This window comes from Streptomyces sp. B93, assembly GCF_018070565.1.
Classification (GTDB): Bacteria; Actinomycetota; Actinomycetes; order Streptomycetales; family Streptomycetaceae; genus Streptomyces.
The window spans coordinates 1-57,355 of record NZ_JAGPXL010000017.1 but is presented as its reverse complement, the minus strand read 5'-3'; the positions used below and the strand labels follow the sequence as shown (position 1 = coordinate 57,355).

Sequence of the window (57,355 nt, the reverse complement as noted above, 5' to 3'; positions counted from 1 at the left end):
CACGGCACGGCCCGCTACCGGCTGCTGCCCGCCACCGGCCAGACCCACCAGCTGCGCGTCCATATGAACGCCCTCGGGGTGCCGGTCCTGGGCGACCCCCTGTACCCCGTGGTGGCGCCGCCCGTGCCACCCGGCGACTTCGGCCGACCGCTCCAACTGCTCGCCCGGGAGCTGGAGTTCACCGACCCGGTCACCGGCGCACGGCACCGCTTCCGCAGCGGGCGGACGCTCCAGGCGTGGTCCGCGTACCCGGAGTGGGCCGTCGGCCGGTCCCCCGGCCCGACGGCCCGCTGACACTCCCGCAGGGTGTTCGCGGGAGCGCCGCTCAGTACCCCCGCCACCAGCGCATCAGCCGCTGCCAGGCCCCGCCCCGGGCCACGGGCTCCGGTGGCAGGGCGGGCTCGACCGGTACCGGCGGCGGGGGCTGCGCCGCGGAGCCGGGGACGCTGGGCCTGCTGTCGCCGGTGCTGATCTCCCAGACGGAGCGCTGCCGCGGCAGCGCGTGCAGGGAGGGCTTCTGGAACACGTCCTGCTGCTCGCGGGGTTCGAAGACCACGGGGAGTTCCACCAGGTGCCGGGAGGAGATGGACTCCGTCCAGCGCAGTTCCTCCGCCGGGCAGGCCAGCTCCACGTCCGGCAGCCGCAGCAGCAGCGCGTCCACGCCGACGTCGGCGATGGCGCGGCCGATGTCCTGCCCGGGACACTCGTGCGGCCCGCCGCCGAAGGACAGGTGCGAGCGGTTGCCCTGCATGCCCTCGGTGAGGTCGGGCCGCACCCGGGGGTCGACGTTGCCCGGGGCGGGCGCGAACAGCAGTCCGTCGCCGCGCCGGATGCGCTGCCCGCCCAGCTCGGTGTCCTGCTTGGCGAAGTAGGCGAAGACGGTGCTGAACGGCGGCTCGTCCCACAGCGACTGCTCGACCGCCTCGGGCACGGTGAGCTGGCCGCCGTTGAGCTTGGCGCGGAAGCGCCGGTCCGTGAGGACCATGCGCAGCGCGTTGGCTAGCAGGTTGGCGGTGGCCTCGTAGGCGGCGATGAGCACCACCCGCAGGTGTTCACGGACCTCCTCGTCGGTGAGCCCGGCGGGGTGGGTGATGAGGTAGCTGGCCAGGTCCTTGCCGGGCCGGGCCCGGCGCTCGGCGGCGAGCCGCCCCAGCGCGTCCACGATGTACTGGTTGCTGGCGATGGCGGTCTCGGTGCCCTTGAGCATGTCGCGGGCGGCGTGCACGATCCGGTCGTCGTACTCGCGGGCCATGCCGAGCAGTTCGCACATCACCGCCATCGGCAGATGGTCGGCGAACTCGCCGACGAGGTCGGCCTCGCCCTCCTCGCAGAAGCGGTTGACGAGCATCTGGCTGTAGCGGTTGATGTGCCGCCTCAGGCTGCGGAAGTCGATGGTCGTCATGGCGCCGTTGACCGCGCCGCGCAGCCGCTTGTGCTCGTCGCCCTCGGCGTGCGAGCAGATCGGCTGCCAGGCGATGTGCGGCATGAGCGGGTGGTCGGGCTTGACCGCGCCGTCCCGCAGCGGCGTCCAGATGCGGCTGTCGCGGGAGAACTGGGTGGGCGAACGCACCAGTTGCAGGTTCTCCGCGTGGCCGAGGACCACCCACATCGGTACGTCGTCGTGCAGCAGCACGGGTGCCACGGGGCCGTGCTGCTCGCGCAGGGTCTCGTAGAGGGAGCGGAGGTCCGCCGCCCCCGGGCCGTACAGTCGGTGCACTCCCCCGGGACCGAGGGCGTGCGCGGGGCATTCGGGCGGCGGACCGATGGCGGAGTCGGCCGCATCGGTCGGGGTTGGGGATTCAGACGTCACAGCGAGTCGCTTTCGAAAGCTCGGGTACGGGGCGTACCGGGACCGGCCGCGCGGCGTGCCGCGTCAGGTGAGCGCGCCGCGCGTGGTGAGGGCGTACAGGAAGCGCATCAGGGTCATCAGCGTGTCGCGGCTGGAGGCACGGCGCCGGGCGTCGCACTCCACGATCGGGATCTCGGGGGCCAGGTCGAGCGCGGTGCGCAGTTCGTCGAGGGGGTAACGGGGCGCGTCCGGGAAGGTGTTGATGGCCACCACGAACGGCACCCCGCGCTCCTCCAGCCGCCCCATGACGTCGTAGCTGACCTCCAGACGGCGGGTGTCGACCAGGACGACCGCGCCCAGCGCGCCCTCGAACAGCCCGTTCCACAGGAACCAGAAGCGTTCCTGGCCGGGGGTGCCGAAGAGGTACAGCACGAGTTCCCGGGTGAGGCTGATACGGCCGAAGTCCATGGCGACCGTGGTGGCGGTCTTGGAGTCGGAGCCGCGGTCGTCGTCGATGCCGACCCCGGCCTGGGTCATGGTCTCCTCGGTGGTCAGCGGTTTGATCTCGCTGACCGAGCCCACCATGGTGGTCTTGCCGACCCCGAAGCCGCCCACGATGACGATCTTCACCGCCGCCTGGGTGGTGTGCGGCAGATGGTCCTCGGTGCGCGGGCCCGGGACGGTGTCAGAGCTTTTGAAGTCCATGCATCACCGCTTCGAGGATGGAACGGTCAGGGAGCGCCTGGCGGACGATCGGGGCGCGCGCCTGGATCAGTTCGGCCGTCAGCATGTCGGTGAGCAGCGCGGACACCACGCTGTACGGCAGGTTCAGATAGGCCGAGATCTCGGCCACGGACAGGGGGGCGACGCACAGCCTGAGGACGGCGGCCTGCTCCGGGGTGGTGGAGGCCTTCGGTTCGGCGCGCGCCACGACTAACGCGACCAGGTCGAGCAGCCCGCGCTCGCCGTCCCCGCCGATCACGAAGAGGCGTTCGGGGTTGGGGGGCTTGTCCGGGTCGTCGCCGGACTGCGACGGGTCCGCCTCGGAGGGCGCCTGCGGCTGCGGCGGTGCCTGCTCCGGGAGGCGCCGCTGTCGTTTCGGAGGAGTCATACGACCTTCCCGTTCCGCCTGGGCGGACTGGTCAGGTGCGGCCCGAGCCGGGCGACGAGGTCGCGCATCCGCGAACTCATCATCCCGGGCTCGGTACGGATGTCGGAGAGCACCGCCAGATAGGCGTTGGGGCCCGCCGCCATCAGGTAGAAGTAGCCGCCGTTGACCTCGATGAGGATCATGCGCATCTCCCCGTCGCTGGTCACGATCTCGTCGGAGATGGCGCTGGCCAGACTCTGGAGCCCGGCGCAGGCGGCGGCCACCCGGTCCGCGGTGTCGGGGTCACCGCCCTGGCGGGCGATGCGCAGCCCGTCGGCGGAGAGCACCACGATCATCTGGATGCCGGGGACGCCCTTGTTGAGGTCCGTGAGCATCCAGTCGATGTTCCGTCGGTACTCCATCACTTGGGGTCCCTCTCGTCTTCGGCCTCGGGGCGGGCCCGCTCGTCGGTCGGCTCTGGCGTGGGGGCGTCGTAATAGGAGGCCGGTCGTTTCAGTCCCTCGAAGAAGGCCTCGACCCACAGTCCGGGCGGCGGCTGCTCCTCCTTGGGCTCGGGTTCGGGCTCCGGCTCCGGCATCCGTCCCGCGAGCGCCGCGCGCTCGGCGGCCTCCCGCTCGGCCTTCTCCTGCTGCGCCTGCGCGCGGTACGCCATGATCCGCTGCTCGTGCGGCGGGATGAGCACCCGGCTGCGGCGCTGCGGCAGGCCGTTCTCCGTCCACTCGGTGATGACCGGGCCCTCGTCCTCCGTCTCGGCGCTCGCCCGCACCTTCGGGGCGGTGGGGCGGCGCTTCTTGGGCGGCCGGTTGGGGCCGGGCGGGATCTCGGCCGAGGCGGTGGGCAGCGAGATGGCGCCGATGCCGTGGGCGAGGCCGACGCCGCGCTCGTAGGTGAGCATGTTCATCGGGACGACGAGCACGGCACGGACCCCGCCGTACGCGGAGGGCCGCAGCTGAACCTGCATCTTGTACGTCTTGCACAGCCGTCCGACGACGGCGAGGCCGAGGCGGGGGGCCTTGTCGATCTCCTGGATGTCGATGCCCTCCATGGCCTCCGCGACCAGGCCCTCGACGCGGTTGCGGGTCTCCTCGTTGAAGCTGACCCCGGAGTCCTCGATCTCGATGGCGATGCCGGACTGCACCTCGACCGCGGTGACGTGCACCTTGCTCTGCGGGGGCGAGTAACGGGTGGCGTTGTCGAACAGCTCCGCGCAGGCGTGGATGACGGGTTCGACGTAGATGCCCTTGACGCTGATGCGCGGCACGTTGTCCAGCGTGATCCGGCGGAACTCCAGGATGCGGGACATCGCCCCGCGCAGGGTGCTGTACAGCGACACGGGCAGCGGCCACTGACGGCCGGGCCGGCCACCGCCGAGGACACCGACGGAGTCGGCGAGACGGCCGATCAGCGCGGTGCCGTGGTCGAGGCGGAGCAGGTCGTCGAAGACGGCCGGGTTGGTGCCGTGATCCTCCTCCATCTCCCGCAGTTCGTCGTTCTGCTGGTGGATGATCGCCTGGATGCGGCGGGCGACGTCGACGAACGACCGGGCCAGGGAGTCGCGCATGGCCTGCTCCTGGTCGACGATGCGCATGACCTCGTAGAGCAGCGCCCGCAGCGGTTCGGGCAGTTCCCGGTAGCGCTCGTGGTAGTCGCCCAGCTGGCGGAGGACCTCGTCCGGTGAGACGCCGCCCACCATCCGCCTGAACGCCTCCGGCACGACGTCGTCGGCGAAGTTGTCCATCACCTCCTGCTGGGTGTTGAAACGCCGCTCCCAGTACGCGAGGTGACGGGCGTGGTCGACCTGGAGATTGCGCACCACACGGCCGCGTCGCGCCGCCACGGCGGCGAGCACGAGCAGCAGCAGCACGGCCACGGCACCGCACGCCCCGATCACGTACTGCGCCGGCCGCGACACCAGTGCGACGGCGGCACCGGTCGCCGCCGCCATCACTATGGCGGGCACCAACAGCCATCGCGCGTCGGGCAGTTCATGGTGTCGGGGAGGGGTATAGACACTCACCATGTGGGCCTCTAAGACAAATCGGCTGGGGGACGGCTCAGGGACAGACTGAACCTCAAGGACTCAAAGGGGGAACAAACGCCCGAATACACCTCAACTCGGTGCGCTGCGGGCGAGCTTAGTCCGACCGGATCATCGCCGTGTCATATTCCGCAACCGCCTGAAACACCCGGACGACAGGAGTAGCCTCAAGCCCATTTGCACGCTCGGAGATCATGGGAACACATTCCGTGACGGCGTACGGGCGTACGAAATCCGCTCACCGTCACGGGTGAGGGAACCCTCCGGCCACGACAAAGGGCCGGGCGGGGCGTCACCGCCCCGGCCCGGCCCTGAGGCCCTGCCCCGTCAGCCCACGGACGAGTAGGCGACGACCCCGCGCAGCAGACCGTCCACGGCCTTGCGGGCGTTCTTCACCACCGTCGACCCCGCGGGCGCCGCCGCCTGGATCTGCCCCAGCACGTCGATGACCTGCTTGCACCAGCGCACGAAGTCACCGGCGGGCATCTCCGCCTCCCGCAGCACCTCGTCGAGGCCCTTGCCGCTGGCCCACATGTACGCCGCCCACGCGAACCCGAGATCCGGCTCCCGCTGTCCGACGCCCTCGGTCTGCGTGATCCGGAAGTCCTCCTCCAGCGCGTCCAGACGGCCCCAGATCCGCACCATCTCGCCCAGCGCGGCCTTCGCCTTCCCCGACGGCAGCTTCGGCGCCATCGCGTCGTCCGCGACCCGCGACTCGTACACCAACGCCGAGACGCACGCGGCCAGTTCGGCGGGGGCCAGCCCCTCCCAGACGCCTTCGCGCAGGCACTCGCTCGCCAGCAGGTCCAGCTCGCCGTACAGCCGCGCCAGCCGCTTGCCGTGCTCGGTGACCTCGTTGTCCCGCAGGTAGTCCAGCTCGGTCAGCAGCGCCACGATCCGGTCGAAGGTCCGCGCGATGGTGTTGGTGCGCCCCTCGATCCGCCGCTCCAGCTGCGAGGTGTCCCGCAGCAGCCGGTAGTAGCGCTCGGCCCAACGGGCGTGGTCCTCACGGTCGTTGCAGCCGTGGCAGGGGTGCGCCCGCAGCTCGGTCCGCAGCCGGGCGATCTCCCGGTCGTCCGCCGCCGCCGACCGCCGCTTGCGCTGCCGCTCCGCCGGGATGTGCCCCGCCTTGGTGCGCAGCGCGGACGCCAGGTCCCGACGGGACTGCGGGGAACGCGGGTTGAACGACTTCGGGATCCGCATCCGCTCCAGCGCCTCCACCGGCACCGGGAAGTCGATCGACGCCAGCCGCTTGACCTGCCGCTCCGCCGTCAGCACCAGCGGCCTCGGCCCGTCGTGCTGCTCGAAGCCGCGGTGCCCGTTGGACCGACCGGCGGGCAGCCCCGGGTCCAGCACCAGCGCCAGACCGGCGTACTTCCCGGTCGGCACATGGATCACGTCGCCCGGCTTCAGCCGCTCCAGCGCAACCGCCGCCTCCGCACGGCGCTGTACGGCACCCTGCCGGGCCAGCTCGGTCTCGCGGTCCTTCAGCTCCCGCCGCAGCCGCGCGTACTCCTCGAAGTCCCCGAGATGGCAGGTCATCGAGGCCTTGTAGCCTTCCAGACCCTCCTCGTTGCGCTGCACCTGCCGGGAGATCCCGACCACCGAACGGTCCGCCTGGAACTGCGCGAACGACGTCTCCAGCAGTTCCCGCGACCGGTGCCGCCCGAACTGCTCGACCAGGTTCACCGCCATGTTGTACGACGGTTTGAAGCTGGACCGCAGCGGATACGTCCGCGTCCCCGCGAGCCCCGCCAGGTGCTCCGGGCTCATCCCCCGCTGCCACAGCACCACCGCATGACCCTCGACGTCGATGCCGCGCCGCCCGGCCCGCCCGGTGAGCTGGGTGTACTCGCCCGGGGTGATGTCGGCGTGCTGCTCGCCGTTCCACTTGACGAGCTTCTCCAGCACCACCGACCGCGCGGGCATGTTGATGCCCAGCGCCAGCGTCTCGGTGGCGAAGACGGCCTTCACCAGGCCCCGGACGAACAGTTCCTCGACGACCTCCTTGAAGGTCGGCAGCATGCCCGCGTGGTGCGCGGCGATACCGCGCTCCAGGCCCTCCAGCCACTCGTAGTAGCCGAGGACGTGCAGGTCCTCCGCCGGGATCGACGCGGTCCGCTCCTCCACCAGGGAGCGCACCTTCTCGCGCGCCTCCTCGTCGTTCAGCCGCAGTCCCGCGTACAGGCACTGCTGGACCGCGGCCTCGCAGGCGGCCCGGCTGAAGATGAAGGTGATCGCGGGCAGCAGCCCCTCGGCGTCGAGCCGCTCTATGACCTCGGGTCTGCCGGGCGTCCACACGCGCGAGCGCTGCCGCCGCTCCCGCTCCCGGTCGGCCTCGCGCATCGCGCGCCCACGCCGCCGGTCCTGGTACGAGGGCCGGGTGGCCTCCATCCGCGCCAGCCGGGTGAGGTCGGGGTTGACGGCCTTCTTCTGGCCCTCGCCCTCCTCGAACAGGTCGTACATCCGCCGCCCGGCGAGCACGTGCTGGAACAGCGGCACCGGCCGGTGCTCGGAGACGATGACCTCGGTGTCACCACGGACGGTGTCCAGCCAGTCACCGAACTCCTCGGCGTTCGACACCGTCGCCGACAGCGACACCAGCGTCACCGACTCCGGAAGGTGGATGATCACCTCTTCCCATACGGCGCCCCGGAACCGGTCGGACAGGTAGTGCACCTCGTCCATCACCACATAGCCGAGCCCCAGCAGCGTCTGGGAGCCCGCGTACAGCATGTTCCGCAGCACCTCGGTGGTCATCACGACCACGGGGGCGTCGGAGTTGACGCTGTTGTCGCCGGTGAGCAGGCCTACCTTGCCGGAGCCGTAACGGCGGCACAGGTCGGCGTACTTCTGGTTGGACAGCGCCTTGATGGGGGTGGTGTAGAAGCACTTCCTGCCCTGTTCCAGGGCGAGATGGACGGCGAACTCGCCGACGATCGTCTTGCCGGAGCCCGTGGGGGCGGCGACCAGCACGCCCTTCCCCGCCTCGAGGGCCTGGCAGGCCTCGATCTGGAAGGGGTCGAGGCCGAAGTCGTACATCTCGCGGAAGGACGCGAGCGCGGTGGCCTGCTCGACAGCCCGCTTCCGGGCTGCCGCGTACCGCTCGGCCGGTGAGAGGTCCTCTGTCATCGTACTTTCGAGCGTACCGGGCCCCACCGACAACAGGACGATCATTATCCGGATCAGCGGCTGTGAATCCGGTGATACGCGCAGTTCAGGGGCCTACGACCCGGACCGCGCCGGGCACACAGCGCACGCTCAGCGGCAGCGGACCGAGCGGTTCGCCGTCGGCGTACCCGGTGATGCCCTCCGCCGCCAGCTCCACCCGGGCCGCCCGGTACACGTTCACCTTGGGATGGTTCACGTGCCCGCCCCGGTAGACCGACGGGAAGACCCGCAGCAGGGTCGCCCGGCCGCAGTCCCCGACCACGGTGACGTCGAACAGCCCGTCGGTGGGGTCCGCGCCGGGACAGATCCGCATCCCACCGCCGTACGACGCCCCGTTGCCGACCGCGACCAGCGTCGCCTCGATCTCGCGCACCTCACCACCGTCCAGGCCGATCCGGTACGGGAACGGCTTGAACGCGGCGAGTTCGGCGAGCATCGCCAGGTCGTACTTGAGCCGCCCGGCGGGCCGGCGCATCCGGTTGCCGCGGTCGTTGACGCGGGAGTCGAAACCGGAGGCGAGGACGGTGCCGAACCAGTGGTCGCCGACCCTGCCGAGGTCGATGTCGCGCAGCCGGGCCCCCTTGAGGGCCTCCGCGACGGCCCGGCCCGCGGCGGCCGGGTCACGCACCGGCAGGCCCAGGGTGCGGGCGAAGTCGTTGCCGGTGCCCACCGCGACCACACCGAGCGGGGTGGGCGTCCCCGCGACCGCCTGGAGCGCGAGGTTCACCATCCCGTCGCCGCCCACGGCGACCAGCGCGCCGGTGCCCTCCGCGACGGCGGCACGCGCGCGGGCGAGGGCGTCCGGAGCGCTCACCCCGACGACGGTGCGTACCCGGAACCCGGCGTCCCGCAAAGCCGAAGCGGCCGGCCGCGCCGCGTGGGCGCCCCGGCCGCGTCCCGCGGTGGGGTTGACGACGATGGTGATCTCGCTGCTCACGGGAGCGACCCTACGAGCCACCCGGCGATCTTCAGGTCACGTCGTCATAACCGTTGACCCGGTCCGTGCTCGCCTGCTCGGGCAGGGCCGCGCGGCCGGTGCTGACCGGCTCGACCTCACCGATGTCCTCGGGCGTGAGATCGAGGTCGGAGGCCTCGTCGTCGGCCGGGCCCAGCGCCTCACGGCGGCGCCTGCGGCGGTCGTTGACCAGCGAGATGGCGACGGCGGCGAAGTACAGCACCCAGATCGGCCCGGCGAGCGCCATCATCGTCAGCGGGTCGGTGCTGGGGGTGGCGATGGCCGCGAACAGGGTGATGCCCATGATCATGGCGCGCCACCAGCCGAGCATCCGCTTGCCGGAGATGGCGCCGGAGAAGTTGAGCATCACCAGCAGCAGCGGCAGTTCGAAGGAGAGACCGAAGACGACGACCATGCGCGTGACCAGGTCGAGCAGGTCGTCGAGCGGCAGGAGGTTGTCGACACCGAACGGCGTGAACTCGATCAGGACCTTCGCCGTGGTGGGCAGCACCCGGTAGGCGAAGTAGGCGCCGCCGAGGAAGAGCGGGAAGCCGGTGGCGACGAACGCGTAGGCGTACTTCTTCTCGTGCCGGTGCAGTCCGGGCGCGACGAACGCCCACAGCTGGTACAGCCAGACCGGCGACGCCAGCACCACGCCGGCCATCAGGGAGACCTTGAGCGCCAGCGTGAACGGGGTGAGCAGACCGTTGATGGTGATCTGCGCGCACGGCTCGGCGTCGTCCTTGGCGCGCGCCAGCTCCTCGAACGACTGCGAGCAGCCGACCGACTTCAGGATCGGCTCGGTGAAGAAGTTGATGATGTCGTTGTAGAAGAAGGCGGCGACGATCGTCACGAGGACGATCGCCAGCAGCGCCTTCGCGAGCCGGTTGCGTAGCTCACGAAGGTGCTCCGCGAGGGGCATCCGCCCCTCGGGATCCTTCTCCTTGTTGCGGGCAGGCTTCAGCAACCCACGTTCCCATCTCGTGCGGCGGGCCGGAGGTCACCGGCCCTGCGTCAGCGCTTGGTCGTGTCCGTCGGCTCGGTGACCGGGCGGGAGCTGGTCACGTCACCGGGCGCGGCCTGGATGATGCGCTGGGCGGGGCCCTGCTGGTCGTCCTGCTGCTGCGGCGGGTCGGCCGGGGCGGAGGACTTGTCGTCCTTCATCGCCTTCGCCTCGCTCTTGAGGATGCGCGCGGACTTGCCGAGCGAGCGGGCCATGTCCGGAAGCTTCTTCGCGCCGAACAGCAGGATGATGACGACGAGGATGAGAATGATCTCGGGGGCTCCGAGCCTTCCGAACATAAGTCTTTACCTTCTCACCGAGGCGGCTTGGGTGGGTGCTGTCCGACCGGTCGGACAGGTGTCCGACCGACCGTGCTTGTCAGCGATCGTAACGCTCAGGGGTGAACGTGAGGCAATCCCCGTGCGTACTCCCGGCCGCGGTCCGGGCCTCGTTTACCGGGCCGCGATCAGCAGCGTACCTGCCGCACGGCCCAACTCGACAGGGTGAAGCCACCCCCGGACCCCCGGTCCGCGGAACTCACGGAAGCCCTCCAGCGGACCCACAGCGCGTCCCTAGTGACGCTGGACGTCCGCCGTCACAGCGTGTCCGCCGACCGGGCCGCGCTCACCGCCGCCCGCTCCAGATCCTCGGCGGCCCGGTCGACCCGCCGCGCGGAGTCCGCGACCTGCCTGCCCAGCCGCTCCGCCTCCACGAAGACCCGCACCGCGAGCACCCCAATGACCAACAACCCCAGAAACCCCAGCGCCACCGCGAACATCGCCCAGAACATGACGCCGAGCCTAGAGGCTCCTAGACCGTGGAGTGCAGACGGAGGGTGCGGACGCCGCCGCCGGTGAGCAGTTGCACGATCCGCTCGCCCGCGGGCTTGCGGACCAGCACACCACAGTCGGGGCAGGTGAACGAGTAGAAGGTGGTACGGCTGCTGCCGCCGATCGCCAGCCGCAGCGCGCTCGCGGCGAGTTCGAACCGGCCCCGGCAGTCCGGGCAGCCCGCCTTGAACACCACGGGCACCACGCTGCGCATCCCGGCGAACGCGGCCGCCACCGACATGCCCCCCGCCCCGGACGTCACCGACTCGCTCACAGTCCTCGCTCCTGCCTGTCGTACCGGCCGTCGTGCCCCTCACGCACCCCGCCCGGCGGCGCCTCCCCGGCCGCCTCGAGGCCGTCGTACGCCGCCAGCGCCTCCCGGGCCGCCCGGCGGGCGCTGTCGGCCAGCTCACGCGGGGCGACGATGCGGCCGTCCCGCCCGAGCCGCAGCGCCAGCCGCCGCAACGACGCCGGATCGGGGGTGCGCAGAGAGATACGGAGCCCGCCGTCGGGAAGCTCATCGGCACTGTCGTGCGGGTAGTACTCCGCGACCCAGCGCCCGCCCGGCCCGACCTCGACGACGACCTCCGGGTCCTCCGCCGCGGGCTGCACCAGCCCTTCGGACAGGTCCCGCAACTCCACCTCGGGCGGCGCGGACGGCTCGTCCAGGACCTTGATCTCGGCGACCCGGTCGAGGCGGAAGGTGCGGCGCGCCTCCGAGCGGTAGCACCAGCCCTCCACATAGGTGTGGCCGACGCTGACCAGCCGGATCGGGTCGACCTCCCGCTCGGTGACCTCGTCGCGGGCCGGGGAGTAGTAGCGGATCCACAGCCTGCGCCGCTCCGAGATCGCCCGGTCGACGTCCGCGAAGACCCCGCCCTCCGACTCGAACGTCACCGACAGCCGGGAACTGGCACCGGCCGCCTCGCCGGCCGCCGCCTCCACCTTCGCCGTCGCCCGCAGCAGCGCCTGCCGGTCGCCCTCGCGCAGCCCCGGCAGGGTGGCCACCGCGCGGGCCGCCACCAGCAGCGCCGTCGCCTCGTCCGCGGCCAGCCGCAGCGGCTCCGCCGCCTCAGCGCCGAGCGCGGCCGGGTTGTGCCACCAGATCCGCTCACCGTCGGTGTCGATGTCGAGCAGGTCACCGCCGCGGAAGCTGGTCCCGCACAGCGGCAGCACATCGAGGTCGGAGATCAGCTCGTCCTCGGTGATCCCGAAGGCGCGGGCGACGTCCTCCACCCGGGCACCGGGACGCTCCCGCAGATAGGTCACCAGGGAGAGCATCCGCCGGGTCTGGTCGATGGCGTTCACGGGCCTGACCGGTTTGCCAGCCACTTGCTTTTCCGCTCCCCCTCAGCCCTTGGCCACGGCACGCAGCCGGTCCACCACATCGGCCCGCAGCTCGGCCGGCTCCAGGACCACCACATCGGGCCCGAACTCCACCAGCCAGGCGTCCAGGCCGTGCCCGTACGGAATCTCCAACTCGTCCCAGCCGTCGCCGAGTTCCCGGACCGAGACGGCCTTGGCCCGCAGGGGGAACCCGGAGCCGGACCGCAGCCGGATCCGTGCCGTACGGTCGGCGATCTCCCCGGCCCAGCTCGCGACCGTCTCCCGCACCGTCACCACATCGGGCACCGGCGCGCTGTAGCGGCCGCTGCGGGTGCGCACCCGGCCGGTGATCCGCGACAGCCGGAACACCCGCTCGGCGCCCCGGTCACGGTCGAAGCCCGCCAGGTACCAGTGCCCGCGCCAGCACTCCAGTGCCCAGGGCTCCACATGCCGGGGCTCCGGACGGGCGGCGGTGGCCTTGCGGTAGTCGAAGACGACGGGACGGCGGTCGCGGCAGGCCAGCATCAGCGGCTCGAACGCCGCCTCGTGCACGGGGATACGGGGCTCCAGAGCGCCGTGCGCCTCGTACGGGTCGACGTCCTCGGGCAGCCCGGCCGCGCGCAGCTTCTGGAGCGCGCCGCTGGCCGCGCCCGCGAGCCGGGCCTGCTGCCAGACCTTGGCGGCCAGCCCCAGCGCGGCGGCCTCCTCGGCGTCGAGGGTGATCGGCGGCAGCCGGTTGCTGTCCCGGCGCGCGAGATAGCCGACCTCGCCGTCCAGGCTCTCCACGGTCTCGATGACCAGCCCCAGCTCGCGCAGATCGTCCTTGTCCCGCTCGAACATCCGGTTGAAGGAGTCCTCGGAGCCCGCCGCACCCTGCCCCGGCCTCACAGCCTCGACGTATGCCTCGATGGAATCCCGCAGCTCGCGCTTGCTGAGCGGTCGCCGGGTCCCGAGCAGACACAGCGCGAGGTTCATCAGCCGCTCGGCCTTGGCAATGGCCATCGACGCCCTTCGCCTTCCCTATGGTGCTTCTGACCGATGACCGTACCGCTCCGCGGTGCCGCGACAAAAGCCGAGGGCCCATGCCCAGACAGGCATGGACCCCGACCGGTCGACTCCGGTCAAACGGATACGACGATCAGACCCCGAGCAGGTCGACCACGAAGATCAGGGTCTCGCCGGGCTTGATCGCCGGGGTCGGGCTCTGGTTGCCGTACGCGAGGTGCGCCGGGATCGTCAGCTGACGGCGGCCGCCCACCTTCATGCCCTGGACACCCTGGTCCCAGCCCTTGATGACCCGGCCCCCGCCCAGCGGGAAACGGAACGGCGTGCCGCGGTTCCAGCTGGCGTCGAACTCCTCGCCCGTGCTGAACGCGACACCCACGTAGTGCACGGTGACGGTCTGACCCGCCTGCGCGACCTCGCCGTCGCCCTCCCAGATGTCCTTGATCTCCAGCTCCGCCGGGGGCTCGCCGCCCGGGAAGTCGATCTCGGGCTTGTCGATGCTCACGTTCTTTCAGCTCCCTGCGTGTGACGGAAAGGCAACGGACACAGTCTTACATCCCGCCGCGATCACATCTTCGCCAGGACATCCACCGAGAACACCAGCGTGGAGTCCTTCTTGATGTCGCTGCCGCTCGGCGGCTGGTCGCCGTACCCCAGCTTCGGCGGGATCACGATGAGCACCCGGCTGCCGACCTTCTTCCCGGTCAGCCCCTGCGCCCAGCCCTTGACGACCTGCTGGAGCGAGAACGAGGTCAGCGCGTCCCGCCCGTACGTCGAGTCGAACTCCTTGCCGCCGTCCCACAGCACACCCTTGTACTGCACCAGCACGCTGTCCTCGGCACCGACCTCCGGGCCGTCGCCCTCGATGACGTAGTTCGCCACCAGGTCCGTCGGCGCCTCGGCGTCGGGGATCTCGATGGCGGGGGCCTTGCCGTCGGTGTTCGTGCCCACCTTCGGCACGTCGATGTCGTCCTGGGCGACGTCGGTGCCCTCCGCCGAGCTCCGGGAGTTGAACGTGGCCTGGAGGTCCACCACGAACACGAGCGTGTCCGTGCCCTTGATGCCCGCGTTCTCGTTGCCGCCCTCGCCGTACCCCCAGGTCGGCGGCACCGAGAACAGCACCCGGCTGTCCGTCTTCTTCCCGGTCAGCGCGTAACGCCAGCCGTCGATGATGCTGCCCTGCGACAACTGGATGACCAGCGGCGTCTTACGGTCGTAGGAGTTGTCGAAGACCTTCGCCGTGTCCCACACCTGGCCCAGGTAGTTCGCCTGGATGTAGTCACCCTCAGCGACCGTGCGCCCCCCGCCCGCGATCAGCGTCTTCACCGCCAACTGGTCCGAGGGCTCCCCCGGCCCCTTCGCCACCGTCGGCTTCTCGTCGAACTTCGTCCCCGCCGTCACCTCCGGCAACGGCCCGTCGACGATCTTCGGCGCGGGAGCCTCGGACGACGTGGCCCCGTCGGTCGGCGCCGCGCTGTCGCTGGCCTTGCCGGAGTCGGAACCCTCGTCACCACATGCGGCGAGCGTCGCCAGTCCGGCGGGTACGGCGATGAGAAGTGAGCGTCGGCGCACGATATGAGCCTCGTAATCGATCGGTCCAACGGATGGGGTGCGCGCAAACTCTACGGCGTGAGAAGGGCGCCGTACGTGAAACGTCCGGCGCCCGTGTTGCGTTCCGGGATTCCTGCGGTACCCCGTAGCGCTCCTCTCACATCCCGGCGATCAGCTTCTCCACCCGGTCGTCCACCGAACGGAACGGGTCCTTGCACAACACCGTGCGCTGCGCCTGGTCGTTCAGCTTCAGATGCACCCAGTCCACCGTGAAGTCCCGGCGCTGCTCCTGCGCCCGCCGGATGAAGTCACCGCGCAACCGGGCCCGAGTCGTCTGCGGCGGCACCGACTTGCCCTCGAAGATCTTCAGGTCGTTGCAGATCCGCGCCGCCTGCCCCTTCTTCTCCAGCAGGTAGTACAGCCCACGACGACGGTGGATGTCGTGGTAGGCGAGGTCTATCTGCGCGACCCGCGGATGCGACATGGTCATGTTGTGCTTGGCGCGGTACCGCTCCAGCAGCTTGTACTTCATGACCCAGTCGATCTCGGTGCCGATCCGGTCGAGGTCCTCCGTCTCGATCGCGTCCAGCGTGCGGCCCCACAGCTCCAGCACCTGCTCCACCGTGCCGGTGCGGATACCGCGCCGCTCGCAGAAGTCCACCGCCTTCTCGTAGTACTCCCGCTGCACCTCCAGCGCCGACGCCTCCCGGCCGCTGGCCAGCCGCACCTTGCGGCGGCCCGTGATGTCATGGCTGACCTCACGGATCGCCCGGATCGGGTTCTCCAGGGTCAGGTCCCGCATCACCGTGCCCGCCTCGATCATGCGGAGCACCAGATCGGTCGCGCCGACCTTCAGCAGCATCGTCGTCTCGGACATGTTCGAGTCACCGACGATGACATGCAGACGGCGGTAGCGCTCCGCGTCCGCGTGCGGCTCGTCGCGCGTGTTGATGATCGGACGGGAACGGGTCGTCGCCGACGACACGCCCTCCCAGATGTGTTCCGCCCGCTGACTGACGCAGTACACCGCGCCCCGCGGCGTCTGGAGCACCTTCCCGGCACCGCACAACAGCTGCCGGGTCACGAGAAACGGGATCAGAATGTCCGCGAGGCGGGAGAACTCCCCGTGCCGCGCCACCAGATAGTTCTCATGGCAACCGTATGAGTTGCCCGCCGAGTCCGTGTTGTTCTTGAACAGGTAGACGTCGCCCGCGATTCCCTCCTCGTGCAGGCGTCGTTCGGCGTCCACCAACAGCCCTTCGAGAATGCGCTCGCCGGCCTTGTCGTGCGTGACCAGCTCCGTCACGTTGTCACATTCGGGTGTCGCGTATTCCGGATGCGAGCCCACGTCGAGATAGAGGCGGGCACCGTTCCGCAGAAACACATTGCTGCTGCGGCCCCATGACACGACACGGCGGAAGAGGTACCGCGCCACCTCGTCAGGCGACAGACGGCGCTGTCCCCTGAACGTGCACGTGACGCCGTACTCGTTCTCCAGCCCGAAAATGCGGCGGTCCATGACTGAACATTACGCCCGATCCCCGGAACTGAAACGGGGTTCGACGGCACGATTTGGATCATTTTCCGATGAAGACGCAACGACCGCCCCCACGGCCGGAGCTGCGAGTACCCGCCCCGCGGCCACCAGGACCAGCAACGACACCGCCCCCGCCACCCCCGGCACGGCGAACCCCCACAGCGCCCCGCCCCACTCCACGACCGGCCCCGCGAGCCCCGTCCCCACCGACGCACCCACCGTGAACGTCGTCACCAGCCACGAGAACGCCTCGGTCACCGTGCCCCGCGGCGCATGCCGGTCCACGATCACGAACGCGCACGCGATGGCGGGCGCCAGGAACACCCCCGCGAGCGCCGACAGCGCCGTCATCGCCACCGGACCCGGCAACAGCATCAGCGGCACGTAACACACCGCCAGCAGAGCGACCAGCACCCGCAGTCGCCGCTCCGGCGCGCCGGCCCACCGCCGCGCCCCGTACACCACACCACCCAGCAGCGCCCCCAGCCCCAGACCCGCCATCAGCCAGCCGTACACCACGTCACCGCCGTGGTCGTCCGCGTACGACACCGCGGCGACCGTGATGGAACCCAGCGCCACGCCCACGAAGAGGAACGCGCCCAGCAGCACCAGCAGCCCGCGCGAGCGCAACGCGCCCAGCCAGTGCGCCTCGCGCGGCGCCGACCGCCACGCCCGCGACGGCGGCGAGACCACCACCGACAGCGCCCCCAGCACGCCGAGGACGTTCAGCACCAGCAAGGCCACCTGCGCCGACCACAGCGACGCGCACAGCGTCACCAGCAACGGGCCGACCGTGAACATCACCTCCTGCGCCACCGCGTCCATCGCGTACGCCGTGTGCACCTGGTCCTCCTTGCGCAGGACACTCGGCCACAGCGCCCGCAGACCGCCCTCCAGCGGCGGCGTGAACAGCCCCGCGGCCGCCACCGCCGCATAGGACAGGCCCAGCAGCCCCGTGCCCGTGAAGGCGAAGAAGGCCATCGCCGCGGCCGACAGCAGCGCCGCGGGCAGTTGCACCCGCGGCTGCCCCCGCAGGTCCACCAGCCGTCCCAGCAGGGGCTGCCCCACGGCGTTGGCGACCCCGTACACCGCCGCCAGCCCGCCCGCGAGGCTGTAGCTGCCGCCCTCCGCGCGGATGAACAGCACGATCGCGATCGCCGCCGTCGCGTTGGGCAACCGGCCGACCAGCGTGCCCGCCAGCAACCGGGCGGCGTGCCGCGCCCTGAGGATCTCCAGGTATCCCGTGGCCATGAACCGCCCTCCCGGGGCTCGTCAGGTTTTACGTATAACGTCGTTCGTCATACGTACCATGTGCCCAGTTCACACGTCCAGAGCACACCACCCCGGAACAGAGAGCAGGCCCACGGTGGCACCAGGCAGCACCCGCCCCACCAGCCGGGACGTCGCCCAGGCCGCCGGCGTCTCCCAGGCCGCCGTCTCGCTCGTCCTCGGCGACAAGTGGCGCGGCCGTGTCTCCGAGCCCACCGCCCGGCGCGTCCGCCAGGCCGCCCTCGACCTCGGCTACCGCCCCAACCTCGCCGCCCGCAACCTACGACTCGGCCACACCCGCACCGTCCTCCTCGTGGTCCCCGCCCTCACCACCGAGTTCTTCGCGGGCGTCTACACCGGCGCCGCCCGCGTCGCCGCCGCACATGGCTTCGGCGTCGTCCTCTACCCCTCACCCGAGGGCATCGGCCCCGCCAAGGACCCCTTCCACTCCGCCCGGGCCGCCCTCGACGGCGTCATCGCCTCCTCCATGGCCGCCGACGCCCTCACCGCCATCCGCGGCGACCAGCTCCCCCTCGTGATGCTCGACAGCGACCCCCACGGCAGCCTCGGCGCCGCCACCGTCAACCTCGACATCGCCGACGGTGTCCGCCAGGTCGCCCACCACCTCCTCGGCCTCGGCCACCGGCACTTCCTCCACCTCGCCGCCGACATCCCGTCCTGGACCTTCGACGTACGCGCCCGGGAACTCTCCACCCGCCTCGGCGCCGTCACCGGCACCACCCTGCGCACCACCCGCGCGCCCCTGTCCATCGACGACGCCCTCACCGCCACCGAGGCCGCCCTCACCGCCCCCACCGGCCCCCACCCGACCGCCATCGTCTGCGACGACGACAAACTCGCCGCGGGCGCCTACAAGGCCCTGCGCCGTCTCGGGCTCCGCGTCCCCGACGACATCTCCGTCACCGGCCTCGACGACCTCGCCCTCGCCACCGCCATCGACCCGGAACTCACCACCGTCCGCCTCGACGCCGAACTCTTCGGCGAACGCGGTATGCAGGCCCTCCTCGCCGTCCTCGACGGCCGCGAACCCGACGGCGGTGACATCCCCGTCCAACTCGTCGTACGCGGCTCCACGGCCCCTCCAGGCGCCCCCTGACACACCTGTGCCCCGGCCGTGAGATCCACGACCGGGGCACACGTACGAAAACCGGGCCCTACTCCTCCTCGGAGGACTCCCCTTCACCGGCGCCGGACGACTCGGCCGACTCAGCCGACTCGGCCGACTCCGCCAGCAACCGCGACAGCTGCCGCCCGGTGATCCGCTTGAACTTGCGCTTCTGCGGCCGCGTACGGTCCAGGACCGCCACCTCGAGACGCTCCGCCGGAATCTCCCGCTGCGTACCGTTGGTGTCCCGCGACAGCGCCTGCACCGCCAGCTTCAACGCCTCCGCCAGCGTCATGCCGTCCCGGTGCCGCTGGTCCAGATAGCCGCTGATCTGCTCGGCGTTGCCGCCCACCGCGACCGAGCCGTGCTCGTCCACGATCGAGCCGTCGTGCGGCAGCCGGTAGATCTGGTCGCCGTCCGGCGTCTCCCCCACCTCGGCGACGACCAGCTCCACCTCGTACGGCTTCTCCGCCGCCGACGAGAAGATCGTGCCCAGCGTCTGGGCGTAGACATTGGCCAGACCCCGCGCCGTGACGTCGTCACGGTCGTAGGTGTAACCCCGCAGATCCGCGTACCGCACACCGCCGATCCGCAGGTTCTCGTACTCGTTGTACTTGCCGGCGGCCGCGAAGCCGATCCGGTCGTAGATCTCACTGAACTTGTGCAACGCACGGGACGGGTTCTCGCCGACGAACACGATGCCGTCGACGTACTGGAGCACGACCAGACTGCGGCCCCGGGCGATGCCCTTGCGGGCGTACTCCGCACGGTCCGCCATCGCCTGCTGAGGTGAGACATAGAACGGCGTCGACACCGGTTATCCGTCCCTTTCTGTGGAAGTCACTGGATCACCCTCACAACAACCGGCCCGCCGCCTACAGCAGCGCCGCCCGCGGGCCGTCCGGCTGCTCCAGACGCCGCTCCAGCACCGAGCGCGCGATCTCGGACGACTCGTCCTCGGTGAGCCTGCGGAAGCCGTCATCGGTGATCACGGTGACGATCGGGTAGATCCGGCGGGCGACATCGGGACCACCGGTCGCCGAGTCGTCGTCAGCCGCGTCGTACAGGGCCTGCACCACGAGCGTCGTGGCCTGGTCCTCGGTCAGGTCGTCACGGAAGAGCTTCTTCATCGCACCACGCGCGAAGATCGAGCCCGAGCCGGTGGCGGCGAAGTTGTGTTCCTCCGAACGACCACCCGTGACGTCGTAGGAGAAGATCCGGCCCTTCTCCCGGTCCACGTCGTACCCCGCGAACAGCGGCACGACCGCCAGGCCCTGCATCGCCATGCCCAGGTTGGACCGGATCATAGTCGACAGCCGGTTCGCCTTGCCCTCCAGCGACAGCTGGGCGCCCTCGACCTTCTCGAAGTGCTCCAGCTCCAGCTGGAAGAGCTTGACCATCTCCACGGCGAGACCGGCGGTGCCCGCGATACCGACGGCGCTGTACTCGTCGGCCGGGAAGACCTTCTCGATGTCGCGCTGCGCGATCACGTTCCCCATGGTGGCCCGCCGGTCACCGGCGAGCACCACCCCGCCCGGAAACGTCACGGCGACGATCGTCGTCCCGTGCGGCGCCTCGATGACCCCCTGTGTGGGCGGCAGTTGCCGCTTGCCCGGCAGCAGCTCAGGCTGGTGCTCGGACAGGAAGTCCATGAAGGAGGACGACCCAGGCGTCAGGAAGGCAGCTGGTAGACGCCCGGTGCTACGAGTGTTGGCTTCCACGCGATTCCTTCCAAGTAAGCGGCGGCCCGGCGGACGGCGTCGGGATCGTCACCCAACTTGCCGATGGCCGAATTGCAGTTGAAGCACAGTACGCCACGGACCCTACCCGTCTTGTGGCAGTGATCCACATGCACGGCCGGGGCCTTCAGACAGATCACGCAGAGACCCATCTGAGAGGCGACCATTTCGTCACGCTCCGCCTCGGTGAGGCCGTAGTGGCGCTTCAGGTGACCTGCGCGCCCTTCGATGGCTCGGCATGCCTTGCAGCGCGTGGACAGCCCATCCGAGGCGGTTGCGTTGCGATGCCACTCACTCCATGGCTTCACCTCTCCGCACTTCAGACAGAGCTTGTGCCCCTCGGGCACCTCTACCTTGGGCCGAACGTTCCGTCCCCGCTTCTGCTGGCGCGCCCGGTGATACTCCGATGCGCAGGCCCTGCAATGCCGCTGCAAGCCATCCAGATTGGACCGCCTACGAGCGAACGCTGCGTACGGCTTCCACTCCCCGCACCGCACACAGCACTTCGCGTTCTCTTCCTTCTCCAAGAGAATCCCCCGATTCACCTTCACATCGAAGGCTACTGGCCGCCTTTCTGAACGAATGACCGAACGAAGTCCTCTGCGTTCTCCTCCAGGACATCGTCGATCTCGTCCAGGACGGAGTCCACGTCATCGCTCAGCTTCTCGTGGCGCTCCTTGAGGTCCTCCGACCCCTGCGCCTCGGTCGACTGCTCCTCAACCTCTTCCGTGGAGCGCGTCGCCTTCTGCTGTCCGCCGCCGGTGTCCTTGGTCGCCATAACCCTCACCCCGCTCGGTTCGCCCGACATGGTCGGCAGGAAGGCTTTCCTGCCGTTCGGTCTTGATCAGACCCTACAAGGCCGGTCTGACAACGGCCCCGCCGTTGCTACAACGTACGAGGGCCACCTCGATGATTCCCGGCCGAGGCGGTTTCCACCCCGGCCGGGCGTCTGCTCCGTGTACCCGCTCAGTTGCCGGACAGCACCCTGACCAGGTCCTCCGCCGTCCGGCAGCGGTCCAGCAGCTCCTTGACGTGATTACGCGTTCCGCGAAGCGGTTCGAGGGTTGGGACCCGCTGGAGGGAGTCCCGCCCCGGGAGGTCGAAGATCACGGAGTCCCAGGACGCCGCCGCCACGTCGTCGGCGTACTGCTCCAGGCAGCGCCCGCGGAAGTAGGCGCGGGTGTCCTCCGGAGGCTTGACCTTGGCCCGCTCGACCTCGGCCTCGTCCAGGAGGCGCTTCATGCGGCCGCGGGCCGCCAGGCGGTTGTAGAGGCCCTTCTCGGGCCGTACGTCGGCGTACTGGAGGTCGACGAGGTGGAGCCGGGGGGCGTCCCAGTCGAGGTCGTCGCGGCGGCGGTAGCCCTCCATGAGTTCCCTCTTCGCCACCCAGTCCAGCTCGCCCGCGAGGCTCATCGGGTCGCGTTCGAGCCGGTTGAGGGTGTCCTCCCAGCGGGCCAGGACGTCCTTGGTCTGGTCGTCGGCGTCGGCCCCGAACCGTTCCTCGACGTACTTGCGGGAGAGTTCGTAGTACTCCATCTGGAGTTGTACGGCGGTCAGGGTGCGGCCGCTGCGCAGCGTGACCAGGCGCTTCAGCGACGGGTCGTGGGAGACCTGGTGGAGGGTGCGTACGGGCTGGTCGACGGCGAGGTCGACGGCGATGAAGCCGTCCTCGATCATGGACAGGACGAGGGCCGTCGTGCCCAGTTTCAGATAGGTGGAGATCTCCGAGAGGTTCGCGTCGCCGATGATCACGTGCAGACGGCGGTACTTCTCGGCGTCGGCGTGCGGCTCGTCACGGGTGTTGATGATGGGGCGCTTGAGGGTGGTCTCCAGGCCGACCTCGACCTCGAAGTAGTCGGCGCGCTGGCTGAGCTGGAAGCCGTGTTCATGGCCGTCCTGGCCGATGCCGACGCGTCCGGCGCCGGTGAAGACCTGGCGCGAGACGAAGAAGGGCGTGAGGTGGCGCACGATGTCCGAGAAGGGGGTCTCCCGCTTCATCAGGTAGTTCTCGTGCGTGCCGTAGGAGGCGCCCTTGTTGTCGGTGTTGTTCTTGTAGAGGTGGATGGGCTGGGCGCCGGGGAGCGCGGCGGCTCGTTCGGCGGCCTCGGCCATGACGCGTTCGCCGGCCTTGTCCCAGAGGACGGCGTCGCGCGGGTTGGTGACCTCGGGTGCGCTGTATTCGGGGTGTGCGTGGTCGACGTAGAGGCGGGCCCCGTTGGTGAGGATGACGTTGGCCAGGCCGATGTCCTCGTCGGTGAGCTGGCTGGCGTCGGCGGCCTCGCGGGCGAGGTCGAAGCCTCGCGCGTCGCGCAGGGGGTTCTCCTCCTCGAAGTCCCAGCGGGCCCGGCGGGCCCGGTGCATCGCCGCCGCGTAGGCGTTGACGATCTGGGATGAGGTGAGCATGGCATTGGCGTTGGGGTGGCCGGGGACGGAGATCCCGTACTCCGTCTCGATGCCCATTACTCGCCGTACGGTCATGCGGCCCTCCTTGCCCGGCGGCGCCCTCGGTCGCGGGCGTCACTCCAGTACCGCTGGCGCTCGGTTGCGTGTGCGGTGCCCGTCCCCGCACTGCGCGACTCGGCGGTACGGAAGAGCCTAGAACGCCTCTGCGCCGGTGGGGAGATCATTTGCGTCATTGCCTTGCTCCAGCCTGCCCGGAAAAGCAGTCGGCTGCGGGTACCCGGATAGGGGACCCGCAGCCGCCCTGGCTTTTACAGGTACTGTCCGGTGTTCGCCACCGTGTCGATGGAGCGTCCGGTGTCCGCGCCCTGCTTTCCGGTGATCAGGGTGCGGATGTAGACGATGCGCTCGCCCTTCTTTCCGGAGATGCGGGCCCAGTCGTCCGGGTTGGTGGTGTTGGGCAGGTCCTCGTTCTCCTTGAACTCGTCCACACATGCCTGGAGGAGGTGGGAGACGCGCAGACCCTTCTGATTCTTTTCGAGGAAGTCCTTGATCGCCATTTTCTTGGCGCGGCCGACGATGTTCTCGATCATGGCGCCGGAGTTGAAGTCCTTGAAGTAGAGGACTTCCTTGTCACCATTGGCGTAGGTCACCTCGAGGAAGCGGTTCTCCTCCGATTCGGCGTACATGTGTTCCACTGCCGTCTGGATCATGCTCTGGACGGTCATGGCCTTATCGCCGCCGTGCTCGCCGAGGTCGTCCCCGTGGAGGGGGAGGCGTTCGGTCAGGTACTTGCCGAAGATGTCCTTGGCGGCCTCGGCGTCGGGGCGCTCGATCTTGATCTTCACATCGAGCCGGCCGGGGCGCAGGATGGCCGGGTCGATCATGTCCTCGCGGTTGGAGGCGCCGATGACGACCACGTTCTGGAGGCCTTCGACACCGTCGATCTCGGCGAGGAGCTGCGGGACGATGGTGTTCTCGACGTCGGAGCTGACACCGGAGCCGCGGGTGCGGAAGAGGGACTCCATCTCGTCGAAGAAGACGATGACGGGGGTGCCCTCGCTGGCCTTCTCCCGGGCCCGCTGGAAAACGAGGCGGATCTGCCGCTCGGTCTCGCCGACGTACTTGTTGAGCAGCTCGGGGCCCTTGATGTTCAGGAAGAAGCTCTTGCCGGCGGCCTGGCCGGTGACCTCGGCGACCTTCTTGGCCAGCGAGTTGGCGACGGCCTTGGCGATGAGCGTCTTGCCGCATCCGGGGGGCCCGTAGAGCAGCACGCCCTTGGGCGGGCGCAGTTCGTGCTCGCGGAACAGGTCGGGGTAGAGGTAGGGAAGCTCCACGGCGTCCCTGATGGCCTCGATCTGGTTGCCGAGGCCGCCGATCTGCTCGTAGCCGATGTCGGGGACCTCTTCGAGGACGAGTTCCTCGACCTCGCTCTTGGGGACGACCTCGTAGACGTAGCCGGAACGGGGTTCGAGCAGCAGGGCGTCGCCGGGGCGGATGGTGACGTCCAGCAGCGGCTCGGCGAGCCGTACCACCCGTTCCTCGTCGGTGTGCCCGAGCACCAGGGCCCGCTCGCCGTCCTCGAGGATCTCCTTGAGGGTGACGATGTCCCCGACGCGCTCGAACTCCATGGCCTCGACCACGTTGAGCGCTTCGTTGAGCATGACCTCCTGGCCGCGCCGCAGCGCTTCGAGGTCGACGCTCGGGCTGACGTTCACCCGGAGTTTGCGGCCTCCGGTGAAGATGTCGGCCGTGCCGTCCTCGTTCGCCGTGAGGAAGACGCCGAAGCCGGCGGGCGGCTGGGCGAGCCGGTCGACCTCTTCCTTGAGGGCCACGATCTGGTCGCGGGCCTCACGGAGCGTGTTGGCGAGTCGCTCGTTCTGGGCGGACACGCCGGCCAGATTCGTCTGAAGCTCGACGATCCGCTCTTCGAGAATCCTCGTGTGCCGCGGAGAGTCGGCGAGCTTGCGTCGCAGGACGGCGATCTCCTGCTCAAGGTAGGCGATCTGCCCGGCAGGGTCTTCGGACCCTCGTCCCGGGCGGATGCCGCGGTTCATGTCGTCGTCGTGGGCTGCCACGGTCCTCACCTCCTCCAAGGGGAGCTGGACGCTTCCAGACCCTACCTGGGTGGGTGTCGATTGAAACCCCTAGATCACAAAGACTGTCGGGGTGTGTCCGATCTTCACCCTTGCGCTCTCCCTCACGCCAGGGGAATACCCACCGAACGTGATTGGAAAGCTGCCGGAGGTAGGGTCGAAGCGTTCAACACCCGTCAGAGCTGGCCGGATTCCCGCCAGGTCGGCGCAGAAACGGTAGGAGCGAATGACTGTGCAGCAGGAGGCCGAGGTCGGTGGCGCGGCTCTGGAGGTCTGGATCGACCAGGATCTCTGTACCGGTGACGGCATCTGCGTCCAGTACGCGCCCGAGGTCTTCGAGCTGGACATCGACGGTCTGGCCTATGTGAAGGGCACGGACGAGGAGTTGTTGCAGGACAAGGGCGCCACCGCCCCGGTGCCGCTGCCGTTGCTCACGGATGTGGTGGACTCGGCGCGGGAGTGTCCGGGCGAGTGCATTCACGTACGTCGCGTTTCGGACAGCGTCGAGGTCTACGGCCCGGACGCAGAGTGACCGGATCTCTACGGTCCGTAACTCCTGTCTGATTTCTCACATCGTAGGGTTGCGTGCGTCACACGCTGCGGGCTCCGGCGGGTGTCGAGCGGACGAACGCGCCGTCGCGCCACTGCCACTTAGCGTCCTCGGTCACGTCGGGACAGCAGGTGGGTACGTCGGCGGTGGAGTAGCCGTGCAGGGTCGCGAGGACGGCTCCGTCACGCACGGTGAAGTCACTGACGGTGACACGGTCCTTGGGGTCGACGAGGGTGGCGACGAGGCGGGGTTCGGCGCTGTCGGCGGCGCGGGTGAGGACGTATATGCCGTCGGGCGGGGTGCTCATGCCCGCGTCGCAGTGGACCACGGCGACGGTCTCGGGCCGGCCGTCGCCGTCGAGGTCTCCGGAGGCCTTGTTCTCGACGACGGTCTTCACGGGTCCGCAGTCGAGGGGGAAGTCGACGCCGTCGGTGGCGGGCGGCGGGGCGGCTGCGGGGGCGGGCTTGGTCCCGGTGCCGGGGGGCTGGGCGGCCGTGGCCGGGCCGGGCTGGAGCACGGAGGACAGGGCTACGACACCGGCGACCGCCGTGGCGGTGGCGACCCAGTGGATGGGGCGGGTGTGCGTGTGTGCCAGTTCCGGAACGGCGGGGTGCTGCACGAGGAGTGTCTCCTGTGAGGGCTGTGCCGGTGGGGGTGGCCTGCATCGTGCCACACGTCACAGTTCAGGGGAACGGCGGGGTGGGCACCCGCAGTGGTTTGGCCGCTGCCGGGCGGTGCCGGATCATGGCCGGTCAACACGACGGCGCCGTGCCCGAGTTCCGTTCGATGCCGGGGAACTCGGGCACGGCGCCGTGACGTTGTACGCGGCAGGGGGCCGCCTCAGCGTCCCATGCCTCCGTCGGCGTTGGGGCCGGTGTAGTCCTCGCCGTAGGCGCCCTTGGCGGGGCGGCGGCGGCGCATGGGCGGTTCGACCCCGTCGGCGAGGCGACGGGCGGTGAGCAGGAAGCCGGTGTGGCCGATCATGCGGTGGTCGGGGCGGACGGCGAGGCCCTCGATGTGCCAGTTGCGGATCATCGTCTCCCAGGCCGTCGGCTCGTTGAAGCCGCCGATCTCGCGGATGGACTCCACGGTCCGGGCGAGCTGGGTGGTGGTGGCGACGTAACAGCACAGGATGCCGCCGGGGACGAGCGCCTTGGAGACGGCCTCCAGGCATTCCCAGGGGGCGAGCATGTCGAGGATGACACGGTCGACGTCGGTGTCGGAGAGGTTGTCCTGGAGGTCCCCGACGGTGAGCTGCCAGGCGGGGTGGGGGCCGCCGAAGTAGCGCTCGACGTTGGCCTGGGCGATCTCGGCGAAGTCCGCGCGGCGCTCGTAGCTGTGCAGCATGCCCTGGTCGCCGATGGCGCGCAGCAGGAAGCTGCTGAGCGAGCCGGAGCCGACCCCGGCCTCCACGACGCGGGCGCCGGGGAAGATGTCGGCGAAGGCGAGGATCTGCCCCGCGTCCTTGGGGTAGACGACGGCCGCCCCGCGGGGCATGGACAGGACGTAGTCGGGGAGCAGGGGGCGCAGCGCGAGGTAGGCGACGTTCCCGGTGGTGCGGACAACGCTGCCCTCGGGTGCGCCGATCAGCTCGTCGTGCGGGAAGGAACCCTTGTGGGTGTGGAAGTTCTTCCCGGCCTCGAGCGTGAACGTGTAGTGGCGGCCCTTGGGGTCGGTCAGCTGTACCTGGTCCCCGACCTTGAAGGGCCCGCGACGGCGGGCGGCACCGGTCGGTTCGGACATGTGACCAGCCTACCGGGCGTGACGGGGGCCGCCGACCACACGGGTGTCAGGAGGGGCGGGCCATGGCCTTGACGAAGGCGCGTTCGACGTCGGCGGCGGACAGGACGCCGTAGATCTCGCCGGTGTCCTCGACGACGAGGTACTCGGTGGCGGGGGTGGCACGCAGCACCTCCAGGAGTTCCTCGCCGGCCAGCTCGGCGGAGACGCGCATGCCGTCGGTGAGGTCCTGGGCGAGGCCGCTGACGGCGACCCAGGGGCGGCGGTGCTCGGGCACGCCGACGATGGCGGCCTCGCGGACCAGGGAGACGGGGTTGCCGTCGCCGTCGACGACGACGAGGGCGCGGGCCCCGGCGGCGTTGGCCTGGCGGAGGGCCTCGGAGAGCGGGGTGTCGGTCTGGACGGGGACGGCGCGGCGGGTGAGGGCGCGGGCGCGCAGTTCGGGGAGGTGCTCGCGCAGCCGTGCGACGCGGAGGCTGTTTCCGGCGCCGGTCCAGATGATCGCGGCGAGGATCGCGGCGAGGAGGGCGTCCATGACGGTGTCCATGCCGACGTTGTCGACGGCGTCGCTGCCGAGGGCGCCGGACTGGGTGAGCAGGGGGAGGCCGATGAGGACGGCGACGGCGAGGGCGCGGCCGAACCAGGCGGCGGCGATGGTGCCGCTCATGGGTTTGCCGGTGATCTTCCAGACGACGGCGCGGAGCATCCGGCCGCCGTCGAGGGGGAGGCCGGGCAGGAGGTTGAAGGCGGCGACGATGAGGTTGGAGATCATCAGTCCGGCGAGGAGGACGCCGGGGACGGTGCCGGGTTCGACGGTCTGCATGGCGGCGTAGAAGACACCGGCGAGGACGAGGGAGAGCAGGGGGCCGACGAAGGCGAGGACGAATTCGCGGCCGGGGGTCTCGGCTTCCTTCTCGATCTCGGAGACGCCGCCGAAGAACTGGAGCTGGATGCGCCGGACGGGGAGTTTGAAGCGGAGGGCGGCGACGGTGTGGGCGAGTTCGTGGACGAGGACGGAGGCGTAGAAGGCGACGGCGAAGAAGAGGGAGACGAGGTAGCGGGCGCCGCCCAGTTCGGGCAGGACGCGGTCGAGCTGTCCGCCGAAGACCCAGGTGATCAGTGCGGCGACCAGGAACCAGCTGGGTGCCACGTAGACGGGAACGCCGAAGGGGCGTCCCATCAGCAGTCCGCCCCTGGGTTCGGGGCCGCGTGCGGGGCCCTTGCCCCCGGTCCCGGCGGTGCCCGGGGTTCCAGCGGTCCCTTCGGCGTGCGCGTGGGAGCGGTGGGGGTGCTGCTGGGGTGTTTCGGGGGCGGGGGGGGCGGGCGGCTTCGGCTCGTGTGCCTCGTCGGTGTCGCCGGCGGGGGGCTGCTCCGCCGGGGGCCGGGGGGTGTCGTGGGGCTCGGGGCCGGGGTGTGCCTGGTCAGGGGCCGGGGCCGGGGTCGCTTGTTCGGCGTGTTCCTCGGCCGACTGGTCCCTGCCGGACCGCGGCTGCCCGCTCCCGCCGCTCACGTCCACGCTGTCCCCTCGTTCGAAGCGTCCTCCGCGCCTGCCGGGCGGAAGGGTCTCGGGTCGATGGTATGCGTCCGCCGGGAGGTGTTCCGCCCCGGCACCCCCTCAGTTTCCCCACCTGTCGCACCGGGGCGATGGGGGTCGGGTCACTGTCAGTGGCGGGCCGTAAGGTCTGTGGTCATGGAGACGATGAGCGAGGGCGGTACGGAGGCCCACGGCGGTGGTACGGCGACCGGTGTCGGCGCGAGAGCGGCGGCCGCCCCCGTGTCGCTGTCGCCCTCGCGGGCGGGTGACTTCATGCAGTGCCCGCTGCTGTACCGGTTCCGGGTGATCGACAGACTGCCGGAGAAGCCGAGTGAGGCGGCGACCCGGGGCACGCTGGTGCACGCGGTGCTGGAGCGGCTCTTCGACGCGCCCGCCGGTGAGCGGACGGCGCCGCGGGCGAAGTCGCTGGTTCCGGCGCAGTGGGAGCGGTTGCGTCAGTCGCGGCCGGAGGTCGTGGAGCTGTTCGCGGACGATCCGGACGGTGAGCGGCTGGCGCGCTGGCTGGCGGAGGCGGAGCGTCTGGTGGAGCGGTGGTTCACCCTGGAGGACCCGACCCGGCTGGAGCCGGCGGAGCGTGAGCTGTTCGTGGAGGCGGAGCTGGATTCGGGCCTGCGGCTGCGCGGGATCATCGACCGGGTCGATGTGGCGCCCACGGGTGAGGTGCGGATCGTCGACTACAAGACGGGCAAGGCGCCCCGCCCGGAGTACGCGGACGGTGCGCTGTTCCAGATGAAGTTCTACGCGCTGGTGGTGTGGCGGCTGAAGAAGGTCGTGCCGCGGCGGCTCCAGCTGGTCTATCTGGGCAGTGGCGAGGTGCTGACGTACGACCCGGTGCTCGCGGACCTGGAGCGGGTGGAGCGCAAGCTGCTGGCCCTGTGGGAGGCGATCCGGCTGGCCACGGAGACGGGTGAGTGGCGGCCGCGTCCGACGAAGCTGTGCGGCTGGTGCGATCACCAGGCGCACTGCCCGGAATTCGGTGGCACTCCCCCGCCGTACCCGCTGCCGGTCAGGGCGGCGGAGTCGGGTGGCGGCGCGCAGGGCAGAATGGGGCCGGACTAGCGAAGGAGACTTACGTGGCCATCCGTGTCCTACTGGTCGACGACCAGCCGCTGCTGCGTACGGGCTTCCGGATGATTCTGGAGGCGGAGCAGGACATCGCGGTCGTCGGGGAGGCCGGGGACGGCCTTCAGGCGCTCGATCAGGTGCGGGCGCTTCAGCCCGATGTGGTGCTGATGGACATCCGTATGCCACGGATGGACGGCGTGGAGGCGACCCGGCAGATCACCGGGCCGGGTCGGGACGGCCCGGCGAAGGTGCTGGTGCTGACGACGTTCGATCTGGACGAGTACGTGGTGGAGGCGCTGAAGGCGGGCGCCAGCGGCTTTCTGCTGAAGGACGCCCCGGCCAACGAACTGGTGCAGGCGATCCGGGTGGTGGCCGCGGGTGAGGCGATGCTGGCGCCGAGCATCACCCGGCGCCTGCTGGACAAGTACGCCACGCATCTGCCGTCGGGGGACGAGCCGGTGCCGGACACCCTGGGCACGCTGACGGAGCGTGAGGTGGAGGTGCTGAAGCTGGTGGCGCGCGGGTTGTCGAACGCGGAGATCGCCGCTGATCTGTTCGTCAGTGAGACGACGGTGAAGACGCATGTCGGCCATGTGCTGACGAAGCTGGGCCTGCGGGACCGGGTGCAGGCCGCGGTGTACGCGTACGAGAGCGGGCTGGTGCGTCCCGGCGCACAGCAGTAGGCGGCTCGGACAGCTAAGAGGGCGCCCCCCTCGGGCCTGTGGGGGGCGCCCTCGCTGTCGGTGCGGCCGAATCAGGCCTTGCGCAGCTCCCAGAAGCGGAAGACGGTCGAGGCGTCGAGGCAGTACTCCAGGCCGTAGACGCCGTCGCCCACGACGGCGTACTGCTTGGCCTGCCAGACGGGCAGGACGGGGAGTTCCTCGGCGACGATGTTCTGGAGGCGGCCGAAGTCCCGCTCGGCGGCGGTGCGGTCGCTCTCGGCGGCGGTGTTCGGGATGAGCGTGCCGGTGATGGTGTCGTTGCCGTAGTTGTTGCTCAGGACGTTGCCCTCGCCGAAGAACGGCGAGGTGAAGTTGTCGGCGTCGGGGTAGTCGGGCACCCAGCCCTTGACGTAGACGCCGTACTTCCCGGCCTCGATGTCCTTCTCGTACTGGTCGAAGGCGACGGACTTGACGTCGGCGGCGAACAGGCCGCTGGCGTTGAGCTGACCGGCGATGGCCTTGAGCTCCTGGTCGGTGGCGGGGCCGTAGCGGCTGGGCGTGGACCAGAGGGTGAGCTTCACCTTGTCGGTGATGCCTTCGGCGGCGAGTGCGGCGGCGGCCTTGGATTTGGAGGGGTGGGCGCCGTAGGTGTCGAAGAAGGCGGTGTTGTGGCCGAGGATGCCGGCCGGGATGATCGAGTAGAGCGGGGTGGCCGTGCCCTGGTAGACGTCCTGGACGAGGGCCTCGCGGTCAAGGAGGTGGGCGATGGCCTGGCGGACGCCGAGCTTTCCGGCGACCGGGTCGTCCATGTTGAAGACGAGGTGCTGGACTTCGGCGCTGCTGCCTTCGACGACCTCGATGCCGCTGCCGTCGGAGGACTGTTCCAGGTCGGCGATGTCGCCGGCGGTGAGGCCTCGGTAGGCGATGTCGATGTCGCCGTTCTGGAGGGCCGTCTTCAGGGCGCCCTGGTCGCCGTGGAAGAACTTGAGGGTGATGCCCTCGTTCTGGACCTCGGCGGTGCCCCGGTAGTTCTCGTTGACGGAGAACACGGCCTCGTCGTCGCTGAAGGAGTCCAGCTTGTAGGGGCCGGAGCCGCTGGCCTCGGCGTCGGTGCGCAGTCCGTCGGCGTCGTACTCGCGGTGGTTGACGATGGAGCCCGCGCCCGAGGCGATCTTGCTGGGGAAGGTGGCGTCGGGGGCGTTGAGCTTGAAGACGACCGTCCTGTCGTCGGGGGTCTCGATCTCCTCGAGCATGGGGAACATGACCGCGGGCCCGTCGGCGTCGTCGATCCTCAGCATGCGGTCGAAGGAGAACTTGACGTCCTCGGAGGTGAGCCGGTCACCGTTGCTGAACTTCAGGCCGTCCTTGAGGGTGCACTGGTAGACGGTGGTCCGCGTGTCCTCGAAGGCGCAGTCCTCGGCGGCCTCGGGCTGCGGGTCGGTGCCGCCGTTGGGGAAGCTCAGCAGGGACTGGAAGACGTTGTTGAAAAGCAGCCAGGAGCCCGGGTCGTAGCCGGACGCCGGGTCGGTGGCCAGGACGTCGTCGGACATTCCCATGACCACGTGGCTGCCGCCCTGACCGGAGCCGCCGGTCTGGGTGCCGCATCCGGTCAGCAGGCCTGAGGCGAGGCCCACCACGATCGGCAGTACGGGCCACTGGTTGCGCTTGTTCACGTGCGTGTGCCTTGTCTTCGGGGCAGGACGTGCAGAACCGGAGCCCTCTGAGTGAGGGCCCCGGGGGGGGTTGTTCGGCGTCAGCCGCTCACACCGCGGCCCAGCTCCCACAGCTGGAGCGTGGAGGAGGAGTTGAGCGCGTAGGCGGCGCCGGTGATGCCGTCGCGGGCGGCGATGTACTGCTTGCCCTGCCACAGCGGCAGGACGGGCACGTCGTCGGCAACGATGTCCTGGATGTCGGACAGGCTCTCCACGGCGGCGATGCGGTCGGCCTCACGGCGCGACTGCGGGATCAGGGTGTTGCGGATCTGGCTGTTGGCGTAGGGCGAGCCGAGGAAGTTGTCGGCGTCGAGGAAGGGCGCGAGGTAGTTGTCGGCGTCGGGGAAGTCGGGGAACCAGCCCATGCCGTAGACCTCGTACTCGCCCTTCTTCTCGGCGGGGCGGAAGGTGTCCCAGGGGGCGCCCTTGATGCTGACGTCGAACAGACCGCTGTCGTTGAGCTGCTTCTGGAGGACCTCGAACTCGTCCTTGGTGGCGGCACCGTAGTGGTCGGTGGTGTAGTACAGCGTCATCTTCACCGGGGTGGTGATGTCGGCCTCGGTGAGGAGGGAGCGCGCCTTGTTGACGTTGGGGTCGCCGTAGGTGTTGAAGAACGCGTTGGTGTGGCCGGTGATGCTCGCCGGGACCAGCGAGTACAGGGGTTCGGCCTGGGAGCCGTAGACCTGGGTGACGAGTTCGTCGCGGTTGACGATCTGGGCCATGGCCTGGCGGACGGCCTTGGACTTCACGGCCGGGTCGTCGGTGTTGAAGGCGAGGTAGCGGATCTCCAGGCCGGGCATGTCGACGAGGTCGATGTCCTCGTTGGAGCCGGTGGACAGCTCCTGGATCTGCTGCGGCGTCATGGTGCGGGTCATCAGCTGGATGTCGCCCGTCTCGAGCGCGTCGCCCATGGCGTCGGCGTCGGCGAACGAGCGCAGTTCGACCTTGTCGTTCTTCACCTCGAGGGTCCCCTTGTAGTTGGGGTTCTTGGTGAAGACGGCCTTGACGAGCTTGCCGTCCTTCTCCTCGGCGTCGAGGGTGTACGGGCCGGAGCCCGCGACCTTGAAGCCGTCGAGCAGCTTGTCCTCGGCGTAGGTGCCGGGGTTCACGATGCCCGCGACCGGGGTGGACAGCTTGTACGGGAAGGTGGCGTCCGCGGTGTTGAGGTGGAAGATCACCTCGCGGTCGCCCTTGGTCTCGACGGTGTCGATGGTGGAGAGCAGGGCGAAGACGCCGCTGTCGGCCTTGATGGCGCGGGCGCGGTCGATGGAGTACTTGACGTCCTCGGCGGTGATCTTGTCACCGTTGGAGAACTTGAGGCCCTCGCGCAGCTCGCAGACGTACCGCTCGTTGCCCGCGTCGGTGAAGGAGCAGCTCTCGGCGGCCTCGGGGACGGGTTCGCCGTCGCCGCGGGGCTGGACCATCAGGGTCTGCACGGTCTGGCGCAGGATGTTCCAGGTGCCGACGTCGTAGGCGTAGGCGGGGTCGATCGGGGCGGGGGCTTCCTCCGAGGCGATGAACCCGTCCGTGGTGCCGACGACGATCGCGTCCGAGCCGCTGCCGCTGTCGGACCCGCCGCAGGCGACCAGCACCGGTGCGAGCAGGCCGACGACGGTCGGCAGCACCAAAGTCTTGCGGTTCATGCTCGAGTTTCTCCAGATGTCAAGTCCGTGTATCCGGCATACAGGGGTGGCGCAGCCGTTCCACGTGGTCGGGGGTGTGGTTTCTCGCGACGAGATTAGTCCGCGCTCGCAGCGGCGTTCACAGCCACCGGAGTTGAGGGCTCATCACGCTGTGAAACCGGGCGTGGACAGACCGAAAACCCGACAGGGGAAGGATTCGTGCAGGCTCCCACCAAACGGGACACAAGGGCACGGCGAGGCCTGCCGTTCGGGGGTGCGAAGCACATGCGGGTCCGGGTGTCGACCCGTGGACAGGTGGCGAACGTCACACCTTCGACCGTGGGGCCGCGGACCGGAATTCGGCCATCCGGCAGGGTCGAATTCCTTTGCGTACACCGGGCGGTGACGGCGGATGAATTCGCACCCTATCGACTCTGCACGGTGGGTGAACACCTAGCGCATTTGCGTCACAAGGCCCCGCAGAAATGCCAGGTCGACCTCTTCCAGGGAGGACACGACGGTGCGCCGGTCGGCGGGGGCGATGGGGGCCACGGAGGGAACGGCCACCACATGGCATCCGGCCGCCTCGGCCGCGGCGACACCGGTGGCGGTGTCCTCGACCACCGCGCATCTGGCCGGATCCACGCCGAGTCCGGCGGCGGCGTGCAGATACGGGTCGGGGTACGGCTTGGTGCGGGGCACCTCGTCACCGGCGACGGTCAGCGCGAAGTGGCGCGGGCCGAGCGAGGTGAGGACGCGGTCGATGATGCGCCGGTGGGAGGCGGACACCAGGGCGGTGGGCATCTCGTGCGCGGCCAGTTCGGCGAGCAGCCGGGCGGCGCCGGGCATCAGCGGCAGGGTGCGGTCGATGCGGTCCTCGAAGCCGTCGTTGAGCAGGACGGTGAGTTCGGCGAGGGTGATGTCGGCGCCGGTGGCCTCGATGAGGAATCCGGCGCTGCGGCTCATGGGGCCGCCGACCACGACATGGCGCCAGGAGTCGTCGAGCGTGTGACCGAGGGCGGCGAAGACCTCGACTTCGACGTCCCACCAGAATCCCTCGGTGTCCACCAGGGTGCCGTCCATGTCGAGGAGCACCGCCTGGAGGGCGGAGCCCTCGCCCGTGCGGGTGCTGAGCGCGGGGATCGTGGTCGTCATCCACAGACCTCCTTCTGGGGACGCACAGGCCGGCTCCCGAACGGGAACCGGCCTGCAAGCAGTGGACCGACCATTGTACGACGGATCCGATCAGCGTGCGGTGAGACGCGTCACGGTGTGTCGTGCGCCCCGGGGCGTGCGGTCATCGTGCGTTGAAGTACTTGGCCTCCGGGTGGTGGATGACGATGGCGTCGGTGGACTGTTCGGGGTGGAGCTGGAACTCCTCGGAGAGGTGCACGCCGATGCGTTCGGGCTGGAGCAGGTCGGCGATCTTCGCGCGGTCCTCCAGGTCGGGGCAGGCCCCGTAGCCGAGGGAGAAGCGGGCGCCGCGGTACTTCAGGGCGAACATGTCCTCCATGGCGGCGGGGTCCTCGCCGGAGAAGCCGAGTTCGGCGCGTACGCGCGCGTGCCAGTACTCGGCGAGGGCCTCGGCGAGCTGGACGGACAGACCGTGGAGTTCGAGGTAGTCACGGTAGGAGTCCGATGCGAACAGGCGTGCGGTCTCCTCGCCGATCCGGGAGCCGACGGTGACGACCTGGAAGCCGACGACGTCCGTCTCGCCGGACTCCTCGGGGCGGAAGAAGTCCGCCAGGCACAGCCGGCGGCCGCGGCGCTGGCGCGGGAAGGTGAAGCGGGTGCGCTCGTTGCCCTGTTCGTCCAGGATGATCAGGTCGTCGTCCTTGGAGACGCACGGGAAGTAGCCGTAGACCACGGCCGCCTCCAGCAGGTTCTCCGTCTGGAGCCGGTCCAGCAGCCCGCGCAGCCGGGGGCGGCCCTCGGTCTCCACCAGCTCCTCGTAGCTGGGGCCCTCGCCGGTGCGGGCCTGCTTCAGGCCCCACTGGCCCTTGAAGAGGGCGCCCTCGTCGAGCCAGGAGGCGTACTCCTTGAGCTGGATGCCCTTGACGATGCGGCTGTCCCAGAACGGCGGTGTGGGGACCGGGTTGTCGGTGGCGACGTCGGAGCGCACGTGGCCCTCCTCCGGGCGCTCCTCGGTCTCCACGGTGGCCGCGCGGACCCGGCGCTGGCGCAGCTCGGGGAGCTTCGCGCCGGGCACGCCCCGCTTGACGCCGATCAGGGCGTCCATCAGGCGCAGGCCCTCGAAGGCGTCGCGGGCGTAGCGGACCTCGCCCTCGTAGATCTCGTACAGGTCCTGCTCGACGTAGGCGCGGGTCAGGGCGGCGCCGCCGAGGATGACGGGGTAACCGGAGGCGAGGCCGCGGGCGTTCAGCTCCTCCAGGTTCTCCTTCATGATCACGGTGGACTTGACGAGGAGTCCGGACATCCCGATGACGTCGGCGCGGTGTTCCTCGGCGGCGTCCAGGATCGCGGAGACGGGCTGCTTGATGCCGAGGTTGACGACGTTGTAGCCGTTGTTGGACAGGATGATGTCGACGAGGTTCTTGCCGATGTCGTGGACGTCGCCGCGGACGGTGGCGAGGACGATGGTGCCCTTGCCCTCGGTGCCCTCGACCTTCTCCATGTGCGGTTCGAGGTAGGCCACGGCGGTCTTCATGACCTCGGCGGACTGGAGGACGAACGGCAGCTGCATCTGGCCGGAGCCGAAGAGTTCGCCGACGACCTTCATGCCGTCCAGGAGGGTGTCGTTGACGATGTCGAGCGCCGGACGCTCCGTCAGGGCGGCGTCGAGGTCGGCCTCCAGGCCGTTGCGTTCGCCGTCGATGATGCGCCGCTTGAGGCGTTCCTCCAGCGGCAGCGCAGCCAGCTCCTCGGCCTTGCCCGCCTTCAGGGACTTGGCGGTGGCGCCCTCGAACAGGGCCATCAGCTTCTGGAGCGGGTCGTAGCCCTCGGAGCGGCGGTCGTGGATGAGGTCGAGGGCGGTGGTGACCTCTTCCTCGCTGAAGCGGGCGATCGGCAGGATCTTGCTGGCGTGCACGATCGCGGAGTCCAGGCCCGCCTTGACGCACTCGTCGAGGAAGACGGAGTTGAGCAGGATCCGGGCGGCCGGGTTGAGGCCGAAGGAGATGTTCGACAGGCCGAGGGTGGTCTGCACCTCGGGGTGGCGGCGCTTGAGTTCGCGGATGGCCTCGATGGTGGCGATGCCGTCGCGACGGGACTCCTCCTGGCCGGTGCAGATGGTGAAGGTCAGACAGTCGATGAGGATGTCCGACTCGTGGATGCCCCAGTTGCCGGTCAGGTCCTCGATCAGCCGTTCGGCGATCTCGACCTTCTTCTCGGCGGTGCGGGCCTGGCCCTCCTCGTCGATGGTGAGGGCGATGAGCGCGGCGCCGTGCTCACGGGCCAGCTCGGTGACCTTGGCGAAGCGGGACTCGGGGCCGTCGCCGTCCTCGTAGTTGACGGAGTTGATCACGGCGCGGCCGCCGAGCTTCTCCAGACCGGCCCGGATGACGTCGACCTCGGTGGAGTCCAGCACGATCGGCAGGGTGGAGGCGGTGGCGAAGCGGCCCGCCAGTTCCTCCATGTCGGCGACGCCGTCGCGGCCCACGTAGTCCACGCACAGGTCGAGCATGTGCGCGCCCTCGCGGATCTGCTCGCGGGCCATCTCCACACAGTCGTCCCAGCGGCCCTCCAGCATGGCCTCGCGGAACTTCTTGGACCCGTTGGCGTTGGTGCGCTCACCGATCGCGAGGTAGGAGGTGTCCTGCCGGAACGGCACCGACTGGTAGAGGGAGGCGGCGCCCGGCTCGGGGCGGGGGCTGCGCTCGGCGGGGGTGAGGTCCCGGACCCGCTCGACGACCTGCCGCAGGTGTTCGGGGGTGGTGCCGCAGCAGCCGCCGACCAGGGACAGTCCGTAGTCGCGTACGAAGTTCTCCTGGGCGTCGGCCAGCTCGGGCGCGCCCAGCGGGTAGTGGGCGCCGTCCGAGGTCAGCACCGGCAGTCCGGCGTTCGGCATGCAGGACAGCGGGATGCGGGAGTGGCGGGCGAGGAAGCGCAGGTGCTCGCTCATCTCGGCGGGGCCGGTGGCGCAGTTCAGGCCGATCATGTCGATGCCGAGGGGTTCCAGCGCCGTCAGGGCGGCGCCGATCTCCGAGCCGAGCAGCATGGTGCCGGTGGTCTCCACGGTGACCGACACGATCAGCGGTACGTCGTACCCGGCCGTCTCCATCGCCCGGCGGGCGGCGATGACGGAGGCCTTGGTCTGGAGGAGGTCCTGGGTGGTCTCCACGAGCAGCGCGTCGGCGCCGCCCGCGAGCAGCCCTTCGGCGTTGCTCTGGTAGGCGTCGCGGATCGCGGCGAAGGTGGTGTGGCCGAGGGTGGGCAGCTTGGTGCCGGGGCCCATGGAGCCGAGCACCCAGCGCTGCCGGCCGGTGGCGGCGGTGTACTCGTCGGCCACCTCGCGGGCGATGCGCGCGCCGGCCTCGGAGAGTTCGCCGACGCGGGCGGCGATGTCGTACTCGCCGAGCGCGGAGAGATTGGCGCCGAAGGTGTTGGTCTCCACGCAGTCCACGCCCGCGTCGAAGTACGCGGCGTGCACCGTGCGGACGATGTCGGGGCGGGTGACGTTGAGGACCTCGTTGCAGCCCTCCAGCTGCTGGAAGTCGTCGAGTGTGGGCTCCTGGGCCTGCAACATCGTCCCCATCGCCCCGTCGGCCACCACCACTCGGCTGGCGAGGGCCTGGCGGAGGGCGGACGCGCGGGTGCGGCTGTCGGCGGCGGACGGGTTCTGCGGCAACGAGGCCATGAACGGGCTCCCTGGAGTGCGACGGCTGTCGGCTTTGCGCCCACGTCTGGTCTTTTCCCAGTGGACGCACGCCGCCAGGGTAGCCGGGACCGGGGCCCCGCCGTCAGGCCGTCCACGACACGGACGAGGATGGCGGGCGGCTCGTATGCGTCGGTCGGTCACGACGGAACCGGGCCGACCATTGGCGGGAGGTCGGCATCGACCGGTAGTGTTCGACATTGCCGAACGGCGGCAGCGACGGTCGGCGCGGCGGTGCTCGACGCCATCCATGGGGCCGCGCACCACCGCGACGCGGCGGTCGAAGGGGACGGAGGCAGGACGGCGATGGCACGGAACATCCAGTCGCTCGAACGGGCGGCCGCGATGCTGCGGCTGCTCGCGGGCGGCGAGCGGCGGCTGGGCCTGTCGGACATCGCCTCGTCCCTGGGGCTGGCCAAGGGGACCGCGCACGGCATCCTGCGCACCCTCCAGCAGGAGGGCTTCGTCGAACAGGACGAGACCTCCGGGCGCTACCAGCTGGGCGCGGAGCTGCTGCGCCTGGGCACCACGTACCTCGACGTGCACGAGCTACGGGCGCGCGCCCTGGTCTGGACCGACGACCTGGCCCGCTCCAGCGGCGAGAGCGTCCACCTGGGGGTGCTGCACCAGCACGGCGTGCTGATCGTGCACCACGTCTTCCGCCCGGACGACAGCCGGCAGGTGCTAGAGATCGGGGCGATGCAGCCGCTGCACTCCACGGCGCTGGGCAAGGTGCTGTCGGCCTACGACCCGGTCGCGCACAGCGAGGCGCTGGAGGCCGACCGCAAGGCGTTCACGGAGCGCACGGTGTGCGACCTGGAGGCCTTCGAGCAGCTCCTCGACGTGACACGCGCGCGTGGGTACGCCGCCGACGTGGAGGAGACCTGGGAGGGCGTCGCGTCCATCGCCGCGCCGATCCACGACCGGCGCCGGATGCCGGTGGGCTCGGTGGGCATCACGGGGGCCGTGGAGCGGGTCTGCCGGGACGGTGAGCTGCGGCCGGAGCTGATCGCCGCGGTCCGGGACTGCGCCCGCGCGGTCTCCCGGGACCTGGGCGCCGGGCGGTTCTGACCGGCGCATACGTCACACGCGCACAGCACGCGGGAGAGGCCGGGACGGCGGACGCCGTTCCGGCCTCGGTCGTACGCTCGGATGCACATAAGGTGCGAAGGTGCCCATAACCCACACGATCACACACAAAAGACCGGCGATCCGCAGGGATCAATAACGATCGCGCTTTCCACAACAGAACTCTTGACGTGCGTGTAACGCCGGAGCAAGACTCCCGTCCATCGGTCGGCATTGTCGAACACCTACCGGCAATACACGTTAGAGTGTGACAACGCCAAGGGCCGGCATCGCCCTCACCCCGAGGGCACGCGAACCCCAGTCGGGAACCGGGGTTCGGCTTCCCCTGGACGAAGGACAAAGGAGTCGCGGGTGTCCAGCTCCGACATCTTCATCGGCGAGACCATCGGTACCGCCATACTCATCCTCCTCGGCGGTGGTGTGGTGGCCGCCGTGGTTCTCAAGGCCTCCAAGGCCCGTAACGCCGGCTGGCTCGCGATCACCTTCGGGTGGGGCTTCGCGGTCCTCACGGCCGTCTACACCAGCGCGCCGCTGTCCGGCGCCCACCTGAACCCGGCGGTCACGCTCGGCATCGCGATCAAGGACGGCGAGTGGGGCGACGTCCCCACCTACTGGGCCGGACAGCTCCTCGGCGCCATGATCGGCGCGACCCTGGTCTGGCTCGCCTACTACGGCCAGTTCCAGGCCCACCTCACCGACAAGGAGATCGTCGGCGGGCCGGGCGCGCAGGCCACCACCGCCAAGGCCGTCGAGGCGCAGGAGAAGGGCGCGGGCCCGGTCCTGGGCGTCTTCTCCACCGGCCCGGAGATCCGTCACGCGGTGCAGAACCTCGCCACGGAGATCATCGGCACCTTCGTACTGGTGATCGCGGTGCTCACGCAGGGCCTGAACGACGAGGGCAACGGCCTGGGCACCCTCGGCGCACTGATCACCGCACTGGTCGTCGTCGGCATCGGCCTCTCCCTGGGCGGGCCGACCGGGTACGCCATCAACCCGGCCCGTGACCTGGGCCCGCGTATCGTGCACGCCCTCCTCCCGCTGCCCAACAAGGGCGGTTCCGACTGGAGCTACGCCTGGGTCCCGGTCGCCGGACCGCTGATCGGCGGCGCCATCGCGGCGGGCGTCTACAAGCTCGCCTTCGTCTGACAGCGGGCACAGCCCCCGTACGAGCCGCAAGCTGTTCAGCACACGCGCACGCACCGCCCCCCGTAACCACGGACCTCTCAGGAGCACACAGTGACCGACGCCCACACCGCCGGCCCGTTCATCGCGGCGATCGACCAGGGCACCACGTCCTCCCGCTGCATCATCTTCGACCGGGACGGCCGTATCGTCTCCGTCGACCAGAAGGAACACGAGCAGATCTTCCCCAAGCCGGGCTGGGTCGAGCACAACGCCACCGAGATCTGGACCAACGTCCAGGAAGTCGTCGCCGGAGCCGTCGCCAAGGCCGGAATCACCCGCGACGACATCAAGGCCATCGGCATCACCAACCAGCGCGAGACCACCGTGCTGTGGGACAAGAACACCGGTGAGCCCGTCCACAACGCCATCGTCTGGCAGGACACCCGCACCGACGCCCTCTGCCGCGAACTGGGCCGCAACGTCGGCCAGGACCGCTTCCGCCGCGAGACCGGCCTCCCCCTGGCCTCCTACTTCGCTGGCCCCAAGGCCCGCTGGCTCCTCGACAACGTCGACGGCCTCAAGGAACGCGCCGAGGCGGGCGACATCCTCTTCGGCACCATGGACACCTGGGTCATCTGGAACCTCACCGGCGGGGTCAACGGCGGCAAGCACGTCACCGACGTCACCAACGCCTCCCGCACCCTGCTGATGAACCTGCACACCATGGAGTGGGACGAGAAGATCGCCGAGTCCATCGGCGTGCCGCTCGCGATGCTCCCCGAGATCCGCTCCTCCGCCGAGGTCTACGGCGAGATCACCGGAGGCAAGCTCGGCGACCTGCTCGGCGGCATCCCGGTCGCCTCCGCGCTCGGCGACCAGCAGGCGGCCCTGTTCGGCCAGACCTGCTTCTCCGAGGGCGAGACCAAGTCGACCTACGGCACCGGCACCTTCATGGTGATGAACACCGGCGACAAGATCATCAACTCCTACAGCGGCCTGCTCACCACCGTCGGCTACAAGATCGGCGACCAGGACACCGTCTACGCCCTCGAAGGCTCCATCGCCGTCACCGGCTCCCTGGTGCAGTGGATGCGCGACCAGATGGGCCTGATCTCCACCGCCGCCGAGATCGAGACCCTCGCCCTGTCCGTCGAGGACAACGGCGGAGCCTACTTCGTGCCCGCCTTCTCCGGCCTGTTCGCCCCCTACTGGCGCTCCGACGCCCGCGGCGTCATCGCCGGTCTCACCCGCTACGTCACCAAGGCCCACCTGGCCCGTGCCGTGCTGGAGGCCACCGCCTGGCAGACCCGCGAGATCGCCGACGCCATGACCAAGGACTCCGGCGTCGAACTCACCGCCCTCAAGGTCGACGGCGGCATGACGTCCAACAACCTGCTGATGCAGACCCTCTCCGACTTCCTGGACGCCCCCGTGGTGCGCCCCATGGTCGCCGAGACCACCTGCCTCGGCGCCGCCTACGCCGCCGGACTCGCCGTCGGCTTCTGGAACAGCACCGACGACCTGCGCGCCAACTGGCGCCGGGCCGCCGAGTGGACCCCCCGCATGGACGCGGACATCCGCGAACGTGAGTACAAGAACTGGCTCAAGGCCGTCGAACGGACCATGGGCTGGCTCGAGGACGAGAACTGACGAGAGCCCCACTCCCAGACGGCTCTGACGAGGAGTAGTAACCCGACATGACCAGTCAGTCCACCCTTCAGTCCGTGCCTGCCCTCGGCACCCACCCGGCCTCCGGCGCCAACCCCGGCCGTGCCGAGGTCCGGGAGCAGCTTTCCAAGGCGTCGTACGACCTTCTCGTGATCGGCGGCGGCATCCTGGGCATCTCCACCGCCTGGCACGCCGCGCAGTCCGGACTCAGGGTGGCCCTGGTCGACGCCGGCGACTTCGCCGGCGCCACCTCCTCCGCCTCCTCCAAGCTGCTCCACGGCGGTCTGCGCTACCTCCAGACCGGCGCGGTGAAGCTGGTGGCGGAGAACCACTTCGAGCGCCGTGCGGTCTCCCGCCAGGTGGCCCCCCACCTGGCCAACCCGCTCACCTTCTACCTCCCCGTGTACAAGGGCGGGCCGCACGGCGCCGCGAAGCTGGGGGCCGGTGTCTTCGCCTACTCCGCGCTCTCCGCCTTCGGCGACGGCGTCGGCCACCTGCTCTCCCCCGGCAAGGCGCAGGCGGACGTGCCCGAGCTGCGCACCGAGAACCTCAAGGCCGTCGCCGTGTACGGAGACGACCAGATGAACGACGCCCGGATGGCGCTGATGACGGTCCGCGCGGCCGTCGACGCGGGTGCCGTGGTCCTCAACCACGCCGAGGTCACCGGCCTGCGGTTCACCCGGGGCCGGGTGACCGGCGCCGAGCTGCGCGACCGGCTCTCCGGTGACGAGTTCGGCGTGACCGCCCGCCTGGTGCTGAACGCGACCGGCCCCTGGGTCGACCACCTGCGCCGCATGGAGGACCCGAACGCCGCCCCGTCCATCCGGCTGTCCAAGGGCGCCCACCTGGTGCTCAAGCGGACCTCGCCGTGGAAGGCGGCGCTGGCCACCCCCATCGACAAGTACCGCATCACCTTCGCCCTCCCCTGGGAGGACATGCTGCTGCTCGGCACCACCGACGAGGTCTACGAGGGCGACCCGGCCGATGTCGCCGTCAACGACAAGGACATAGCCCAGATCCTCGACGAGGCCGCGTTCTCCATCCGCGACCAGCAGCTCGACCGGGACCTGATCACCTACGCGTTCGCGGGTCTGCGGGTGCTGCCGGGCGGGCCCGGCGACACCGCCAAGGCCAAGCGGGAGACCGTGGTGACCGAGGGCCGCGGCGGGATGCTGTCCATCGCGGGCGGCAAGTGGACCACCTTCCGCCACATCGGCCGCACGGTGATGCGCAAGCTGGAGTCGCTGCCGGGTCACCCGCTGGGCGACGACTTCGAGCCGATCTCCGCGCTGCCGAAGAAGCTGCCGCTGCCCGGTATCGCCAACCCGCGCGCGGTCGCCCACCGGCTGCTCACCGACCACCCGGCGCCCGGCCCGCGGATGGCCGCCGACACCGCCCGGCACCTGGCCACCCACTACGGCTCGCTCGCCTTCGACATCGCCCGGATCGCCAACGAGAACCCCGAACTCGCCGGGCGCGTCCACCCCGACGCCCCGGAGATCTGGGCGCAGGTGGTGTGGGCCCGGGACCACGAGTGGGCCGAGACGGCGGACGACGTGCTGCGCCGCCGGACCACTCTGACGATCCGCGGCCTGGCCACGGACGACGTCCGCGCGAAGGTCCAGGACCTGCTCGACAAGAAGTAGCGTCGGGTGGGACGGGGGGACGAAGGGGGCGGCTCCACCCCGACGGGGCCGCCCCCTTCGTGCTGCCCCGGCGCCAGGTCGGTCATAATGCGCTGAGACATCGGATGTCTGTGACTGGCTGTGGACGTCCGTGGGATCAGCGCACGACGTACGACCGTGGGAGACCGGCCATGGCAGTGACCGACGAGGCGATCGAGAAGATCAAGGACATGATCGTCTCGGGTGCGCTGCGGCCCGGGGACCGGCTGCCGAAGGAGAGCGAACTCGCCGCCGGCCTGGGACTGTCCCGCAACTCCCTGCGCGAGGCCGTGCGCGCCCTGTCGCTGATCCGGATCCTGGACGTACGGCAGGGCGACGGGACGTACGTCACCAGTCTGGACCCGCGGCTGCTGCTGGAGGCGCTGAGCTTCGTGGTGGACTTCCACCGCGACGACACGGTGCTGGAGTTCCTCGGGGTGCGCCGCATCCTGGAACCCGCCGCCACCGCGCTGGCCGCTTCCCGGATCACCGTGGCCGAACTGGACGCGCTGGAGGAGCGGCTGGACGCGCTCGGCGCGGCGCCCTCGGTGGAGCAGCTGGTCGCCTGTGACCTGGAGTTCCACCGGGCCATCGGGCAGGCGTCCGGCAACTCGGTGCTGTCGTCGCTGCTCGACGGTCTGTCCGGGCCCACCACCCGCGCCCGGGTCTGGCGCGGCCTGACCCAGCGGGACGCCGTCAGCCGCACCCTGCACGAGCACCGCGCGATCCTCGCCGCGCTGCGCGACCGGGACGCCGAGGCGGCGCGGTCGTGGGCGACCGTGCACATCGCGAGCGTGGAGCAGTGGCTGCGCAGCGCGCTGGGGGAACCGGCCTGACAGCTCGGATGAATCGCGGGGTGTTCCGGTGTGTCGAACGGGGCAGTGATCCGTTCACTCCCCCGTGCAAGGGGGCTGCGGGAGCCCCCGCGGAACGCCGTAAGGTTGGGACGTCAAGCGAGGGCACGTCGGAAGGAGGCACTGGGTGATCGAGCTCGAGGGGGTTCCCGAGCTGATCGACCCGGTCATGGTGGCCGCGTTCGAGGGCTGGAACGATGCCGGCGACGCCGCCTCCACCGCGGTCGCGCATCTCGAGAGGGAGTGGAAGGGCGAGGTGTTCGCGGCGCTGGACGCCGAGGACTACTACGACTTCCAGGTCAACCGCCCCACGGTGTGGATGGATGCCGGCGTCCGCAAGATCACTTGGCCGACGACAAGGTTGTCGGTGGTCCGGGTCGGCGGCGACAAACCGCGCGACCTGGTGCTGGTGCGCGGCATCGAACCGTCCATGCGCTGGCGCTCGTTCTGCAACGAGCTGCTGGGCTTCGCCCATGAGCTGGGCGTGGAGCTGGTGGTGATCCTGGGCGCGCTGCTCGGTGACACCCCGCACACCCGTCCGGTGCCGATCAGCGGGACCACGTCGGACGCGGACCTGGCCCGCCGGATGGACCTGGAGGAGACCAAGTACGAGGGCCCGACGGGCATCGTCGGCGTCCTCCAGGAGGCGTGCACGCACGCGGGCGTCCCGGCGGTGTCGCTGTGGGCCGCCGTACCGCACTACGTCTCGCAGCCGCCCAACCCGAAGGCGACGCTGGCCCTCCTGAACCGGCTGGAGGACCTGATCGACGTCCGTATCCCGCTGGGTGAGCTGCCCGAGGACGCGCGGGCCTGGCAGGTGGGGGTGGACCAGCTGGCCGCCGAGGACAGCGAGGTCGCCGAGTACGTCCAGACGCTGGAGGAGGCCCGGGACACCGCCGAGTTGCCCGAGGCGTCCGGTGAGGCGATCGCGCGGGAGTTCGAGCGGTATCTGCGGCGCCGGGACGGCGGCGGGCCCGCCGGCGGGCCCGGTGGGCACGCCACCGACGGAGGCGACGGTCCGCCGTACCTGCGGGACAACCCGGGTGAGCGGACGCGTCCGCCGAAGCCGCCCAAGCCGGGAGCGGACGAGGACGACTCCTCGGAGGAGTGAGTCGCGGGAGTTGAGTCGCAGGAGTGGGCAGGGGCGCTTCCCTCGGTGAGGGAAGCGCCCCTTCGTCGTACGGGCTAGAGCGCGACGCCGAGCAGTGCGTCCACCGCGCGGGACACGACGCCGGGGGCGCCGGTGTCCGTGCCGCCCTGCTCCTCCTGGCGGGCCGTCCAGCGGTCGACCGCGGCGAGGGCGGCGGGGGCGTCCAGGTCGGCGGCGAGCGCGTCGCGGACCTCCTCCACCAGCGTCTCCGCGGGCGGGCCGTCGGGCCGGGACACCGCCGCGCGCCAGCGCGCCAGCCGCGCCTCGGCGTCCCGCAGCACGTCGTCGGTCCACTCCCAGTCGGCCCGGTAGTGGTGGGCGAGCAGCGCCAGCCGGATGGCGACCGGGTCCACGCCGTCACGGCGCAGCTGGGAGACGAAGACGAGGTTGCCCTTGGACTTCGACATCTTCTCGCCGTGCAGGGCGACCATGCCCGCGTGGACGTACGCCTTGGCCATGGGGAACTCGCCGGTCAGCACCTGGGCGTGCGAGGCGCCCATCTCGTGGTGCGGGAAGGCGAGGTCGGAGCCGCCGCCCTGGACGTCGAAGCCCATGCCGAGGTGGTCGAGCGCGATGGCGACGCACTCGATGTGCCAGCCGGGGCGGCCGTGGCCGAGCGAGCCGCCGTCCCAGCTGGGCTCGCCCTCACGGGCCGCCATCCAGAGCATCGGGTCGAGCGGGTTCTTCTTGCCGGGCCGGTCGGGGTCGCCGCCGCGCTCGGCGGACAGGTGCCGCATGGTGGCGGCGTCGAGGCCGGAGACCTTGCCGAAGTCGGCGTCGGACTCGACCGAGAAGTAGATGTCGCCGTCCAGTTCGTAGGCCGCGCCCATGTCCCGCAGCCGCTCCACCAGCGGCACGATGCCGGGTATGGCCTCGACCGCGCCGATGTAGTGCCGCGGGGGCAGCATGCGCAGGGCTGTCATGTCCTCGCGGAAGAGGGCGGTCTCCTGCTCGGCGAGGGCCACCCAGTCGACGTTGTCGCGGTCCGCGCGCTGGAGCAGCGGATCGTCGACGTCGGTGACGTTCTGGACGTAGTGGACCTGGCGCTTGTTGTCGAGCCACACGCGCTGCACGAGGTCGAACGCGTTGTAGGTCGCCGCATGACCGATGTGGGTGGCGTCGTACGGCGTGATGCCGCAGACGTAGATGCGGGCGACGGGACCGGGGTCCGGGGTGACCAGGGTGCCGGTCGCGGTGTCGTGGATCCTGAGGTCGCGGCCCTGACCGGGCAGGGCGGGGACCTCGGAAGCGGGCCAGGCATGCATGTCTTGAGCCTAACCGGACTGGAGTTCCGTATACGAACCGGACCAGGCCTTGTGGCCGGGAAGGCGGTCTTGTGCGATCCCGGCCCGTGTGCCCCGCGGCAGGCGTCCTACACCGGTGGCCAGGGGATGGCGGGCCACTCGCCGGAGGGCTCCGGGTGCGCTCCGGAGGTGAGGAGCGCGTCGACACGCGCGCGTGTCGCGTCGAGTTCGGCGGTGGTGATCAGGCCGGTGAGGCGTTCGGCGAGCGTCCCGCCTTCCTTGAGCTGCTCCCTGAGGTGTCCGAGGACGGTCACGGCCTCCTCGGGGAGCGGGTCCCCGGCCCAGCCCCACAGCAGGGTGCGCAGCTTGTTCTCGGCGTTGAAGGTGACGCCGTGGTCGATGCCGTAGAGGTGGCCGTCGGCGGCGGGCAGCAGGTGGCCGCCCTTGCGGTCGGCGTTGTTGATCACCGCGTCCAGGACCGCGAGCCGTCTCAGCCGCTGGTCGTCGGCATGGACGAGCAGGGCGGTGCGGTCCTCGCCCACGTCGGCGAGGCCGATCGCCTTCCAGCCCGGCGACGGCTCCTCCTGGTCGACCAGGGCGAGCAGTTCGGCGCCGGGGACGGCCTCGATCCAGAGCTGGACCATGCCCTCGCCGTACGGGCCGTCGCGCAGCACCGTCGGCGGCACCAGGTCCCAGCCGGTGGCCTCGGAGACGAGGTACGCCGCCACCTCGCGTCCGGCGAGCGTGCCGTCGGGGAAGTCCCACAGGGGGCGCTCCCCCGCGACCGGCTTGTAGACGCAGGCGGCCTGTCGGCCGTCGTGCGTCACGGTGCAGTACAGCGCCGCGTTGGAGGCCTCGCGGATGCGGCCGACGACGGTCAGCTCACCCTCGGCGAGCAGACGGTCGGTGGTCACGCCGTCGGTGGTCACGCTCCGCGGCGGTATCCGTTCTGGCGCGGACATACGTGTCCTTCCGGGTCGAGCGGCAGGCTGCACAGCGGGCAGGGCGGCCGGCCGGCGTTGACGACGTCGAGAGCGCGCTTGGCGAAGGCCCGGGCCTGGGCGCCGGTGAGCCGGACCCGCAGCATCGGTGGACCGTTCTCCTCGTCCTGGAGGAGCCGTTCCTCGGCTTCGGCGAGGTCCTCGTCGGTGTCGGCGTCCAGCTCCACCAGGGCCTGCGCCTCGACGATCATGCGCTGTTCCTCACCGTCCCAGGCGAGGGCCATGGTGCCGACCCGGAACTCCTCCTCGATGGGGGTGTCCAGGGGGGCGGTGTCGTGGATCTCCGAGGGTGCCACGGCGGGGACGGAGGCGCTGCCGCCGCTGCGCCTCACGACCTCGTCGAGCAGTTCGTCCATGCGCTCGGCGAGCGCTGCGACCTGGGTCTTCTCCAGGGCCACGCTGGTGGTGCGGGTGCCCGCGGAGGCCTGGAGGAAGAAGGTACGGCGCCCGGGCAGTCCGACCGTACCGGCCACGAAGCGGTCCGGTTGGTCGTAGAGGAACACCTGACGGGACACGTCCTGTCTCCATTGAAGTCGTGGGGCGGGGTGCGGGGGCGGTGGTGGGGGGCGAGGGGTGGCGTGGTGTTTGGTGTGATCGGTTCACCCTACTGCGGGCGACGATCACGGTGCGCCCGCACCGCCACCGACCGGGGCGTCGCCGCTCGGCGGCTCCTCGCGGGGCGCCAGGGACGCGAAGTCGCCGGTGTCGCCGAGGCGTACCAGGAACGGGCGCAGACGGGTGTAGCGGATCGCCGTGATCGAGCAGGGCTCCACGGAGATCCGCTGGAACAGGTCGAGATGCAGGCCGAGCGCGTCCGCGACGAGGGACTTGATGATGTCGCCGTGCGAGCACATGAGGTACACGGCGTCGGGGCCGTGGTCGCGTGCCACGCGCGCGTTCCACTCCCGTACCGCCTCCGCGGCACGGGTCTGCATCGACCGCATCGACTCGCCGCCGGGGAACGCCGCCGCCGAGGGGTGCGCCTGTACGACCTCCATCAGCGGCTCGTCCTTCAGGTCCGCCAGCTTGCGGCCCGACCAGTCGCCGTAGTGGCACTCCCCGATGCGGTCGTCGGTGTGGGGGGTCAGTTGCGGGCGGGTGGCGAGGAGGGGGCGGAGGGTCTCCTGACAGCGTTGCAGGGGGCTGGTGACGATCTCGGCGAGGGGCAGCTCGGCGAGGCGTCCCGGGAGCGCGGCGGCCTGCGCGGCGCCGCGCTCGTCGAGTCCGACGCCGGGCGTCCAGCCGGCGAGCAGTCCTTCGGTGTTGGCGGTGGAACGTCCGTGCCGGACCAGGATCAGCGTGGGCATGCCGCCCAGGGTAGGCGCAGCCGCCGGGCTGTGCGGTTACGCGAATTCCGGGGCGGGCGGGGTGGGGCCGCCCAGGGCGTTGCGGTGGTCCGGCATCTTCAGGGAGACCATGCGGCGCCAGCCGCCGAGGCGTTCGTACGCGTACACCGCGTGGATGCCGAACGCCAGGAGCGCCGCCTTCGGCCTGGGCCAGCCGAGGACGCGGCCCATGTGGGCCATCACGGCGAGGCTGACGTCCCGGTAGATGCGGATCTCGGCGAGCGCGCACTCGCGCAGGGTGCGCTGGATGGCGCGGCCGTGTCCGGCGCGGGCGAAGCGGAGGAGTTCCTCGTGGCAGTAGGCGAGGTGGTTGTCCTCGTCGGCGGAGATCATCCTGACCGCGCGGCCGAGGTCGGGGTGGTCGGCGAAGTGCTTGCGCAGCAGGTCCATCTGCTCGGAGGCGCGCTGTTCGGTGACGCGGCTGTGGGCGAGGTAGGTGACGATGTCCTGCACGGTGAGCGGCTGGTCGCTCTTGAGCTTCTCGTGGGCGAGGCCGATGCCGTGCCTTTCGAGGATCATCGTGTAGTCGGTCTCGGGTGGTACCGGGGCCGGTTCGAGGCCGCGCTTCTTGAGCAGGGCGTTGAAGATCCGCCCGTGCTTGTCCTCGTCGGCGCCGTGGCGGACGATCTTGGGGGCGAGTTCGCGTTCGGTGTCGGGGACGAGCGCGGCGATGCGGGCGTTCTCCCAGCCGCCCTGTGCCTCGCCGCTGGCGGCGATGGAGCAGAACAGGCGGAAGGACTCGTCGTTGTCGAGGATCTCCTGGAACAGACTCTTGGCCGAAAGCATGTGAAGGCACCTCTCTCCAGCCGACCGCGGGACTCCGCGGGGCTCCGCAAAGAACGAGTCAAATGGGCGGGCTGGGGTGCCGCAACAGGTGTGTCGGACAACTCCGTCAAAAGGATGACGTGCGGGTCGAGCGGGGGGTGGGGGTGCGGCAGGGTGTGAGGGAGGGCGTTGCGCGTAACCGGGGGCGGGGGTGTGCGTTGTTCTGCGTGACGGCCGTGGCGGGGAAGACCCCCGAGCCCCCACCACGGCCGTGGACTTTCTCGGGCGAGGCCCGCGTCAGGCGAGGCCCGCGCGCTCCAGGGCCTCCGTGCCCGCGCGCAGGGCGGTGAGCCGCTCGTCGAGCGTGAAGCCTGCGGGGGCGAGGGTGAGGGTGGTCACTCCCGCCGCGGCGTAGGCCTTCATACGGTCCGCGATGCGGTCGACCGAGCCGAGCAGGGTCGTCTTGTCGATGAGGTCGTGCGGTACGGCGGCAGCCGCGGCCTGCTTGTCGCCGGAGAGGTACTTGTCCTGGATGTCGGCGGCGGCCTCTTCGTAGCCCATGCGCTGGGCGAGCTGGTTGTAGAAGTTCTGCTTGCGGCTGCCCATGCCGCCGACGTAGAGGGCGGTGTAGGGGCGGAAGGTGTCGGCGAGGGCCGGGACGTCCTTGTCGTCGCCTACGGCGAGGGGGACGGTGGGGCAGACGTCGAAGCCGTCCAGGGTCTTGCCGGTCTTCTCGCGGCCCGCGCGGATGTGCCTGATCGCCGTTTCCTCGAGGTGGTCGGCGGAGGGGAAGATCAGGAGGGCGCCGTCGGCGATCTCGCCGGTCTGTTCGAGGTTCTTGGGGCCGATGGCGGCGATGTAGAGGGGGATGTGCTCGCGCGTGGGGTGGACGGTGAGCTTGATGGGCTTGCCGGGGCCGCCGGGGAGGGGGAGGGTCCAGTGGTCGCCGTCGTGGGTGAGGCGTTCGCGGGACATGGCCTTGCGGACGATCTCGACGTACTCGCGTGTGCGGGCGAGGGGCTTGTCGAACTTGACGCCGTACCAGCCTTCGGAGACCTGGGGGCCGGAGACGCCGAGGCCGAGGCGGAAGCGGCCGCCGGAGAGGGAGTCGAGGGTGGCGGCGGTCATGGCGGTCATGGCGGGCTGGCGGGCGGGGATCTGGAAGATGGCCGAGCCGACGTCGATGCGGGTGGTCTGGGCGGCGACCCAAGTGAGTACGGTGGCGGCGTCGGAGCCGTAGGCCTCGGCGGCCCAGCAGACGGCGTAGCCGAGGCGGTCGGCTTCCTGTGCCACGGCGAGGTTGTCGGCGTCCATGCCGCCGCCCCAGTAGCCGAGGTTGATCCCTAGCTGCATGGCCGTTCCCCTTACTGGTCAGTAACGTCCCTTGCGGAGACCTTAGCGCGGGGTGCCTGCGGCGGCCTGCTCGGGGCCGGGGGTGGCTTGCGTGGCGCTGTCCGTGGGGCGTGGGTCGGGGCCGCGCCGGGGGTGTCCGTCCTCGGAACCGCGCGGGCTGCCAACTGGATTGCGAACGGGGCTTTCCGCGCGAACCACTGCGGGCGGACACCCCCCGACACGTCCCCTTCCGTCGTACGGCGGGTGCGGGTACGCGGTGGCTGAGCGACAGAGCCGACGCAGCGCGGGCAACCGGGACGTTCCCGCGCCGGAAATCCGCGGTGGCGTGGCAACCGTTGTCCACAGGCAACCCACGTCACGGTTCTGGCCAGTAATCTCGGCGTTCATGGAGCAGAGGCATCTCGGCCGTACCGGCCTGCGTGTGTCCCGTATCGGACTCGGGACGCTCACGTGGGGCCGGGACCCTGACGAGCACGACGCGGCGGACCTCTTGAAGACGTTCTGGGAGGCGGGCGGGAACCTCGTCGACACGGCGGACGTGTACGGGGACGGCGAGGCCGAATATCTGCTGGGGCGGCTCATGGACGGGCTCGTGCCGCGCCGGGATCTGGTGATCTCGACCAAGGCGGGCAGCGTTCCCGACCCGGACCGGCGGTTCGACGGGTCGCGGGGGCATCTGCTGGCCGCACTGGACGCGTCACTGACGAGGCTCGGTACGGATTACGTCGATTTGTGGCATGTGCATGCATTTGATGCCGGCACTCCGCTGGAGGAGACCCTCCAGGCCCTCGACCTCGCCGTGAGCAGCGGCCGCGCCCGCTATGCCGGTGTCTCCAACTTCTGCGGCTGGCAGCTGGCCAAGGCGGCCACCTGGCAGCTCGCGGCGCCCGGTACGCGGACCCGGCTGGCCTGCACGCAGATGGAGTACTCGCTGTTGCAGCGGGGCGTGGAGCGCGAGGTGCTGCCCGCCGCGCTGGACCTCGGCATCGGGCTGCTGCCCTCGTCGCCGCTCGGGCGCGGGGTGCTCACCGGCAAGTACCGCACCGCGACGCCCGCGGACTCGCGGGGCGCGTCGGAGCACTTCGCCCCGTTCGTCGAGCCGTATCTCGACGAGACGGCCAGCCGGATCGTGGACGCGGTGGCGACCGCCGCGGACGGGCTCGCGGTGACCCCGCTCCAGGTCGCCCTCGCCTGGGTCCGCGACCGCCCCGGCGTGGTCGCGCCGGTCATCGGGGCGCGCAGCGCGCAGCAGCTCACGGCGGCGTTGTCAGTGGAGGCGCTTAGTCTTCCTGACGAGATCTGCCGGGCGCTCGACGATGTGTCGGCGCCCGTGCACCGCTATCCCGATCACGACTGGAGCACGCTGTGAGCACGGAGCCGGAGACCACCAAGGACGGCGAGCCGGACGGCACGGAGGCCGCTGAGGTGTCCGAGGCGCAGGCCGAGTTGGAGGCGCAGCGCGTCGAGCGGGAGCGGATCGAGCGGCGCAAGGCGGAGAAGCAGGGGCCCGTCGAGAGCGGTACCAAGCTCAGTGGTGTGGCCGCCGATCTGCTGGCCGCGGTGCGGGCCGTGGAGAGCGGGGAGAAGCCCGTGGCCGCCGTCTTCGCCGATGAGCCGCGGCGCGCCGCCGTCGCTCCGGAGCCCGTGCGGCGTCTGCCGCGGCCCGTGGCGGAGCCCGTGCGGCCCGGTGCCGGGAGTGTCGCCGCCGTCGCGGAGGTGCTCGTTGCGGGGGGTGCTCCCCAAGGGTTGGCCGGGCAGGTTCTCGGGGTGCTGGGGGAAGGTGCCGGGGACAGGTTGCGGGAGGACCCTTGGCAGTTGTTGCGGGTGCCGGGGGTGCGGCTGGAGCAGGCCGACGGGTTCGCCCGGGCGCTGCTGGGGGGCGAGTCGTCTCCCGGTGACGAGCGGCGGGGGCGGGCGGTCGTCGGGTGGCTGCTGGAGCAGGCGGCGCTCGCGGGGCATACGGTGCTGGAGCTGCCCGCGTTGACCGCCGCGTTGGCGCAGCGGGGGGTGCCCGAGCCGGATGATGCCGTGCAGAACGCTCTCGCCGAGGGGGAGGCCCTTGTCTTCCAGGACGCCCTTGAGGCGGAGGGAGGGGAGGGCGTAGAAGGCGCGGAGGCGGCCGTGCGGGTGCTGGTCGGGCTGGAGCGGTATGCGCTGGCCGAGGAGAGCCTTGCCGACGGGGTCGGGCGGGTGATCAATTCCGTGCCCAAGGAGGGGGGTTCGGGGGCGGAGGCTTGGGAGGCGGCCGCCTCGGGGGCCGCCGGTGAGCTGGTTCGGGCTGTGGCGGGGCATGGGCTGGTGCTGCATACCGGGGGTGCGGCCTCGCGGGTCGAGGTCGCCGAGTTGATGCGGGTGGCCCAGGGGTTGGGGTTGCGGGTCTGGGGTGCCGTCCATGGGCCTGTCGGGCGGGCCCGGTTCGCCGCGTTGGTCGGGGAGGACGGGCCCGGGGTCGTCACCGTGGCGGGGCTTGTCGGGGGGCTGGAAGGGCCCGGGCGGGATGCCGAGGGCGCGTTCGATCTCGATCTCCTCGTCGTGCTCGACGCTCCGCAGCTGGATGTCGAGACCGCGGCCCTGGTGGTGGAGTCGTTGCCGGACGGGGCGCGGCTGGTGCTGTCCGGGGATCCCGGGGTGCTGTGGTCCGTGGGGGCCGGGCGGGTTTTCGCGGATCTGCTGGCCGTGCGGGTATGTCCCCGGGTGGCGTCGCGGACGCCGGACCCCGGCCCGCTCGGTGAGCTGGTGTCGGGCATCGGCGTCGGTGAGCTGAACCAGGTCGAGGCCCCCGGCAAGGAGGTCGTGATCGTGCCGGTGCGGGATGCCGGGGAGGCCCTGCACCGGACCGTGCAGCTGGTGGCGGACTCGGTGCCCCGGGCGATCGGTGTGCCGGTGGAGGAGACCGTCGTCATCACCCCGGGGCACGGGGGCGCCGTCGGTACCCGTGCGTTGAACGCGGCGCTGAAGGAGCGGCTCAATCCGGGGCCGGGGCGCTTCGGCGGGTTCGACGCCGGGGACCGGGTCGTGTACTCCCCCGTTCCCGGGCGGGTGCTGCCGGGTGTGGTCCTGGGCGCCGACAGCGAAGGGCTGCGGTTGTCCTGTTCCGGCGAGGAGGTCGTCGTCGCCCGGGAGCAGGTCGAGCGGTGTGTGCGTCACGGGTGGGCGCTGACCGCCCACCAGGCCGTCGGGGGGCGCTGGCCCGCGGCGGTGGTGGTGCTGCCCGGTGACGCCGCCCAGGCGCTGAGCCGGCCGTGGGTGTACACGGCCTTCGGGCGGGCCGAGCGGCATCTGTCCGTGGTGCACGGGGTGGAGCAGGCGTTGCCGCGGGCCGTGGCCGAGGTTCCGGCCAAGCCGCGTACGACCCGGTTGCCGCTGCTGTTGAGTGCGCGGCCGGGCGAGGACGGCTGAGCGGAGGAGCGGATGAGGGCGGCCAGGGGTGTTCCCGTGGCCGCCCTCTTCTGAGCCGGTTCAGCGGTCCAGTGGTTCCAGGTCCTCGTCCTCGTCCAGCTCCAGTTCGCCGTCCAGGTCGTCTTCCTCGTCGAGGTCGTCGCCGATCTCCTCGTCGAAGACCGCGCTGACGTCGAAGCGGCAGACCACCTGCTGTGGATCGGCGCTCTCGAAGGGGGCCTCCAGCCATTCCCCGGGGTCCGCGGGTTCGTCCGCCGCCGTGACCCACAGGGTGGAGTCGCCCTCCTCCAGGCCGAACTCCTTGTGCCGGGAAGCGATCTCGTCCGGTTCGAACTCACCGAAGAGGACGCCGAGCGCCCCGTGGACGGTGGCGGCCGCCTCCGTGCCCGTGCCGTCGTCGTCCGCCGCCTCCACGCGCTGTGCCTGGGCCAGCAGCCGTTGCGGCTCCACCACCGTGTAGTCGCGGCGGATCAGCACGCTCAGCGCGTTCGGCTCCTCCGGGCCCGTGTACGGCGGCAGGGCGTCCTCCGCGCCGGGGATCTCGAAGGGCGTGACCTCGTCGTAGCGGTCGTAGAGAAGCTCGTCGTACACCTCTGCGGCCGCGGCCAGCTGGTTGAACGCCTCGTAGACGCCCGGGTCGTCCTCACCCGACCGGCTTTCGACCGCGGCCAAGTGGCGGTCGAGCGCGGTCTTGACCGCCTCGGCGGCGGCACGTACCTCGGCAGCGGTGGGCTGCGCAGCATCAGACATAGTGCAGACGCTATCCGCACCCGGCCCGTGCCCGCACAATAGATGCGATGCCGGAATACGAATTTGTCGACGTGTACGTGCCTCGCGGGGTCTCCCGCAAGGAGACGGCACGCCTGCTGACCGACCATGCGGAGTACGGACACTGGGAGTTGCACCGTCTGAGCCTGCTGCGTGACGGCAGTCGCCGGGTGCGCCTGCGGCGGCGGATCATCCGTCAGGTGCGGGCCACGTGGTGACGTAGCCGACGGGGCAGAGCGGGCCTCGGTGGAGAGCCCGCTCTGTTCTGCACCGTGCGTTCGCGGGGCGTTTCGTGGGGGTTTACTGGGAAGTGCGCGCCTTGCGGTAGAGGACGGCGCCCGCGAGCAGCGCGCCCGCGCCCAGCGGGACCGCGGCGCCGAGCGGGAGGCCGCTGCCGGTCTCCGCGAGTTGCGCGCCCTGGTCGCCCTGCATGTAGCCGCCGGGGTGGTGGGGTGAGGTGGAGCCCGGGTGTGTGCCGTCGTTCGGGTTTCCGCCGTTGCCGGTGCCGTCGTCGCCACCGCCGTCGCCCGTGGAGGGCGGGGTGTCGGGGGTGCCCGGTTCCGTCGGGTTCTGGGGGGTGTCCGGGGTGTCCGGCGTCTCGGGGTCGGTGGGGTTGTCCGGGGTGCCGGGGGTGTCCGGGGTGCCGGGGGGCGTCGAGCCGTCGCCGCCGCCGTCGCCGGGCGGGGGCGTGTGGTGGCCGCCGCCGGGGCCGTGTGAGCCGTCGTTCGCGCAGTCCTGGCCCGTCGCGGGGTTGCCCACGCCGATCACGTCGACGCTGTTGCCGCAGACGTTGACGGGGACGTGGACGGGTGCCTGGACGTTGTTGCCCGAGCCGACGCCGGGCGATCCGTGGGTCCCGCCGTCCGCGTGGGCACCGCCCTGGCCCTTGCCGCCGCCCTGGTTGGCGCACGAGTTGCCCGCGGCCGGGTTGAGGGCGCCGACGACGTTGACGGTGTTGCCGCAGACGTTCACCGGCACGTGCACCGGGGCCTGCACGCTGTTGCCGGACAGTACGCCGGGCGAGTGGGACGCCGAGCCCGCGGCGCCGGCGCCGGAGGTGGCGTGGGCCTGGGCGCCCGCGGCGGCGATCACGCCGGTCGCCGCCGCCACGGTCATCAGGCCCTTGCGGGTGACCTGTCGCATGTGCTGAATTCCTGCCTTCGACCTTGTGCCGACCACGTCGGCATGCCGTTTGCTGATGAGAACCGGTCGGCCCCGGAGCGCATGGCGCGCGCTCCGGGGC

At 70.5% G+C, this 57,355-nt stretch carries 52 protein-coding genes (1 of these 52 cut by a window edge); 14 read left to right on the top strand and 38 right to left on the bottom strand.

Annotation, left to right across the window (positions count from 1 at the left end; genetic code table 11):
* Window positions 1–294 carry the final stretch of an RluA family pseudouridine synthase gene (locus KBY47_RS18590; RefSeq protein WP_210922282.1) on the top strand. The gene continues 684 nt to the left of window position 1, outside the view, so only the last 294 of its 978 coding nucleotides appear in the window; its start codon lies beyond the left edge, outside the window; it ends in the stop codon at window positions 292–294.
* Window positions 295–325: 31 nt separating this feature from the next.
* Here KBY47_RS18590 and KBY47_RS18585 read toward each other — a convergent pair whose 3' ends face one another.
* The 17 genes from KBY47_RS18585 to KBY47_RS18505 form a co-directional block, all read right to left on the bottom strand.
* On the bottom strand, window positions 326–1,810 hold the full coding sequence (locus KBY47_RS18585) for a cytochrome P450 (protein WP_210922281.1): 1,485 nt from the start codon (window positions 1,808–1,810) through the stop codon (window positions 326–328).
* A gap of 63 nt (window positions 1,811–1,873) precedes the next feature.
* Complete coding sequence (locus KBY47_RS18580; RefSeq protein WP_210922280.1) at window positions 1,874–2,494, bottom strand: ATP/GTP-binding protein; 621 nt, start codon at window positions 2,492–2,494, stop codon at window positions 1,874–1,876.
* On the bottom strand, window positions 2,475–2,900 hold the full coding sequence (locus KBY47_RS18575) for a DUF742 domain-containing protein (RefSeq protein WP_210922279.1): 426 nt from the start codon (window positions 2,898–2,900) through the stop codon (window positions 2,475–2,477). The genes KBY47_RS18580 and KBY47_RS18575 overlap by 20 nt, the downstream gene beginning before the upstream one ends.
* Window positions 2,897–3,301, bottom strand: coding sequence for a roadblock/LC7 domain-containing protein (locus KBY47_RS18570; RefSeq protein ID WP_247694894.1), 405 nt, complete (start codon window positions 3,299–3,301; stop codon window positions 2,897–2,899). Before KBY47_RS18570 ends, KBY47_RS18575 begins: the two co-directional genes overlap by 4 nt.
* Window positions 3,301–4,920 carry a sensor histidine kinase gene (locus KBY47_RS18565; protein WP_210922277.1) on the bottom strand — a complete coding sequence of 540 codons (1,620 nt, stop codon included), beginning with the start codon at window positions 4,918–4,920 and terminating at the stop codon, window positions 3,301–3,303. Before KBY47_RS18565 ends, KBY47_RS18570 begins: the two co-directional genes overlap by 1 nt.
* 345 nt (window positions 4,921–5,265) lie before the next feature.
* A complete protein-coding gene (locus tag KBY47_RS18560) occupies window positions 5,266–8,115 on the bottom strand; it encodes an RNA helicase (RefSeq protein WP_210922276.1) in 2,850 nt (949 codons plus the stop codon).
* A gap of 40 nt (window positions 8,116–8,155) precedes the next feature.
* Entirely contained in the window at window positions 8,156–9,046 is an 891-nt protein-coding gene (locus KBY47_RS18555; RefSeq protein ID WP_210922275.1) for a diacylglycerol kinase, read from the bottom strand.
* Window positions 9,047–9,077: 31 nt separating this feature from the next.
* A complete protein-coding gene (gene tatC, locus KBY47_RS18550) occupies window positions 9,078–10,031 on the bottom strand; it encodes a twin-arginine translocase subunit TatC (protein WP_210922274.1) in 954 nt (317 codons plus the stop codon).
* A 47-nt stretch (window positions 10,032–10,078) separates the two neighbouring features.
* A complete protein-coding gene (gene tatA, locus KBY47_RS18545) occupies window positions 10,079–10,366 on the bottom strand; it encodes a Sec-independent protein translocase subunit TatA (RefSeq protein ID WP_210922273.1) in 288 nt (95 codons plus the stop codon).
* A gap of 296 nt (window positions 10,367–10,662) precedes the next feature.
* Window positions 10,663–10,857 (bottom strand): hypothetical protein, encoded by a 195-nt coding sequence (locus tag KBY47_RS18540; RefSeq protein ID WP_210922272.1) that lies wholly within the window; start codon window positions 10,855–10,857, stop codon window positions 10,663–10,665.
* A gap of 20 nt (window positions 10,858–10,877) precedes the next feature.
* Window positions 10,878–11,171, bottom strand: a complete 294-nt coding sequence (locus tag KBY47_RS18535) for a hypothetical protein (RefSeq protein ID WP_210922271.1) — start codon at window positions 11,169–11,171, stop codon at window positions 10,878–10,880.
* Window positions 11,168–12,229 carry a YafY family protein gene (locus KBY47_RS18530; protein ID WP_210922270.1) on the bottom strand — a complete coding sequence of 354 codons (1,062 nt, stop codon included), beginning with the start codon at window positions 12,227–12,229 and terminating at the stop codon, window positions 11,168–11,170. The genes KBY47_RS18535 and KBY47_RS18530 overlap by 4 nt, the downstream gene beginning before the upstream one ends.
* 18 nt (window positions 12,230–12,247) lie before the next feature.
* The gene (locus KBY47_RS18525) at window positions 12,248–13,225 is read right to left on the bottom strand and encodes a YafY family protein (protein ID WP_210922269.1); all 978 of its coding nucleotides are present in this window, start codon (window positions 13,223–13,225) and stop codon (window positions 12,248–12,250) included.
* 136 nt (window positions 13,226–13,361) lie between these two features.
* Window positions 13,362–13,733, bottom strand: a complete 372-nt coding sequence (locus KBY47_RS18520) for an FKBP-type peptidyl-prolyl cis-trans isomerase (protein WP_210922268.1) — start codon at window positions 13,731–13,733, stop codon at window positions 13,362–13,364.
* A 62-nt stretch (window positions 13,734–13,795) separates the two neighbouring features.
* Window positions 13,796–14,800, bottom strand: coding sequence for an FKBP-type peptidyl-prolyl cis-trans isomerase (locus KBY47_RS18515; protein ID WP_210922267.1), 1,005 nt, complete (start codon window positions 14,798–14,800; stop codon window positions 13,796–13,798).
* A 136-nt stretch (window positions 14,801–14,936) separates the two neighbouring features.
* Window positions 14,937–16,298, bottom strand: a complete 1,362-nt coding sequence (gene pafA, locus KBY47_RS18510) for a Pup--protein ligase (RefSeq protein ID WP_119101884.1) — start codon at window positions 16,296–16,298, stop codon at window positions 14,937–14,939.
* Between the two features lie 9 nt (window positions 16,299–16,307).
* A complete protein-coding gene (locus KBY47_RS18505) occupies window positions 16,308–17,567 on the bottom strand; it encodes an MFS transporter (RefSeq protein WP_210922266.1) in 1,260 nt (419 codons plus the stop codon).
* Between the two features lie 115 nt (window positions 17,568–17,682).
* Here KBY47_RS18505 and KBY47_RS18500 point away from each other — a divergent pair, with 115 nt between their 5' ends.
* Entirely contained in the window at window positions 17,683–18,702 is a 1,020-nt protein-coding gene (locus KBY47_RS18500; protein WP_210922265.1) for a LacI family DNA-binding transcriptional regulator, read from the top strand.
* A 58-nt stretch (window positions 18,703–18,760) separates the two neighbouring features.
* Here KBY47_RS18500 and prcA read toward each other — a convergent pair whose 3' ends face one another.
* The 6 genes from prcA to arc all read right to left on the bottom strand — a co-directional run bounded on the left by prcA (window position 18,761) and on the right by arc (window position 24,928).
* A complete protein-coding gene (prcA, locus tag KBY47_RS18495; protein ID WP_210922264.1) occupies window positions 18,761–19,525 on the bottom strand; it encodes a proteasome subunit alpha in 765 nt (254 codons plus the stop codon).
* A gap of 61 nt (window positions 19,526–19,586) precedes the next feature.
* Window positions 19,587–20,432, bottom strand: a complete 846-nt coding sequence (gene prcB, locus KBY47_RS18490) for a proteasome subunit beta (protein ID WP_210922263.1) — start codon at window positions 20,430–20,432, stop codon at window positions 19,587–19,589.
* A complete protein-coding gene (locus tag KBY47_RS18485) occupies window positions 20,384–20,977 on the bottom strand; it encodes an endonuclease VII domain-containing protein (RefSeq protein ID WP_210922262.1) in 594 nt (197 codons plus the stop codon). The genes prcB and KBY47_RS18485 overlap by 49 nt, the downstream gene beginning before the upstream one ends.
* Before the next feature lie 32 nt (window positions 20,978–21,009).
* Entirely contained in the window at window positions 21,010–21,228 is a 219-nt protein-coding gene (locus KBY47_RS18480; RefSeq protein ID WP_210922261.1) for a ubiquitin-like protein Pup, read from the bottom strand.
* A gap of 188 nt (window positions 21,229–21,416) precedes the next feature.
* Window positions 21,417–22,928: a depupylase/deamidase Dop gene (gene dop / locus KBY47_RS18475; protein WP_374103090.1), complete on the bottom strand. Its 1,512-nt coding sequence runs from the start codon at window positions 22,926–22,928 to the stop codon at window positions 21,417–21,419.
* 233 nt (window positions 22,929–23,161) lie between these two features.
* Window positions 23,162–24,928 carry a proteasome ATPase gene (arc, locus tag KBY47_RS18470; RefSeq protein WP_210922260.1) on the bottom strand — a complete coding sequence of 589 codons (1,767 nt, stop codon included), beginning with the start codon at window positions 24,926–24,928 and terminating at the stop codon, window positions 23,162–23,164.
* 244 nt (window positions 24,929–25,172) lie between these two features.
* Between arc and KBY47_RS18465 the strand changes: the two genes are divergently transcribed.
* Window positions 25,173–25,478 carry a ferredoxin gene (locus KBY47_RS18465; RefSeq protein WP_210922259.1) on the top strand — a complete coding sequence of 102 codons (306 nt, stop codon included), beginning with the start codon at window positions 25,173–25,175 and terminating at the stop codon, window positions 25,476–25,478.
* A 58-nt stretch (window positions 25,479–25,536) separates the two neighbouring features.
* Here KBY47_RS18465 and KBY47_RS18460 read toward each other — a convergent pair whose 3' ends face one another.
* The 3 genes from KBY47_RS18460 to KBY47_RS18450 form a co-directional block, all read right to left on the bottom strand.
* A complete protein-coding gene (locus KBY47_RS18460; protein WP_210922258.1) occupies window positions 25,537–26,115 on the bottom strand; it encodes a hypothetical protein in 579 nt (192 codons plus the stop codon).
* 221 nt (window positions 26,116–26,336) lie between these two features.
* Window positions 26,337–27,239, bottom strand: coding sequence for a tRNA (adenine-N1)-methyltransferase (locus KBY47_RS18455; protein ID WP_210922257.1), 903 nt, complete (start codon window positions 27,237–27,239; stop codon window positions 26,337–26,339).
* A gap of 46 nt (window positions 27,240–27,285) precedes the next feature.
* Window positions 27,286–28,752: a site-2 protease family protein gene (locus KBY47_RS18450; protein ID WP_210922256.1), complete on the bottom strand. Its 1,467-nt coding sequence runs from the start codon at window positions 28,750–28,752 to the stop codon at window positions 27,286–27,288.
* 174 nt (window positions 28,753–28,926) lie between these two features.
* Here KBY47_RS18450 and KBY47_RS18445 point away from each other — a divergent pair, with 174 nt between their 5' ends.
* Complete coding sequence (locus tag KBY47_RS18445) at window positions 28,927–29,850, top strand: RecB family exonuclease (protein WP_374103089.1); 924 nt, start codon at window positions 28,927–28,929, stop codon at window positions 29,848–29,850.
* 14 nt (window positions 29,851–29,864) lie between these two features.
* Window positions 29,865–30,539, top strand: a complete 675-nt coding sequence (locus KBY47_RS18440; protein WP_210922255.1) for a response regulator transcription factor — start codon at window positions 29,865–29,867, stop codon at window positions 30,537–30,539.
* A gap of 71 nt (window positions 30,540–30,610) precedes the next feature.
* On the opposite strand, the gene KBY47_RS18435 is transcribed toward KBY47_RS18440, so the two are convergent.
* The 4 genes from KBY47_RS18435 to metH all read right to left on the bottom strand — a co-directional run bounded on the left by KBY47_RS18435 (window position 30,611) and on the right by metH (window position 38,668).
* On the bottom strand, window positions 30,611–32,191 hold the full coding sequence (locus KBY47_RS18435; RefSeq protein ID WP_210922254.1) for an ABC transporter substrate-binding protein: 1,581 nt from the start codon (window positions 32,189–32,191) through the stop codon (window positions 30,611–30,613).
* Between the two features lie 80 nt (window positions 32,192–32,271).
* A complete protein-coding gene (locus KBY47_RS18430) occupies window positions 32,272–33,873 on the bottom strand; it encodes an ABC transporter substrate-binding protein (RefSeq protein ID WP_210922253.1) in 1,602 nt (533 codons plus the stop codon).
* A 432-nt stretch (window positions 33,874–34,305) separates the two neighbouring features.
* Window positions 34,306–35,007 carry an HAD family phosphatase gene (locus tag KBY47_RS18425; RefSeq protein WP_210922252.1) on the bottom strand — a complete coding sequence of 234 codons (702 nt, stop codon included), beginning with the start codon at window positions 35,005–35,007 and terminating at the stop codon, window positions 34,306–34,308.
* Window positions 35,008–35,149: 142 nt separating this feature from the next.
* Window positions 35,150–38,668, bottom strand: coding sequence for a methionine synthase (gene metH, locus KBY47_RS18420; protein ID WP_210922251.1), 3,519 nt, complete (start codon window positions 38,666–38,668; stop codon window positions 35,150–35,152).
* 324 nt (window positions 38,669–38,992) lie between these two features.
* On the opposite strand from metH, the gene KBY47_RS18415 reads away from it, so the two are divergent.
* The 6 genes from KBY47_RS18415 to KBY47_RS18390 all read left to right on the top strand — a co-directional run bounded on the left by KBY47_RS18415 (window position 38,993) and on the right by KBY47_RS18390 (window position 46,197).
* Window positions 38,993–39,757, top strand: a complete 765-nt coding sequence (locus KBY47_RS18415; protein WP_210922250.1) for an IclR family transcriptional regulator — start codon at window positions 38,993–38,995, stop codon at window positions 39,755–39,757.
* A gap of 369 nt (window positions 39,758–40,126) precedes the next feature.
* Window positions 40,127–40,921, top strand: a complete 795-nt coding sequence (locus KBY47_RS18410) for an MIP/aquaporin family protein (protein WP_210922249.1) — start codon at window positions 40,127–40,129, stop codon at window positions 40,919–40,921.
* Between the two features lie 90 nt (window positions 40,922–41,011).
* A complete protein-coding gene (glpK, locus tag KBY47_RS18405; RefSeq protein WP_210922248.1) occupies window positions 41,012–42,550 on the top strand; it encodes a glycerol kinase GlpK in 1,539 nt (512 codons plus the stop codon).
* 47 nt (window positions 42,551–42,597) lie between these two features.
* Window positions 42,598–44,214 carry a glycerol-3-phosphate dehydrogenase/oxidase gene (locus tag KBY47_RS18400; protein ID WP_210922247.1) on the top strand — a complete coding sequence of 539 codons (1,617 nt, stop codon included), beginning with the start codon at window positions 42,598–42,600 and terminating at the stop codon, window positions 44,212–44,214.
* Window positions 44,215–44,384: 170 nt separating this feature from the next.
* A complete protein-coding gene (locus KBY47_RS18395; RefSeq protein ID WP_210922246.1) occupies window positions 44,385–45,068 on the top strand; it encodes a FadR/GntR family transcriptional regulator in 684 nt (227 codons plus the stop codon).
* Between the two features lie 145 nt (window positions 45,069–45,213).
* Window positions 45,214–46,197: a PAC2 family protein gene (locus KBY47_RS18390; protein ID WP_210922245.1), complete on the top strand. Its 984-nt coding sequence runs from the start codon at window positions 45,214–45,216 to the stop codon at window positions 46,195–46,197.
* Window positions 46,198–46,271: 74 nt separating this feature from the next.
* Here the strand turns inward: KBY47_RS18390 and mshC are convergent, their stop codons facing one another.
* The 6 genes from mshC to KBY47_RS18360 all read right to left on the bottom strand — a co-directional run bounded on the left by mshC (window position 46,272) and on the right by KBY47_RS18360 (window position 51,945).
* Entirely contained in the window at window positions 46,272–47,501 is a 1,230-nt protein-coding gene (mshC, locus tag KBY47_RS18385; protein ID WP_210922244.1) for a cysteine--1-D-myo-inosityl 2-amino-2-deoxy-alpha-D-glucopyranoside ligase, read from the bottom strand.
* 107 nt (window positions 47,502–47,608) lie between these two features.
* On the bottom strand, window positions 47,609–48,442 hold the full coding sequence (locus KBY47_RS18380; protein ID WP_210922243.1) for an SCO1664 family protein: 834 nt from the start codon (window positions 48,440–48,442) through the stop codon (window positions 47,609–47,611).
* Complete coding sequence (locus tag KBY47_RS18375) at window positions 48,406–48,996, bottom strand: DUF3090 domain-containing protein (protein ID WP_210922242.1); 591 nt, start codon at window positions 48,994–48,996, stop codon at window positions 48,406–48,408. Before KBY47_RS18375 ends, KBY47_RS18380 begins: the two co-directional genes overlap by 37 nt.
* A 105-nt stretch (window positions 48,997–49,101) precedes the next feature.
* Window positions 49,102–49,788: a histidine phosphatase family protein gene (locus KBY47_RS18370; protein ID WP_210922241.1), complete on the bottom strand. Its 687-nt coding sequence runs from the start codon at window positions 49,786–49,788 to the stop codon at window positions 49,102–49,104.
* A gap of 36 nt (window positions 49,789–49,824) precedes the next feature.
* A complete protein-coding gene (locus KBY47_RS18365; protein ID WP_210922240.1) occupies window positions 49,825–50,613 on the bottom strand; it encodes a ferritin-like domain-containing protein in 789 nt (262 codons plus the stop codon).
* 276 nt (window positions 50,614–50,889) lie between these two features.
* Complete coding sequence (locus KBY47_RS18360) at window positions 50,890–51,945, bottom strand: LLM class F420-dependent oxidoreductase (RefSeq protein WP_210922239.1); 1,056 nt, start codon at window positions 51,943–51,945, stop codon at window positions 50,890–50,892.
* A 385-nt stretch (window positions 51,946–52,330) separates the two neighbouring features.
* Between KBY47_RS18360 and KBY47_RS18355 the strand changes: the two genes are divergently transcribed.
* Both KBY47_RS18355 and KBY47_RS18350 read left to right on the top strand, forming a co-directional pair.
* Window positions 52,331–53,314, top strand: a complete 984-nt coding sequence (locus KBY47_RS18355) for an aldo/keto reductase (protein WP_210922238.1) — start codon at window positions 52,331–52,333, stop codon at window positions 53,312–53,314.
* Window positions 53,311–55,344: a helix-hairpin-helix domain-containing protein gene (locus tag KBY47_RS18350; protein ID WP_308405195.1), complete on the top strand. Its 2,034-nt coding sequence runs from the start codon at window positions 53,311–53,313 to the stop codon at window positions 55,342–55,344. Before KBY47_RS18355 ends, KBY47_RS18350 begins: the two co-directional genes overlap by 4 nt.
* Before the next feature lie 60 nt (window positions 55,345–55,404).
* On the opposite strand, the gene KBY47_RS18345 is transcribed toward KBY47_RS18350, so the two are convergent.
* Window positions 55,405–56,094 (bottom strand): hypothetical protein, encoded by a 690-nt coding sequence (locus tag KBY47_RS18345; RefSeq protein ID WP_210922237.1) that lies wholly within the window; start codon window positions 56,092–56,094, stop codon window positions 55,405–55,407.
* A 47-nt stretch (window positions 56,095–56,141) separates the two neighbouring features.
* On the opposite strand from KBY47_RS18345, the gene KBY47_RS18340 reads away from it, so the two are divergent.
* Window positions 56,142–56,330 (top strand): DUF5703 family protein, encoded by a 189-nt coding sequence (locus KBY47_RS18340; protein WP_094055315.1) that lies wholly within the window; start codon window positions 56,142–56,144, stop codon window positions 56,328–56,330.
* A gap of 82 nt (window positions 56,331–56,412) precedes the next feature.
* Here KBY47_RS18340 and KBY47_RS18335 read toward each other — a convergent pair whose 3' ends face one another.
* Complete coding sequence (locus KBY47_RS18335; protein ID WP_210922236.1) at window positions 56,413–57,255, bottom strand: chaplin; 843 nt, start codon at window positions 57,253–57,255, stop codon at window positions 56,413–56,415.
* Window positions 57,256–57,355: the final 100 nt, after the last annotated feature.

Excerpts from the sequence above, each read along its gene's own strand:
- mshC (WP_210922244.1), bottom strand. The coding sequence starts at position 47,501 with ATGCATGCCTGGCCCGCTTCCGAGGTCCCCGCCCTGCCCGGTCAGGGC.
- KBY47_RS18345 (WP_210922237.1), bottom strand. The coding sequence starts at position 56,094 with ATGTCTGATGCTGCGCAGCCCACCGCTGCCGAGGTACGTGCCGCCGCC.
- KBY47_RS18355 (WP_210922238.1), top strand. The coding sequence starts at position 52,331 with ATGGAGCAGAGGCATCTCGGCCGTACCGGCCTGCGTGTGTCCCGTATC.
- KBY47_RS18575 (WP_210922279.1), bottom strand. The coding sequence starts at position 2,900 with ATGACTCCTCCGAAACGACAGCGGCGCCTCCCGGAGCAGGCACCGCCG.
- KBY47_RS18560 (WP_210922276.1), bottom strand. The coding sequence starts at position 8,115 with ATGATCGTCCTGTTGTCGGTGGGGCCCGGTACGCTCGAAAGTACGATG.
- KBY47_RS18415 (WP_210922250.1), top strand. The coding sequence starts at position 38,993 with ATGGCACGGAACATCCAGTCGCTCGAACGGGCGGCCGCGATGCTGCGG.
- KBY47_RS18540 (WP_210922272.1), bottom strand. The coding sequence starts at position 10,857 with ATGTTCTGGGCGATGTTCGCGGTGGCGCTGGGGTTTCTGGGGTTGTTG.
- KBY47_RS18565 (WP_210922277.1), bottom strand. The coding sequence starts at position 4,920 with ATGGTGAGTGTCTATACCCCTCCCCGACACCATGAACTGCCCGACGCG.
- metH (WP_210922251.1), bottom strand. The coding sequence starts at position 38,668 with ATGGCCTCGTTGCCGCAGAACCCGTCCGCCGCCGACAGCCGCACCCGC.
- KBY47_RS18365 (WP_210922240.1), bottom strand. The coding sequence starts at position 50,613 with ATGCTTTCGGCCAAGAGTCTGTTCCAGGAGATCCTCGACAACGACGAG.
- KBY47_RS18335 (WP_210922236.1), bottom strand. The coding sequence starts at position 57,255 with ATGCGACAGGTCACCCGCAAGGGCCTGATGACCGTGGCGGCGGCGACC.
- KBY47_RS18465 (WP_210922259.1), top strand. The coding sequence starts at position 25,173 with ATGACTGTGCAGCAGGAGGCCGAGGTCGGTGGCGCGGCTCTGGAGGTC.
- KBY47_RS18525 (WP_210922269.1), bottom strand. The coding sequence starts at position 13,225 with ATGGCCATTGCCAAGGCCGAGCGGCTGATGAACCTCGCGCTGTGTCTG.
- KBY47_RS18580 (WP_210922280.1), bottom strand. The coding sequence starts at position 2,494 with ATGGACTTCAAAAGCTCTGACACCGTCCCGGGCCCGCGCACCGAGGAC.
- KBY47_RS18400 (WP_210922247.1), top strand. The coding sequence starts at position 42,598 with ATGACCAGTCAGTCCACCCTTCAGTCCGTGCCTGCCCTCGGCACCCAC.
- KBY47_RS18370 (WP_210922241.1), bottom strand. The coding sequence starts at position 49,788 with ATGCCCACGCTGATCCTGGTCCGGCACGGACGTTCCACCGCCAACACC.
- KBY47_RS18480 (WP_210922261.1), bottom strand. The coding sequence starts at position 21,228 with ATGGCGACCAAGGACACCGGCGGCGGACAGCAGAAGGCGACGCGCTCC.
- KBY47_RS18340 (WP_094055315.1), top strand. The coding sequence starts at position 56,142 with ATGCCGGAATACGAATTTGTCGACGTGTACGTGCCTCGCGGGGTCTCC.
- KBY47_RS18430 (WP_210922253.1), bottom strand. The coding sequence starts at position 33,873 with ATGAACCGCAAGACTTTGGTGCTGCCGACCGTCGTCGGCCTGCTCGCA.
- KBY47_RS18395 (WP_210922246.1), top strand. The coding sequence starts at position 44,385 with ATGGCAGTGACCGACGAGGCGATCGAGAAGATCAAGGACATGATCGTC.
- KBY47_RS18360 (WP_210922239.1), bottom strand. The coding sequence starts at position 51,945 with ATGCAGCTAGGGATCAACCTCGGCTACTGGGGCGGCGGCATGGACGCC.
- KBY47_RS18380 (WP_210922243.1), bottom strand. The coding sequence starts at position 48,442 with ATGTCCGCGCCAGAACGGATACCGCCGCGGAGCGTGACCACCGACGGC.
- KBY47_RS18445 (WP_374103089.1), top strand. The coding sequence starts at position 28,927 with ATGGAGACGATGAGCGAGGGCGGTACGGAGGCCCACGGCGGTGGTACG.
- pafA (WP_119101884.1), bottom strand. The coding sequence starts at position 16,298 with ATGGACCGCCGCATTTTCGGGCTGGAGAACGAGTACGGCGTCACGTGC.
- KBY47_RS18570 (WP_247694894.1), bottom strand. The coding sequence starts at position 3,301 with ATGGAGTACCGACGGAACATCGACTGGATGCTCACGGACCTCAACAAG.
- KBY47_RS18455 (WP_210922257.1), bottom strand. The coding sequence starts at position 27,239 with ATGTCCGAACCGACCGGTGCCGCCCGCCGTCGCGGGCCCTTCAAGGTC.
- tatA (WP_210922273.1), bottom strand. The coding sequence starts at position 10,366 with ATGTTCGGAAGGCTCGGAGCCCCCGAGATCATTCTCATCCTCGTCGTC.
- KBY47_RS18425 (WP_210922252.1), bottom strand. The coding sequence starts at position 35,007 with ATGACGACCACGATCCCCGCGCTCAGCACCCGCACGGGCGAGGGCTCC.
- KBY47_RS18505 (WP_210922266.1), bottom strand. The coding sequence starts at position 17,567 with ATGGCCACGGGATACCTGGAGATCCTCAGGGCGCGGCACGCCGCCCGG.
- dop (WP_374103090.1), bottom strand. The coding sequence starts at position 22,928 with ATGACCGTACGGCGAGTAATGGGCATCGAGACGGAGTACGGGATCTCC.